This is a genomic window from Paenibacillus sp. LC231 (genome assembly GCF_001860525.1).
GTDB lineage: Bacteria > Bacillota > Bacilli > Paenibacillales > Paenibacillaceae > Paenibacillus_AQ.
Genome location: NZ_JFOM01000026.1, coordinates 461,372 through 519,042, shown reverse-complemented (window position 1 = coordinate 519,042; position 57,671 = coordinate 461,372). Strand labels below are relative to the sequence as shown.

The window sequence follows — 57,671 nt, the reverse complement described above, 5'->3', positions numbered from 1 at the left end:
ACAGCCTCAGATTGGTACAGGTACCGTCAAAGGCAAGTCCGGTCGGGTTGTTGGCCGCATTGCCGTCGGAGAAACGGTCCGTAAAGATTTGATAAATGACATCCGTGCTGAAATTTTGTTTATTGGACACCGAAGTATCCGGGGCCGCATGAGCAGGGCCGAGAAGGCTCAAGGCCAGGGACAAGCTAAGGGCAAGAGCAGTTGTCAGTTTGTAAAACTTTTTCATCGTAATTCCTCCTATGTAGCTGATATAGAGAAGGCTGGTTTTACTAGCTTATCGGCTGCTTGCATCACCTCCCATACTAAATCGGGCAACAAAAAACCCCGGAATCTCCTGTAGAGAAACCGGGGTTGTTCCATACCGGGTGTGCGGTGACGGAATGCATGGCCCTTAAATTATGCGAGTGTTTGATTTCAACATTATTGTAAATGGAAGCGTATTCAAGTGTCAATATATTATATCCAAATAAAAGGAAAATTTAAGTGGGATGCGATGAAATTAAATTTTATAATACTTAATTTATATTGAAACAAAATTTTACAGACCATATAATAGGTCTAGGAAACGTTTACATTTTTCGAAGACGCTGTGGACTTAAATGATGTGTCTGTTATTTAGTATTCCAAACTTAAGGACTTGCAGCAAAGGAGGGAAGATGGGATGGCGAGCAGCGCGGAAGCCGGTGCAGAGCAGCTGGGCTTGGGAATCAAGGGAGTGAAGGCGGCGTGCACCGCCATTGAACGCGAAATAGCCGCGGGTACGACGCCGGGTGCCGTGCTGGGTGTCATGCATGAAGGCAAGCAGTGGTTTTATAGTGCCGGTTATGCCAACCCCAGACCGAAGCAGGGTCAGCCTGTGCGGGTCAGCAAGGATACGTTATACGATTGTGCGTCTTTAACGAAGGTGGTCGTTACACTCCCGTTGATTCTGCAATTGATCGATGAGGGAGCCTTGACCTTAAGCACAAAAGTAAGTCACATTCTGCCTCCATTCGGAACGGCCGGTAAAGAAGAGCTTACGGTAGGACAGCTGCTCACGCATACCTCCGGGCTCCAGGCGGACATGAACCTGCATTCGCAGGGGTGGGATAGGGAGCAGATGTGGGATGCCGTTCTTTCCGCACCGCTCGTGACCAAGCCGGATACCGAGGTGAATTACAGTGATCTGGGATATTTGGCGCTTGGCTGCATGATTGAGAAGGTACTGGGAATGTCTTTAGAGCAGGCAGTAAAGGAACGGGTGTTGGATCCGCTCGGCATGCGTCATGCGACGCTGACTCCCGCGCCGGAACAGGCCGGCCGCTATGCAGCAACGGAGTATGAGGATACCATCCAGGATCATCTATGCGGAATTGTGCATGACGAGAAGGCACGGGCCTTGGGTGGTGTATGCGGTCATGCCGGCTTGTTTGCGACTGCAGGCGATCTGCTGCAATACGCCCGAATGTGGCTGGCACAAGGGGCGATCCCCGCAACGGTGAGTCCAGAGACAGGAGGCGGCGAATTCCGCGTCTTATCCAGGGCTGCGGCGGTTACGGCTACTCGCACCCATACGGGGCATATTCCTGGCTCCAACCGTGGCCTAGGGTGGGTACTGAAAAGGGATAAGATGGACGCTTCAGGTGATTGGATGGGCCCAGGCTGTTACGGACATACCGGATTTACCGGAACTAGCATGTGGATCGATCCCGAGCTGGATCTCGCGGTCGTACTGCTGACAAACCGCGTATACGGGGGACGGAGCAGCAGCGTGGCCCAGCTGCGGGCCCAAGTCCACAACGCATTGACGGGAGCCGTGGCATGGTGAGATGGGAATGAGTCGTCGTTCGATTCGGCATCGTTTCGCGGCAATCGAAGCGAATCCAAGCAAATCTGAACCATGACGACAATAAGGAGGGAATATGCAATGACGAGTTTAGCCTACAGGGCTTACCGGCCTGGAGACGAAGACGCTATCACTACCCTGTGGAATGCCTGTCTACCGGGAGATCCCATGACTCGGCTTCGCTTTCGGAACTTGGTGCTGCTTGATCCGAACTTTGATCCGCAAGGACTGCGGATTGCGGAGCAGGAGGGCTGTATAGTAGGCGTCCTGTATACGGTACGCCGGAGGCTGCCGATGATCGGAACCGAACTGGAGCCGGATCGCGGGTGGATCACCTTCTTTTATACCGATCCATCGGTTCGGAGACAGGGTGTGGCATCGCGGCTGCTGCAGGACGGCGAAGACTATCTTCGCGATCATGGACGCAGCAAAGTCTTTTTTTCCTCGTATGCCCCGAATTATATCGTTCCTGGAATCGATGGCGAGCGCTATCCGGAGGGCTTGGCGTGGCTTGCGGCAAGCGGCTTTACCCGCAATTATACGGCGGTTGCGATGGATCGCTCCCTGGTCGATTTTCGTATGCCGCCGGAGGTTGCGGAATTAAAGCGGCAGCGTGAGCAAGAAGGCTTCACCTTTATGCTGGCTCAGGACAGCGATTTGGTGGAGCTGATCGATTTTGCGACGGATGTGTTTAACCCGGATTGGGGCCGGGCGATTCGCGAGGGACTGCTGCAGCGATTAACAACGGATCAGATCCTGATCGCGCGCGATCAAGGAAAGCTGGTGGGATTCTGCCTGCATAACGGATATGAAGGCGTGGCTGAACGCTTTGGACCGTTTGGCGTGGACCCGTCGATGCAAGGGAAGGGCCTTGGGAAAATTCTGTTATATGATTGCCTCGCCCTTATGCGTGCGCAGGGGCTGCATGGAGCCTGGTTCCTCTGGACGGGCGAACAAAGCCCGGCAGGGCATCTGTACCGCAAGGCCGGATTTCATGTGACGCGCCGGTTCGATATTATGAGCAAAATGCTTCAATAGACTCTACTATTTTCCATACAAAGGGGAGATCCGATTTGACGGAAGCAAAGCAGCATCATATTTTGGCGATTGGCGGACATGCGGGCGATATGGATCTTACGGCGGGCGCCGTGATCGCCAAATACACACAAGCTGGCCACAAAGCAACGTTTCTTCACTTAACGCCAGGAGAGAAAGGACACCCCCGTCTGACGCCGGAGGAGTACGCGAAGCAGAAGATTGACGAAGCTCACCAATTTGCCGATATCGTTGGCGCGGATGTCCGTTTCCTTGCTTACAAGGATGCCGAGCTGCCGCTCGATGAGGAAGTGAAATATCAGGTAGCGGACGTCATACGGGAAGTGAAGCCCGATATCATCATCACGCATTGGAAGGAGAGCATCCACAAGGACCACTCCAATACCCATTACATTGTGGAGGACGCCCGCTTCTATGCAGGGCTGAAGACGGTTGAACGAGAGCTTCCGGCCCATTATGCCCAGCATTTATACTATGCGGACAATTGGGAGGACCCGTACGATTTTCACCCTGAGGTGTTTATCGATATTCCGGACGAAGCCTATGAAACTTGGGTGAGAGCCATGAACGTGTATGCTTATGCGCGTGGGGAGACGTATGGCTTCCCCTTTATCGAATATTACAAAGCGCTCACGATTGTGAGGGGGGCTCCGGTGAACTTCAAGCGGGCACAAGCCTTTGCCGTGCCGAGAGGCGCGTTGACTAAACGATTACAGTTTTTCTAATTATATGCTTTTACATCCAGACAACTGGAATAATACCTAATGAAATCACAAAAAAATTGTGAGAAATGCCAAAACATCCACTGACATTATACCTATCTTTTGATATAATGAGTGATGTTACGGGGGAACACGTACGGAATCATATAGAGAATACAAACAGGAGAGGAAGTCTTCCATATGGAGGCTTCCTCTCTTTTCATTTGTCAAAGGCTGAGGAAACTGGCGACAAAGCATGTCCGAGTGCAACTCTGACCAGGATGCGGAAGGGATGCTGTTGCATTTTTATAATTCCGTGGTATTATGTATTTAAAGAATCTTAAATTTAAGATATTAGCAAGGGATTCCAGCGCAGTCTCTAGAGGGATTGCAGCCTAGTTTATAATGTGATTTTTAGGGTAGCCTATGGTCCTATTGGGCTACTCAAGGGAAATCTAACATTCGTTGTATACGGAATCTAACCATATAACCAATCGAAAGGAGACAATACACATGGAACATACGCATATTTACCGCCAAGGAACTTCTCCGGAGGCACCAACCTTACTATTGCTGCACGGTACCGGAGGGAATGAGGAGGATTTGCTGCCGCTGGCCGAGATGATCTCGCCCGCATCGAATGTGCTCGGCGTCCGCGGAAATGTTCTGGAGAACGGCATGCCAAGGTTTTTTCGTCGTCTCGCTGAAGGCGTATTCGACGTAGAGGATCTCGTGAAACGCACGCAGGACCTGAATGCATTCCTGAATTGGGCAGCCGCCGAATACAGTTTTGACCGCAGCCGTATCGTAGCGGTTGGTTATTCGAACGGCGCCAACATTGCCGCAAGCCTGCTGTTCCACGAGGGAGATGCGCTGCAAGGGGCTATCCTCCACCATCCGATGGTTCCGCTCCGGGATAAGGCCTTACCGGATTTGACTGGCATTCCCGTCTTCATCGCGGCCGGTCGTCACGATCCGATGTGCACCCCGCAGGAGAGCGAGGACCTGAATGAAATGCTAAGCGCAGCAGGGGCGGACGTGAAGCTGCATTGGGAGAACGGGGGGCATCAGCTGAGCCGTGCAGAGGTTGGGATGGCCGCTGCCTGGTTTAAGGAGAAGTTCCTCTAATACCAAGGATGCCATGATATACAAGCACCATGCATTCCTTACCTAATAAGTAAAAATGAAAGCGAATATGATCAAAATACCGTCAAAACGCTGGCGGTATTTTTTTTATACTTAACCCATCGAATAAGAATCGAGGGGGGTCCGACATGGCACAGACAATGGAGACGATGAAGAAGCATGGCACCCAGCCTGCGCGGGGACACAGATCCCGGGGATCCTTGCAGCGGGGTGAGAACCTATGGGGGATCGCATTCGTAAGCCCGATGCTGATCGGCGTCATCATATTGGTGCTGTTTCCGATATTGGCTACGCTCGTGCTGGGTTTTGCCGATTGGAATTTCGTGCAAGGCTGGGATGGCATCCAGTGGGTCGGGTTTCAGAACTTCCGCCAGCTGCTGGAGGATGACATGTTTATCAAGTCGGTGCGCAACAACATCTTGTTTCTCTTGACGGTTCCGGTCTACATGATAATCTCGATGGTGCTGGCCATCCTGATCGACCGGTTTGTCTATATGAAGGGCTATTTTAAAGTGGCCTACTTCATGCCCTACATATCCAACATCGTGGCGGTGGCCGTCGTATGGCAGGTGCTCTTCCAGCCGTCCTACGGGCCGATCAACGAAATCCTCCGGACGCTCGGGATATCCGATCCGCCCAAGTGGATCGCAGATCCGAATTTCGCGCTGATTTCCATCATGCTGATATCGATCTGGATTTCCATCGGCTTCAATCTGATTATCTATATCGCCGGGCTGCAGTCCATTCCGAAGGATCTGTACGAGGCGGCGGATATCGATGGAGCGAACGGGTGGACCAAGTTCAGACGCATTACGCTGCCCCTGCTGTCGCCAACGTCATTTTTCCTGCTGGTGACGGGCGTCATCTCCACGTTTAAGGTCTTTGATATCATTGCTGTTATGACCCAAGGCGGACCGATTGGATCGACAACCATGATGGTCTGGTATTTATACGATACGGCATTCGTCAACCTGAAGGTTGGTTACGCATCGTCCATTGCCGCGGTTCTGTTCGGTTTTGTCATGCTGATTACGCTGGGTCAGTGGGCTGCTCAGAAGAAGTGGGTCAACTACTAGGAAGGAGGGCGCTATATGGGGACAAGAGTCGGCGTCGACTGGCGCAAGCTCATCGTTACGATCGCGATGTTTGCGGTGAGCATTCTGTTTCTCCTTCCTTTTATATGGATGCTGGTTACATCCTTTAAGGTGGAGAAAGACGTATTCGTATATCCGATCCAGTGGATTCCGCAGGAGTGGAACGCCATCGAGAATTATAAGGAGGTATGGTTCGGCGATTATCCTTTCTATCTCTATTACTGGAACTCGATCAAGGTCAGCATACTGACCACGATCATCTCGGCCATGGTATCCGCCCTGGCGGCCTACGGCTTCTCCAAAATCCGGTTTGTCGCCGGCAATTGGCTGTTCATCATCGTGCTGGTGACCTACATGATTCCCGGCCAGGCCATCCTGATCCCGCAGTTTATTCTGTACCGCAACATCGGGCTGTTTGATAACCATTTCGGCCTCATTATGCTGGGAAGCTTCAGCGTGCTCGGAACGTTTATGCTCAGGCAATTCTTCATGGGCGTGCATCAGGAATTCATCGAATCCGCCAAAATCGACGGCGCGAACCATCCGCGAATCTTCTGGTCGATTGCACTGCCGCTGGTGAAGCCCGCTGTTGCCACGTATGCGATCCTGCGTTTCATCTGGACGTGGAACGATTATCAGAATCCGCTCATCTTCCTGCGGACGGACCGGCTGTTCACGATTCCGCTGGCGATGCAGAAATTCACGTCATTGAGCGGAGAATTCTATTCCCTGATTATGGCTGCTGCCGTGTCGGCGATCTTCCCGCTGCTGATCGTTTTTATCATCGGCCAGAAGAGTGTCATCGAGGGCATCGCGCTGGGCGGGGTCAAGGGTTAAGAGCCCGGGAATGAATGGGGTAAAAATAGTTCCAACATCAGTAAAGATTGTTTTATGGTTAAGATGTAAGCGCTCTATATAATGGGGATAGTTACAGCTAGAATCGTCACGACCTTACATACCGATATTGATATCAATGGGGAGGGTTATAGACAATGATGAACAAGAAATGGTGGTCAGGCGTTCTTACGGCTGCAATGGTGATCGGCCTGCTGTCCGGCTGCGGCGGAGCGAAGGAGAATGCGGCGCAAGAGGGTTCCGAACAAGGCGGGGGCAAGACCAATCTGAGGCTGTACACCTATGGCACGGAGGAAGCTTACAATTGGAAGAAAACGATCCAGGCCTATGAAGAGGCAACGCCGGGCGTGACCATTGAGCTGGTCCAGCTCAGCGAGAAGGGGGATACGCAGGAGGCGTTCAAGAAGCTCGACCTGGAGGCGGCATCTTCGGCCCAGATGGACATTCTGATGTTCAGCGATCCGGCGGGTTACGCGCAGAGGGTGGCGCTCGGCATGGCCGAGCCGCTGGATGACTTCATTGCGAAGGACGGCTACAGCGTGGAAACGGATTATAAAGTAGATACACGCCTCGACGGCAAAGTCTACGCGCTGCCCGGCAAGTTCAACCCGTGGTATGTGCTGCTGAACAAGGATCATCTGGAGGAAGCGGGACTGCCGGTTCCGACGGACTGGACCTGGGACGAATATGCGGATTATGCCAAAAAATTGACCCAAGGCGAAGGAGCGTCAAAGCGCTACGGAACATACTTCCATGGTCCGCAAGGGGGAGGATGGCTGGAGTTTCTGAAGCTGATGATGGCAAATCAGCCCCAAGATACCGATTATTTGAAGGCCGACGGCTCTTCCAATCTGGATAACCCGACCTTCAGGAAGACGCTGGAGCTGCGCGTGCGGATGGAGAAGGAGGACCAATCCTCGGTGCCGTACACGGATATGATCTCCCAGAAGCTGAATTACCGGACGCAATTCTTCAATCAATCCGCAAGTATGATCACGATTGGCAGCTGGATGAACACGGAGATCGGCGGAACGGATAAAGTGCCGCTGGACTTCAATGTCGCCGTTGCCCCATTCCCGAAAAACGAGAAAGGCGATCCGACGGGGCTTACGCCGGTCACTACGGATTACGTGGCGGTGGCGGCCAAGTCCAAGCATAAGGAAGAAGCTTATAAATTCGTCCGCTGGTACACAACGGAAGGGCAAATCGTGCAGGGCAAGAACATTCCGGCCTGGCAGCAGGTGAAAACTGAGCAGGTGGAAGAGATCATCGACACCATTCTGTCGGCCACGAAGAGTCCTGAGAAGGTAGACAAGAAATCGCTTGTGGACACCTTGGTCGCTTCGAAGGCCTCTGCCATCGTGCCTCCGGCACCTTATCAGGCGGAAGTGTACGAGGCGGTGAACGAGGAGTACGAGAAGCTGATCCTGGGCAATCAGGATATCGACCAGACCGTTGCGAATTCGCAGGATCGAGTGAACAAAATTATAGAATCCAACAAAAAATGATCTGGTATAATAGACAAAAAAATCGGGACGGAATTCTTCGTCCCTTTTTTTGAATTCGCGTACATCATTCCCGTCACGCCATACCCGAGGTGGATCCTATGCCCGCACGACTCAAGAGCCTGATCCCGAGCTCCATCAGGCATAAGCTGATATTAGCTGCCATCACCTGCATCGTCGTTCCCGCCATCGTCAGCTTGATTCTGTATAATTCGTTAACGAAGGAAGCCTTGAGGCAGCAGGCGGTATCCAACGCAAGCGATGCCCTTCAGTTGGTCCGCGGATCGGTGACGAATCTGCTCTTAAGCAAAATCAATATCGCCAACTATATTCAGATGAATTCCGGGTTGAATTCTTACTTCAAGCAGGTGGTCTCCGGCAACGAAGACCCGGATCCTTACCGCAGATTTATGGACTCCAACCGAGTTTTGGAGCATCTAGACAGCTTGACGGTCGTCGGAGAGAAAAGTTATGTGACCGTCATCCTAGAGAACGGCTCCTATTACATGAATTATTCCGTAAGCGATTACAATCCGCTCGATTACAGGCAGCGGCCTTGGTTCAGCCGGATTTCGGAGCTGCAAGGCTTGGAGTCTCTATGGACGGAGCCGGAGGCCACGATGTTCCTCCCCGACCAAATCGATCATCCGACGCAGCTATCGGTGGTGCGCACGCTCAGGCTGCCGGATTCCGAGATATACGGCTACGTGATCGTAACGTTCATGGAGGATCAGATCAGCGGGATCTTCAACTCCCTTTCGGAAGGCAACGATATGGTGCTGCTGGATGCCAAGGGAACGATCGTTTCCGGCAGTTATCAGAACCAGATCGGAACCTTTGCTTATCTTGATGAGTTGGATCAAGATAAGCCGTATTCGATCGTACCGATGAAGGGGGAGAAACAGCTGATGGTACACCAGGACATTCCGTTTGCCGGATGGCGCCTGGTGCTGATGCAGCCGTACAAGGATGCGATCGTCAATATCAACTCGATTTTTAACCGGGTGTTCTGGTTTCAGATGTGCTTCTTTCTGATCTTTCTGCTGCTGCTCATTGCCCTTGTCCGCGCGTTTACGAAGCCGTTGGTCAAGCTTGGCAAAGTGGCAACCGCCGTGCAGCGCGGAAATCTGGAAGTAAGGTCGAATGTTCATGGCAATGATGAGGTTGGTCGGCTCGGTCATTTATTCGACGACATGCTGGACCGGTTCAAAGCCATGATTTCGGAAATATCCGAGAACCAGGCGAGAAAACGAAAAGCGGAGCTCCGAATGCTACAAGCCCAGATCCATCCCCACTTTCTGTTCAATGTCCTGAATTCGATCCGGATGAAGGTCATGAAACGGGGCGATCCCGAAAGCGCCAAGATGATCGGCTCCCTGTCCGTGCTGCTCCGCATGACGATCAGCCGCGAGGAGGACGAGATTGCGCTTCACGAAGAAATCGACCTGATCTCGCATTATGTGGCCCTGATGAACCTCCGGCAGAAGGAGGAGGTCAGGCTGGAGCTGGATATCGCGCCGGAGGCTTTCCTCTTTAAGGTGCCGCGCTTTTTCCTGCAGCCGATCGTGGAGAATGCATTAATCCATGGGCTCAACCAGCAGGCAGGGATGATCCGGATTGCAGCCGTCATGAAGGGCAGGCACCTCGTGCTGGCGGTGAAGGACGACGGCATCGGCATGGATGAAGCCATCAGGGAGTCGATTGCCCGCAGAATCCAAGGCGGCTCCGCCGGTTCCTCGACGCAGGAAGAGGCAAGCGGAGGCAGCTTCTCCCATATCGGTCTTCAAAATGTGATGGAACGGATGAGTATGGTGTTCGGCGAGGCTTTTCAATGTCACGTTTACAGCGAGCCTGGCCAGGGAACGGTGATCGAGATGTTTATACCGGAAAGAGGGAATGCGGATGTATAACGTGATGCTGGTGGACGATGATTATCCCGTCATCGAGCTGTTGTCGGAGGCCATATCGTGGAATGAGCTGGGTTTGAATCTGATGGGAAGTTATGAGAACGGAATGAGTGCCTGGGAGGATGCGAAGTCTTCGCCTCCGGACATCCTGATTACGGATATCGGCATGCCCAAAATGAACGGGCTCGAGCTGTCCGCACGCATCAAAGAAGTGAAAGCCGATGTGCGGATCGCCATTCTGTCCTGCCATAACGAATTCCAATATGCCCAGCAGGCTATGCGCCTGAACGTGCAGGATTATCTGCTGAAGGACACGCTCGACCCCGAGGAGCTGGCACAGCTGCTGAGGCGCTTCAAGCAGGCAATGGACGAGGAAGCACAGAAGGGCTGGGAACGGTCGCGGATGATCCATCTGGTGGACGAATCCAAGGAGCTGCGGAAGGAGCAGAGCCTCAAAAATTTCATACACCAGCCCCTGCTGTCACCCGAAAAATGGCGGCATGAGCTGTCGGAGTACGGGATATTGAAGCCGGGTTCCCACTGCCTTCCCGTCGTCGGGCACCTGGAGGATGTCCGGGATATCAAGCACCGCTTCGCCTCCAACCAGACGCTGCATTTTGCCCTGGGCAACGTGCTGCGGGAGGTGCTGGAGCAGCTGAATCCGAGTGCGGTCCATGTCATATACGATGCAAAGTCTTCGCTGCTCCTGTTCTCGTACCGACCTGGCTTGGGCAGCAACATTTACGACGATGCCGCCGCCTGCCTGAAGGAGGTGCAGAGGACGCTCGAGCGCGTGCTGCGAATCCGCATGTCGTTCCTGATCGGCCGGGGGTGCGCTGATCCAGAAAGTTTAAAGGCAGGGCTCAATGGACTGCTGGCCAGCCGGCAGCAACGATTCTATCTGGAGCCGCAGGAGATATCGAAACTGAACGGAGCGCTTGAACAGAACAGTCTGCATGGGGATCCCGATCTCTTCGTTTATTATGACCGGGCCAGCTCGGAGCTGCGGGAATCGCTGCTCGGCAAAGAGGGCTCCGGCGCAGTGCGCGATACGGTCGATCGGTGGATCGCATGGATTCAAGGCAAGCGGTACGCACCGGAATCGGTTAAGGACTGGGTGTTGAAGCTTCTGCTGGATATGAAGCTGAGGCTACATCTTCTGCATTCGCTGTCACCCGCTTATACAGCGGATGCGCTACACAAAGAGATCATGGACATGGATTCCTTGAACGAGCTGAAATCCTGGCTTCACGATTATTTGGAATCCACCATGCAGGCCATGGATCGGGGATTCGGGGGCAGCAGAAGATCGGAAGTGGCGGAGGCCTGCAAATACGTGTCCCTTCGGCTTGACCAGAGGATCACGCTGGATGAAGTTGCGGGCTGTCTGCACCTGAATCCGAGCTATTTCAGCCGCATGTTCAAGAAAGAAACGGGGGTCACCTTCATCGAATACGTCACCCGGATGAAGATGGAGCGAGCCAAGGAGCTGCTGCGGCAGACGGACCGCACAGTCGGGGAAATCTGCGAAAGTCTGGCTTACGACAATGTGAGTTATTTCAGCAAGACATTCAAGGCTTATGCGGGGGTGACCCCTGTAGAGTTCCGGAACGGTTGAACGGGAGATGAAACGGGCGTCTGAACGGGCGCCGAAATGGGGAGGAGGCCTTAGTCCGATGAACAGAATGCAGGAGCTGACAACGATTGTGAACGGGATGGCTCCCGCCGATCGGCGGATGTATTACCAAGGCAGGGACCAGAGATCCTTCTGGGAAGGCATTCAGCGAAGCGGGGATTACGAGCAGGACATATCCGAGATTCGCGAGGAAGGGGAACGGCTGCTGTCTGTCCCGAATCCGCCCCTGACCTATGACTTATTCACCCGGTTTGCCCGGCATGGAACGAGGCTGGACTATGAGAAGGTCTATTTCGAGCGAAGGCTCCGGCTGAATACGTATGCCCTGTTGACCCTTCTCGAGCCTGATAAGGAAGCGTACCGGACGGCTCTCCAGGAGATGGTCTGGTCCATCTGCGATGAGTATACCTGGTGTTTACCGGCGCATCTGAACGCGGAATCGCCGGGCGTCATCAAAGGGACGATTGATCTGTTCAGCGCCGAGACCGGGTTTACCCTCAGCGAAATCCGCATGCTGCTGCGGGACCATCTGCCTTCGCTGCTGATCTCAAGAATCGAGGAGGAGGTTGAAGCGCGGTTGTTCACCCCTTTCCTAAGCCATGAGCACGGCTGGGAGACCGCGACGCATAATTGGTCAGCCGTCTGTGCCGGTTCCATCGGCTCTGCCGCGCTGCTGCTTATGGAAAGCGGGGAATCTCTTGCAAAGATTCTGCTGAAGACGGAGCGGTGCATGGACTATTATCTGCAGGGCTTTGGCCCCGATGGAGCTTGTCTGGAAGGGCTGGGATACTGGAATTACGGGTTCGGGTATTTCGTGTATTATGCCGATTTGCTGCGCAAGCGCACCCGAGGCGAGCTGGACTGGTTCCGTGCCGAGAAGGTAGGCCGCATCGCCTTGTTTCAGCAAAAGGGCTTTTTGGCAGGCAAGGCCGTCGTCAACTTCTCCGATTCGCAACCGGAAAGCAAGGTGCACATCGGCTTGTCTCATTATCTGACCGGATTGTACGGAGAATTCGAGTCTCCGCCGCAGTCTCTCCGGTCGGCTTACCGCGACGACCATTGCAGCCGCTGGGCTCCGGCCTTGCGCAACCTGATCTGGCGGAACCCCTTGCTGGCGGGAAGCGATTGGGGAGAGGCGAGTTATTATTTGCCTGATGCCCAGTGGCTGATCTCCCGCAGCTCCCATGGAGGCGAAGTGTACGCGTTTGCCGCCAAGGGCGGCAGCAACGGCGAGCCGCACAACCATAATGATCTGGGGCATTTTATTCTGTACGGCGCCGGGGAAGTATGGTGCTCGGACCTCGGCTGCGGCGAGTACACGGCGGAGTATTTCGGCGAAGGACGGTATGGCTATGATTGCAACGGCTCCCAAGGACACTCCGTGCCGATCATCGACGGCCATTACCAGCAAGAGGGTTCGGATAGCGCCGCGGTTGTATTGGAAGCCGTGAAGGGCGAAGCCGTGGATCGGCTTGCGCTTGAGCTGACCTCGGCCTACCGGGTTCCGGCGCTTCAGTCATTCACGAGGACGCTGGAGTGGAACAAGAAGAGGGATCGGCCAGAGCTGACGCTGAGCGACCGGTTTACGTTCGATTCACCCCCGGAGAGTCTGGTGGAGCGGATCGTCACCAGGAAACAGCCCGAGCTGGTGCTGATGGATGGCCGGCAGGTTGTTAGGTTGCGGGCACCGGGTACTTATGAGCAAGCAGAGGCAGGAGGATCAGAAGTTGTTCAGGCCTTAGATGACAGGCCAGGCCTGCTGATCCAATATGACAGCAAGCTGGTGGAGCCTGAGCTGACAAGCCATGTCTTCCGTGACCACTTCGGCCAGGAATCATCTTGGTATGCCGTTGATTTTAAAGTGAAGACCCCTGGTTTCCATGCGAATATCGACTTTAGATTTCAATTCATATGAACAGAGGAGTGGAGAGGAATGAAAACGGAGATCGCTTTGGATTGGTTGACGGAGGCCTGGGAGAAGTCGCTTGCGAAGACGCGTCGAAACGTAACGCGGATTGGGGCGGGGTTTCCGCATGCCAGCCAGAATGGAGTCTACCAGCTGGAGCCGCCGCATTGGTGGACGGCCGGCTTTTGGCCTGGGATGCTGTGGCTTCTGTACAATGACAGCGGCCGGGCGGAGTTTAGAACGACCGCCGAGCAGTGCGAGCTCATTTTGGATGACGTGCTGAACCAATATGTACGACTGGATCACGATCTCGGTTTCATGTGGACGTTATCGAGTATGGCTTCCTACAAGCTGACCGGCAGCGAAGAGTCCAAGGTACGCGCGCTCAAGGCGGCTAACTACCTGGCTGCACGCTTCAACCTGAAGGGCCAATATATTCGAGCCTGGAATCCATGGTCGGAAGGGGAGGATAACGCCGGGCTTGCCATCATCGATTGCGCCATGAATACGCCCTTGTTGTTTTTGGCCTCCGAGCTCAGCGGCGATCCCCGCTACCGGCATATTGCCGAAGCCCATATGGACACGGTGGTCCGGGACTTCGTCCGGCCGGACGGTTCCGTATATCATATCGTTCGATACGATCCGGCTACCGGTGAACGTGTGGAAGGGATCGGCGGGCAGGGCTTTGCGCCCGAATCCGCCTGGTCAAGGGGGACGGCGTGGGCGATCTACGGCTTAACGCTTGCCTACCATCATACGGGCAAGTCGATATACCTCGATACCGCCAAAACGGTGGCGCATTTCTTCCTGGCGAACCTTCCGGAAGACCATGTGCCATACTGGGACTTCCGCGCGCCGGATGAAGCCCGCATCTACCGGGATTCGTCCGCCGGAGCCTGCGCCGCCAGCGGGCTGCTGCTTCTGGCCGACAAGGTGGATCAGGGACAGGCAGCCGTATACCGGGAATCCGCGGTCCGGATTTTGGAATCGCTGTACCGGAATTACGGTACATGGGACAACGATGGGGAGGAAGGCTTGATTCTTCATGGGACCAGCCATTATCCGGAAGGACGGAATATCGACGTGCCCTTAATTTATGGCGACTTTTTCTTTGTGGAAGGCGTGGCGCGGCTGAGAGGGAAGGGGCCGTTTTACTGGGAATGACGTAAAAAAAGTACATGCGAGTAAGAGGATAAGAGAAGAAGAAGCACTGGGAAATGGATAGTAAGGTAGATTCTACAGAATAAGAGAAGCATTCCGGAAATGGAGTGAGAATTTAAAAATGAGCATACAGGCAACGGGGAATCTCGATGGTGGCTTGACCCATCCGGTTGCCCGGAATCCGCTGCGGACAAGAGACGATGTGCAGGAAGCACTCACCCAACTGCTCGAGCCTCTGAATAAACGGTACAGCGAGGGGCGAGCACGATTAATCCTCGAACGATCGGGAGCCGACGCCTATGCCGATATTGCGGAGATGGAGGGTTTCTCGCGAGTCCTGTGGGGGCTCGTACCCGCCGTTGCCGGCGGATCCCATGGGGATCTGTGGGAGCTGTCTCTGCAAGGGATACGTTCAGGGACGGATCCGACGCATGCGGAGTATTGGGGAAAGGTGAATGATTATGACCAAAGGCTGGTGGAGATGGCGCTATTCGGATTGGCCTTCGCCCTCATTCCGGACCGCATCTGGCAGCCGCTGAACGAGAAGGAGAGGAGCAACCTCTATCAGTGGCTCGATCAGATCAATTATCACCCTTGTCATGATTGCAATTGGCTATTTTTCCATGTGTTTGTCAACGTTGGCTTCCTCAAAGCAGGCTTGCCGTACGATGCTGAGCAGCTGGAGAACAATCTCCAGCGCATTGAGGAATTCTATCTGGAAGCAGGCTGGTACAGCGACGGAATCGGGGGGCACAGCGATTATTACGTGCCGTATGCCTTTCACTTCTACGGTCTGATCTATGCGCAGCTGATGGGAGAGGAGGACCCGGAACGCGCAGGGCGCTACAGGGAGCGGGCGGCGTTGTTTGCCCGCGATTTCGTCCACTGGTTCGCCCCCGACGGGGCGGCCGTTCCTTATGGGCGCAGCTTGACGTACCGCTTTGCCCAGTCGGCGTTCTGGTCGGCTGCGGCCTATGCCGGACTGGAAGGGTTTCGTCCGGGTGAGCTAAAAGGGCTGATCCTGAGAAATCTCAGATGGTGGTTTCAGCAGCCTATATTCGACCGGGACGGCGTGTTGACGATCGGCTACGCGTACCCAAACCGGATCATGTCGGAGAATTATAATGCGGCCGGCTCCGTGTACTGGTCGCTGAAGACGTTCCTGATCCTGGCTTTGCCGGACGAGCATCCGTTCTGGACGGCCGAGGAGCAGGAGCTGCCGGAGACGGGAGATATTTCGGTTCAGGAGCAAGCGCATCTGGTGTTTTGCCGGGATCAGCAGACCGGCCATGTGGCCGCGTTCAATACGGGCCATCCGTCTACGAACGAGCATACGCATACTTCCGCCAAGTACGAGAAGTTTGTTTACTCAACCGCCTTTGCATTCAGCGTTCCGAGGGCGGAATGGGGACTGGCCCAGGGGGCTTACGATTCCATGCTGGCGCTTAGCGAAGGTGATCGGCTGTTCCGGGTCAAGCGCTTATGCGAAGAAACATGGATTCAGGAGCATGTGCTGTATTCACAATGGAAGCCGTGGAGAGACGTGGAGGTCCGGACCTGGATAGCTGCGGGGCTCCCTTGGCATATTCGCATCCATCGGATCAGCACGGGAAGAATGCTTGATGCTGCAGAAGGCGGGTTTGCTTTAGGCTTGGGATCTCTAAACAGCTCCATGGCGGGAGAAGGGGCAGCATCAGCTTCCGGCACCTTCGGTACGAGCGCTATCTATGGCATGCTCGGTTACGATACGGCAGAGCTCATCTATCCCCATGCCAATACCAATCTCCTGCGTCCCCGCACCGTCATTCCTACGTTGATGGCGGCGCTCGAACCCGGAACCCATTGGCTCATATCGGCTGTACACGGCGATCCAGGTCCTTACGTCGTTGAAGAGCCTTCCATGGTTGCCGTAACAAAGGGTCTGGGTGTAGAGATTGGCCAGCGTGAGATTGAAATAACGACACAGACGGGGAAAGTCATCGTGATTCCGATGGACTGAAGGGCATGCCCTCATTCGCCTTCATATAAATCTAAACCACAAAAGCCGGGGGATTGATAACCCCGGCTTTCGTGCGCTTCATAGAAGCACCTCATCCTCCCTGATCGTGGCGATGGGCTGCAGAAATTGGTGATTAAAGGGCCGCAGCTCTGTCCCTGCCCGAGCTTTATTCACCCAATCCGGGTTGACCAAGGCGCTGGTGCCGATCGCTGCGAAATGCGCATGGCCAGAAGCCAAGATTCGTTCTGCGACCACCGGCTCGCCGAGTTTGCCGTTCGCGATGACGGGAACGCCGCCGTATGTTGCGGCAAGCTCGGCTAAGGTGGTCTCGCCTTCAGCGAAAGCGGGGGCGTAAGCTTTGTACTCCGTCGTGTGAATGTAAGATGGTGAGGCCCCGCTCAATTTACCGAAAATTGTCTTAGCATCCTCAACTCCCTGAGCCCACTTATGATGGAAATCGTTCACCTTGCCCTGGGAAATCCGCACGCCAACGGTATAATCCGGGCCAACGGCTGCCCGAATGGCTTCCAACACCTCAACGACAATTCGAATCCGATTCTCCGTGGACCCGCCGTATTCATCCGTTCTGCGGTTGGTGTAATCGGTTATGAATTGATCGAGCAAATAGCCGTTTGCCGCATGGATTTCAACCCCGTCGAATCCAGCAGCCTTGGCGCGGAGTGCCGCTTGCGCAAAATCCTGGATCGTTTGTTTAATCTGAGGCTGCGTTAACTCCCGAGGGGTGGCGAATTCCCCGCTTCCTCCATGATCCTCAAGCATGGCGCCCACCGGCTTCACCGCTGAAGGCGCGACCGGGATGAATCGCTCATGCTGAACCAGGGCCCCGGCGTGCATCAACTGCGCAATGATTTTACTTCCCTCCCGATGAACAGCTTCGATGACAGGCTTCCAGGACGCGGCCTGCTGGTCATTCGCCATGCCGGGTTGGTTGAGATAGCTTTGGCTCTGAACGTCATCCGGATAAAGGCCTTCCGTAATGATCAGACCGAACCCGCCCTTTGCGAATCTCTGATAGTATCGGACCATTCGGTCGTTTGCCAAGCCATTTGGCTCCGCGCTCGTTCTAGTCATGGGCGAGAGTACGGCCCGATTGGGCAATTTCAAAGATCCTAATGAAGCCTCGGTTAGCAGGTTGGGATATGAATGCATGGTTTTGTCCTCCTCATTGGTTGATCAGTCTTATGGCGACCGACGCTTGTTAGTGGGTATGTTCTGATTGTATTTCGCATGGTCTATACTGTAAAATGATAGAAAATAATACATGTATCAAAAAAAATGATACCAAGAAGGTGTGCTGGATGGACTTAACGGATCTGAAGACGATCGCCGTCATCGTGGAGGAAGGCAGCGTATCAGGTGCTGCCGAGAAGATGGGGTATGTGCAATCCAACGTGACGGCGCGCATTCGCAAGCTGGAGTCCGAGCTGGGTGTTCCTTTGTTCGATAGGCACCCCAAAGGAGTCACTCCCACGGAAAGGGGGCTCGTTCTCTATCGATATGCCAAGGAGATTCTAGACATGGCTGAGGAAGCCGTTGCCGCCGTGAAGGAGCCGCCCTATCCATGCGGTCCGCTTGTGATCGGCGTCGTGGAGACGATGGCGACATCGCCATCCTTTATTCAGTCCTTGTCCCACTTTCAACGAACCTATCCGGAGGTCGCGCTATCTCTTGTTAGCGGAACATCTCCACAGCATTATGAAGGCATGCTCAGCCGTAGATTGGACGGTGCGTTCATTACCGGTGATTATGATATGTCGCTGCTTGTGAGCGAGCTGGAAATCCGGGAGGAGGTGTCGCTGCTCGCTTCGTCGGAGGAATCCGAAGATGAGGGGGCATTCAAGGCATTCGAACTAACGGGTGCTTCTTGGATCGTATTTCCCAAGGGATGTCCGTTCCGGAAGTCTAACGAAGAATGGCTTAGCAGCGAAGGGATCGCCGCAGCGAACATGATCGAAATCAGCACATTGGAGACGATGCTCAGCTGCGTACGGGCCAAGCTGGGCTGCGCGCTTCTGCCGGCATCGGCGATTCCTTGGTCCGATGCAGGATTAACGGCCTACCCCGTACCGGAAGAGTATCGCAGCGCCACGACTCGGCTACTTCGTCGCAATGAATCATTCCGCAGCAAGGCGTTTGCCGCTTTCGCGGAATGCGTCAGAGAAGCGGGCGGTCTGAATTCGACTGGAATTCAGGCTTCCTGATCTTGAAAATATCTCCAGTTTCCGAAAGCTTGCCAGAAAAGGGCGGGATATTTTCATGAAAAGTGATACAATAATAGAAATACGTAAATGAGGGTAGCGGAAGGATCAACGTTTACCTGGCAGCGAAGTGGGAGTGTGATCGAGAGAATGGAAGAGACGTATACGGCAAAACGGGCAGTCAGCATGGAGGACATCGTACGCGCACACCACGTGCTTCGTGAAGTGATCGTGCGGACGCCACTGCAGCGCGACGCTGTGCTGTCAGCCAAGTATGACTGCGAAGTGTATTTGAAGCGCGAGGACTTGCAGGTGGTTCGCTCCTTCAAGATCCGCGGCGCTTACAATATGATTCGCAGCTTGTCGGACGAGGAACGTGGTAACGGGATCGTGTGCGCGAGTGCGGGAAACCATGCGCAAGGGGTGGCTTTCTCCTGTAATGCGCTGAATATTAGAGGCAAGATTTATATGCCGAGTACAACCCCGAATCAGAAGGTGAAGCAGGTGAAGCGCTTTGGCGGGGGCAGTGTCGAGGTCATTTTGACAGGCGATACCTTCGACGATGCTTATGCTGAAGCGATCAAGGCTTGTGATGAGTATGGCATGACCTTTATTCACCCGTTCGATGAAGCGAAGATCATCGCGGGCAACGGCACGATCGGGATGGAAGTTATGGAGGAGCTGGACGCTCCGGCTGATTATATGTTTGTCACCATTGGCGGCGGCGGTCTTGCCGCAGGCGTAGCAACATATGTCAAAACCGTCAGCCCAACGACGCAAGTCATTGGCGTTGAACCGCTCGGCGCAGCGTCCATGATCGAGGCCAAGAAGCAGGGTGAGGTGGTCACCATGCACGAGATCGACAAATTCGTGGATGGCGCAGCCGTTAAGCGTGTCGGGCAGCTGACCTACGATATCTGCTGCGAGCTTGTCGATGACATCGTGACGGTACCGGAAGGAAAAGCCTGCACCACCATCCTGGAGCTGTATAACGAAAATGCGATCGTTGTAGAACCTGCCGGGTCGCTGGCCGTGGCGGCGCTGGATATGAACCGGGACCGGATTCGCGGAAAAACGGTCGTATGCATCATCAGCGGCGGCAATAACGATATCGACCGGATGCAGGAAATCAAGGAGCGTTCCTTGATTTATGAAGGGCTGAAGCATTACTTCATGATCAACTTCCCGCAGCGTGCGGGAGCACTCCGCGAGTTTCTGGAAGAAGTGCTGGGTCCCGACGACGATATCGCACGCTTCGAATACACGAAGAAGCATAACAAGGAAGACGGGCCTGCCCTGGTGGGCATCGAGCTGTTAAGGCCCGAGGATTACGGTCCGCTGGTAGAGCGGATGCAGCGCAAGGGTCTGGATTATACAGAGCTGAACAAGAACATGAACCTGTTCAATCTGCTGATTTAAGAGCTACACAGGCCGCGATAAATAGGCACAGACCACGTATAAAAGCCGGATTCTCCTACAAACGGGAATCCGGCTTTTTTTCATAAGCTATTCATTAGGTTGTCGATCTTGTTTAACGTTGGTGAATGGTCTGTGGTTCGTTCCTCTAGTCGAGTGGAACCGCCTTCGCACGATACTGCTCCACTTCCTGGGTCAACTTGTCCTTGTTGCTCTCAAGCACTTCAGACCAGGACTTCAGCTTTTTCAGGAGAGTGCTTTTGGAGACGGCGTCGCTGTCCTTGAGCACGCTATCGAACGCTTGTCGCACTTCCGGATCAAGTAGATTGTCCTCGTACTTGAATAGCGGCGTATTGTTATAACCGTAGAATAAGCTCAGCTCCGTAAACCGAAGCTTCAGCTTCACGTCAGCGGTCCGGTTTGATTTAGGATATGTCGTGATAAAAGCCTCCTGCGCGAGTCCACGTTCAATGACCTCGGACCAAGGGATGACCAAGGCGGCATCACTGACCGCAGGCTTCTCGGACTCCACAATCATGATGTCGATGTAGGCTTGAAGATCCTTATTGATGTAAGGCTTATATGGTTTCAGTGTCGTATAGTCGATAATCGGGAAGATGACGCCTTCGGTCGTATACAGTCTGTAGCCGCTGTCTCGCAGATTGATGAGCACCTTCCGAAGCGTGTCGTCCTTGGCTTTGTTAATGGTCGTGTTAATCGGCTCCCCGAATTTGTACAGGTTCATCAGCTTATCCTGAATGCCGATTTCATACACCTTATCGGTTTTTGCCGGGAGTGCATCATTCATCGCGTTCTCCAGTTTGAGCACCAGCAGGGTCGCCTGATACGGGGTAACGCTGCGGATATGCTTGGTGATGTAAGCCTTGGCATAAGCCACGTCAGTTTCCTTCAGAAGTTTACTGGCTTTGTTGTACACTGCATTGCCGAAGGCGGTAGCTTTGCTTGAAACTGCGGTTGAACCAGCTTGGGATACGGATGCAGGTGCTGCGTTAGCGATGACGCCGGTCTGGATCGTTAGAATAAGTGCAAGGATGGCAGCAATCGCGGATTTTTTGGATTTTGACATATATATTCCTCCCTTACCACACATTACCCTTATCCTATCATCTTCTATAGAACATTAGTTTACAATGTACGAAAAAATATTAAAGATTTTGTTATGATCCAGCCGCGAATTCATGACGAGTTTGTATTATTTGCTCGAAAAAAGAAGCTTCGTCCCGGCGATTCCGACCAGGAATATGACGAGACTGATCCATGGCGCTATCGTCAGAACCGGCAGCAGCCGCCCCAGCCACACGCCGGCAACCAGAATCAATACGGTGATGGCGACATAAATCCCCATATTGCGGACATTAATCTTGCGCTTGTCCTCCTCCGGCTTGAAGGTGTCGCTCTTCATCGATCTTAACAATGCGTGGATCAACACATAGGAACCGCCTGCTATCAGAATCAGGGTAGAAATACGGACCTGCGTCATGCGTTCAACCGGTCCCCCGGCCCACATTGTGATGAACCCGACCAGCGCTTGGACGAAGAAAAACCAGGTTAAAGCAATCCACGGGATCATGAGATGATATTGGAGACTGCTGAGGCCCTTCATTTTTGGCAGCTGTTCTACCAGCTCTTTGCAGTAGGATTCGGGATCGCTTCCGAATACGTCCTCGGCGCTTTTGCCTTTGGATTGGGCGTCCAGCAGATGCTGGGCGATTTCGAGCAGCAGCTCCTCGCCTTTTTGTTCCTGCACCGAGCTGCTGCGGATATAGACCACCATGTCCTGGTAATAGCTCAGGTTGTTTGGTTTCATGGCATCCTGGAGTCGATTGTTCTCTTTGATCATCTGTTTGGTATTCATGTTCACTGTCCTCCGCGGGTTAGAATGTGGTCCACACTATCTTTAAGCGTTCCCCAATGCTCCTTGAATTGTTGAAGAACCTGTCGGCCTTTGTCGGTCAAATTGTAGTATTTGCGGGGTGGCCCCCCGGCACCGGGCGCAGGCCGAAGTGTCCCTTCGATTAACTGCTCTTTCTGCATGCGAAGCAGCAGTGGATAAATGCTGCCTTCGCTCACAAACGTTAGCCCACTGTCTTCCAGCAGCGTGCTAAGCTCATAACCGTATACCTCCTGATGCTCCATGAGCGAGAGAATGCAGCCTTCGAGAATGCCTTTTAGCATCTGACTTTGGGTGGTCATGAATGGGATTATCCTCCTTCAAGTATATTGCTATGCAAGGTAGTTAGTCGTGTGGAGGCTAGGGCTGCCAATTGAAAATGATGAATGACGAGTGACAAACTGTCGACTACCTTGTTATGCAATATATCATACCAACAACACACTTGCAATGCAAGGTAGCTTGAAAATTCCATGTCGTATTCGTGAACTAGGTATAATTCCGCCGTTCCTATTTCACAATAATAAGCATTCTGAATCTATAGACGACACCCTAATCACTTTAGGGATAAGAAGGAGGAGTTCTCAGGTGAGTGCTAACTTTTTTGACGATGAATTGCATGGGGGAGACGCTGTGCCGGCCAATGGGCAAGATGTTGTTGCAGGCAGCAGTACAGCGGATGGGATATTTGGCCAGCCTGAAGGGGGATACGCCTCCGAGGGTGATGAAACAGATCTTTCCGCATCAAGCTTATGGGAGAACGACCCCATCGGGAAGACCTGGATGAACGATTGGAGCGGGCGCGAAGAGACCCATGCCATGTTCCGCCAGAGCTACGAGTAAGGCTGAGGGTGCGGCACGATAGCTGGAAGAAACAATTAATTCAGGCGTGAAGAAATATGCCGCGTTTGTCGATCTGCCATGCGTTGACAATCCATAATCACGATGCTAAGATAAGTTTAATTAATTCATATTAAACTTATCGGAATTATTTATATTATGATTACGGCGTGTTATCGCAAGGAGGAATCGGTATGGAGCGGCAAATTACAATCCGGCATAATCAAGAGGAACTTACAGCAACCATCCATTACCCGTTGAAGGAAGCGGCCCAAGGCGGCCGGTGCAATCGGATCCCGCTGGTCATTATCTGCCACGGCTTCGTTGGAAGCCGGATCGGCGTGGACCGGCTGTTTGTCAAAACGGCACGTGCGTTTGCCGAAGACGGGTACATGGTGATCCGGTTCGACTACATCGGATGCGGGGAGAGCTCGGGCAATTATGGCAGCGAGGGTCTCGATTCGATGATTGCCCAGACGCGCTCCGTCCTCGATTATGGACTCAGCTGCACCGATGTCGATCCGACGCGCATCACACTCATCGGACATAGCTTGGGCGGCGCCGTCGCCCTGCAGACCGCCGTTCGGGATCGGCGGGTGAAGAATCTGATCCTGTGGTCTGCGGTAGGATATCCGTTCAACGATATCGTCAAAATCACCGGTCGCGATGTATACGACACCTCTGTCAAGTCGGGATCCGCCGATTATTTGGGATACTCGTTTACCCCGGTCTTTTTCGAATCGCTGGCACAGGGTCAGCCATTCCAAGAAGCAATCAAGTTTACGGGCAATGTGCTGGTGATACATGGTACCTCGGATGAAGTCATTCCGGTGGATTACGCATTTTTGTATCAAAAAGTGTTCTGGATGCGCCAGGAAGGCCGCTGCGATAAGGAGATTATCTTCCAGGCCGATCACACGTACTCTGCCGGACCACAGCGCGAGCTGCTGCTTCAGCGGACACGGGACTGGTTGAACGAGCAGGAGAACATTCAGCAGGAATGGCAGCACTGGATGATTTAAGGGAGTTATTTGGCATAATGGGCGATTTAACGGTACAATAGAGTTGTCCCTTGATTTTGAAGCTGGAGGTGGCATCGATGACGTTACCTGCTTTATTTATTGCCCATGGTTCGCCGATGATGGCCCTGGAGGACAACGAGTACACCCGCTTCCTTGAGCAGTTGGGGCGGGAGCTGCCTACGCCTAGGGGCATAGCTGTATTTTCTGCCCATTGGGACGATCCGGATCAGCGGCTTACTGAAGACGCCGAGCATGGCACGATGCATGATTTTTACGGATTTCCCGAGGAAATGTACAAGATCACATATCCTGCTCCAGGCAGTGCAGAGCTAGCTGCTCAGATTCGTCAGCGTTTTGAGGCTAACAATCTGCATGCCAAAGCTGTGACCGGCCGTGGTCTGGACCATGGCGTATGGGTCATTCTGCGAAAAATGTACCCCGATGCGAATATTCCCGTGGTGGCCTTGTCCGTGGACTCCAAGCGCTCGCCGCACGAACAATATTCCATCGGTACGATGCTGTCCGATCTGCGTGAAGAAGGCATCCTGATTATCGGGAGCGGCGGTTTGGTGCACAATCTGCGGATGGTGCACGAGAGCGATGAGCCTGATGAATGGGCGGCTGCATTCGATGAATGGATCGCGGAGCAGCTGACGGAATGGAATCTGAATAATCTGTTTGCTTTTGATAAAAAAGCGCCTCATGCCAGCGATGCTGTCCCTTCTTATGGACGGGAGCATTTTGTCCCTTTGTTCTACGCAATGGGTGCTGCCGACAACGGCCGCAAGGCAAAGCGATTGTTTCAATCTTACCAATATGGCAGTTTGAGTCTGAACTGCTGGTCATTCGAATAATGAGATGCCGGGCTTGGTTTACAAGCTCGGCTTTTGTTGTGGGCCGATAAAAATGAGATGTTCAGGCGGGGTGGTGGGATACACCTTAGCTCGATTGATTTTGCCGGAGAACAAGAACGTAGTGCCATAGATCTTATACACAAGCCCATGCAGTCTGGAATAAGATTGCATGGGCTCTTTTTTTCGCCATGATCCGCAGGCGCTGCGGCTCTTTTTTTTGTATTCAACCAAACCCCAAAAAATTTTTCTACACAAACCGTGTTGACATAATTGAACTACAGTTGTAGTATTGATTTGCAACTACATCTGTAGTTTGTAAATAAAAATTAACAGGAGAGGAGTATTACCAAATGAAAGCAGCAACGAAAGTAGCAATCGCGACACTAAGCAGCATTTTATTAATGGGTTCTTCCGTAAACCTCGCGGCGAAGGCGCAATCCTACGAAAAAGCCCCAAAAGCTGCTGTCAAGAAAGCAGCCGAAACAGCCAAGTCTATCTCTGCAGAGGAAAAAAAGCTTATCGAGGATGAGATCCAGAGAGTGAAGGAGTTGGCCCAAGAGTCGGGTGATATGTACGTTCTGTATCATAAGTACCCAAAATTAAATAGCGGATTTGATATTAGCTATTGGGGAGGGATACATGAATTCACTTCATACGAGGACTACTTGAAAAAAGCCTCAACTCTGAAGGGGTCCATCTTGAAGCAGCCTGCCAACCTGCCAAAGGGATACAAGTTTTTAACAGCGGTCATTGAAGGTCCGACCGAAGGAAAGTTCGTTGATGAAGTAAGGGCCGAAGGCAAGAAGAGCGGAAAGCCCATCTATGTGAAAAAGATCGATTGGAAAGAAGCGGCAACCATCCGTCTTAAATATGCGAGCGGAAAAGACACGCTGGGCTTTTCCAAGTATACGGTAGATTCGAAGGGAAGCAAGAAAAAAGGTTTCTTTGACGATAAGCTGCCGGCGCATGTCTTTCCAAAATACGTTTTTTGGTATGATGGCGGCAAATTCGAATACAGCATTTCAACCTCCTCTTTGGATATGTCCAGGAAACAGAAGGTCGAGATTTTGAAAGCAGCGGTGAAAAAATAACATTTGCGTCAGCTGCAGGACTTGCGGACAGGCCATACAGCTCTGGAAATAGGATGGCATGAGTTCTTTTGCAGATCAACATTCCCACAAGCGGTACAAGTATACTGCATGTAACTAAACCGAGAAAATTTTCTTCACCAAACATGTTGACATTATCAAACTACAATCGTAGCATTAACATAACTACACATGTAGTTTTATTGAATTGACATTGGAGGTTTCATGCATGAATCAAATACCACCGATTACGGATGCAGAACTGGAAATTATGCGTGTATTGTGGGCTAATCCGGACTGTCCTTCCAGCGAGGTCGTAAAGAAAATGACGGATCTGATGGGGTGGAGCCCCAATACAACTCGGACGCTCCTCAGTCGTCTGGTGCAGAAGGAAGCAGCGGGTGCGAAACTGGAAAAGGGTTCAAAGCGCACCCAACTATTTTATCCGATCATCAGCGAGCAGGAGTATCTGCAGTCCGAAACCAAATCCTTCATGAAAAAACTTTATGGGGGAGCTTTAAAGCCGATGCTGGCCAACTTTCTGCAGGATAAAAAACTGAATGCGCAAGAAATCGAGGATCTGAAGGCTTTGTTTGACGAGAACAGCAGCGACGGGGAAACAGAAAAGAGAGAGCCCTGATGAGTCATACATTGCATGAAAATTTATTGTTGTTTTTCGGCTGGGTCATTCGCGGATCGTTCATGGCCGGCATCATGATCGTCCTTGTCCTGATGCTGCAATTTCTACTGAAAAACAAGATTGAAGCCAGATGGAGATACTGGCTTTGGTTTCCTGTGGCCATTCGCTTGCTGCTCCCTTGGGCCCCGGAATCCTCGCTTAGCCTATACAATGTTTTGTCTCTGGAGGCCATAGTGCCCGGCATTCATCAACAAACTCAAGTTTCACCGTTTTGGAAGGAAACGGGGAGAATAAGCTCGGCGATTCATGTTGAGCGCTCTATACACCCGGAAGCAAGCGGAACTTCGGAAGTACCTGCTCCATCCCTTGAATCGGGACCCGTGCAGGACAGCGGTTATTGGTGGAATGGGTTCAAGCAGATAGGCTTCACCAATATACTGATGTCGGGATGGCTTGCGGGTGTGCTGCTTCTTGCCGCGAAAACGGTATACGACCAGCTTCGATTGAAACAAGCCCTGCGCACGGGCCGAAAAATAGATACGCCTTTTCTATTGACCGTGTTTCACGAGACGAAACAGCAATTAGGCGTGAAGCAAACCGTGCAGTTTGTAGCCAGCGAGCGAATTCCTGGACCTGCCGTGGTCGGTTTTAACAAACCGGCGATCGTCATCTCGCCCAGTCTGCTCATCACGCTGCAAAAGGATCAACTTCAATACATTCTGGCGCATGAGTTCGCACATATTCAGCGGCGGGACGTCGCAGTGAACTGGTTAATGCATATCATCCTGATCATCCATTGGTTTAATCCGTTATTATGGCTAGCCGTACATAAAGCGAGACAAGACCAGGAGATGGCTTGCGATGCATGCGCCTTGAATCGGATGAGCCCGCAGCAAAACAATGCATACGGACAAACGATCATCCATGTGTTGGACCATTTTTCAGGAAACCAACGTCAGCCGGGGCTTGCCGGCCTGTCCGCCACGCATAAACAAATGAAAAGGAGACTTACGATGATTAAACATTTTCACAAAAAATCCTATCGCCTGTCCATTCTGGGGATGGCGATGATTCTCGCGCTAGGCAGCGTGACATTGGTTAATGCTAAGGAAAGCGATGCAGGGAACGTCACGTCAAAGGCTTCCGTGCAGTCGGAACAGGGTGGAGAAGTTGTCAATAACGTGCCGGATATTATCTATCCCAAGGGGGATATTGACCGCGAGCTTTACAAAAAAGAACTGGAAAAGGCCGAAAAAAAAGCAGAAGCAGCAGCCAAGGCTCTAACTCCAGAGGATAAGAAGTATATCGAAGCTGAGACCAATAGAGTGAAGAAGCTAAGCGAAGAGACAGGTGATATGTATGTTCTGTATCATAAATATAAGGATCTTAACAGCGGATTCGACCTAAGTTATTGGGGAGGTATAGAAAAATTCACTGCTTACGAGGACTACTTGAATAGAGCTTCCACGCTGGAGGGTTCTATTCTGAAGCGGCCTGCCAACTTGCCGGAGGGATATAAGTTTTCCAAAGCGAGAATTGAAGGGCCAACCGAAGGAAAGTTCCTTGATGAAGTAAGGGCCGAAGGCAAGGAGAGCGGAAAACCCATCTACGCGAAAAAGATAGACTGGAAAGAGGCGGCAACCATTCGTCTTGAATATACGAACGGGAAAGACACACTGGCCATTTCTAAATATACATTGGACCCAGAGGGAAGCAAGAAGAAAGGGTTCTTTGAGGATGATTTCCCGGCGCATATCTATCCAAAATACGTTTTTTGGCATGAAGGCGGCTTTGAATACAGCATTTCAACCACATGGGATATGACCAGGGAACAGAAGATCGATATTCTGAAAGCAGCGGTGCAGAAATAATATTTTGAGCAAGCTTTGGTCTTGGGTAAGCCCATGCAGTCCTGGAAGTAGGATTGCATGGGCTTTTTTATTGATCGGGATTTTTCTGCAGTCCGAAACCAAATCCTTCAACTATACAACCGCTAAGGAAATGGTATGTCAAACGAGTTACGGTCTGGCCGTAACGGACCTCAGATCGGCTATTTTCGCTAACGGCACGGTATTGCAGGAGTTACCGGACACAGAGCCCGATAAGTTGCCGATCAGTGACTTGGTCAGTCCTTAGGCCCAGCAGTATCGGACCACAGATCCGCTATTTTGGCAATACGCTCGCTTTTGATGGGGTTATCGGACACACGATCCGTTAAGTAGCGGATAATCGGCAAAATGAGGACCTTATTTGGTGAATAACGGATCTGTGGTCCGTTCGTGTTAAAAAAAGGGTGCTTTTAGTAAAAATAAGGTCTGCTGAGTCCGCTAAAATTGCAAGTGACTAGGCAGTACCCGTATGAACTGCGCTCGAACTTATGTACGACGCTCGAACGTGAGTACGACGCTCGAACGTAAGTATGACGCTCTTGGACCTCAGATCCGCTATTTTCGCAATATGCTCGCTTTTGATGGGTTTATCGGACACACGATCCGTTAAGTAGCGGATAATCGGCAAAATGAGGACCTCATTTGGTGAATAACGGATCTGTGGTCCGTTCGTGTTAAAAAAAGGGTCCTTTTGGACAAAATAAGGTCCGCTGAGTCCGCTAAAATATTAAGTGACTAGGCAGTGCCCGTATGAACTACGCTCGAACTTATGTACGACGCTAGAAGGTAAGTACAACGCTCAGATGTATGGCACTCAAATGTATCACAAAAAGTTCAATGTATGACAGTGCTCAATGTAAGACAAAGTTCAATGTATCACAAAGCTCAATGTATCACAACGCTCAAATGTATGACAAAGCTGAGATGTATGACAGTGCTCGACCCATATGCCAAACTTCCAACGTATGCCAAATCTCCAATGTATACCACAACAAAAACAGCCCGGCTTGATTGCTCAAGTCGGGCTGTGTAATCAATAGGTTAGTTTTTTTGGTTGCAGATGCTTACCATGTTTATGCCGTTTGTTTTTTGAAAGGTGTGTGCGTCGTGCCATCGCCTTTAGTTGTTCTGTGCGTCATTTTGTTCCACAGGCCGCGGAGGTAAGGGAGAACCCAATGGTCGAGGCCGATTTTACCCGCGTTGGCAGCAGCGACGATGATCAGCACTTCAAGCAGTAACATCTGGGCGTTGGTGCTCACCGTACCCGAGAAGAGGAATGCGGCGTTCATCACAAGTCCCATCAGAGCGGCGAAGGTAGTGAAGGTACCGAGGATCAGTCCGACCCCTACGAGGAACTCACCGAGCGGGATGATGAAGTTGAAGAGCTTCACTCCCGGCAGTGCCGCATGCTCCAGAAACGCCGCCCACCAGCCTTGGACTGCGGGGTGATCGCCGGCTGCTTTGGCGATCGCGCCTTGCAGGAAACCGCCTGCATCAAATCCGCCCGTCAATTTACCCCAACCTGCCGTCATCCACTCATAACCGATGTAGACCCGAATGAAGGTCAGCAGCCACATTGCCAATTTGTTTGTTCTCAGCCAGTTGTTAAACATATAAACCACTCCTTAAAAGTATGATTTCTTTTTTATGAAAGCTTCCTTGCCAATTCTCGGATGTGCTGAAGTTCTATGATGTTGTTCTTTAGGAAGATGATCATCTCTTTCATGTCTTTATTATAAGTGAAATAAATCACAATATATGTGATTAAAATCACATTTGTGATAAAAATCATAAAAAACTTTTAATTTGTGAGTTCGCAGGGGGAAGTGACAGATGATAAGCGAGAGGGCGAACAGGTGCAATATATAGAGGAGACGTAGGAGAAACACGGGACAGTGAGGGGAAGATACGCACTAGGATATGTGGTAGTAAGCATGTTGTCTGGAGTTTGCGGGAGTAGGCAAATGGGTAGTAAGCAGGTAATTAGTAAGTAATGTGGTGGTAAGGCATGGTATCTGGAGCGTTTGGGGGAGTAGGTTAATAGGTTAAATGGGGAACAAGCAAGTAATTAGTAAGTATGTGTTGCTAAAGCATGGTGCCTGGAGGATTGTGGGAGTAAGCAAATGGGTAGTAAGCAGGTAATTAGTAAGTATGTGTTGCTAAAGCATGGTGCCTGGAGGATTGCAGGAGTAGGCAAATGGGCAGTAAACGAGTAATTAGTAAGTAATGTGGTGTTAAGCATGGTGTCAGAAGTATTGCGGGAGTAAGTTAAATGGGTAGTAAGCAGGTAGTTAGTAAGTAATATGAGTGACAATATTCTGTGCAGACGTGCAGAGTGAGTCAGCAAGAATGGCCAGCAAGGAATAAATAAAGCCAGTAAGTACAAAGCCTGCAAAGAAAATCCAGTAAGTTGTAAGCAGTATGCGCAAAGCTACACCTAGTACCTGATGCGTGTAGATAAAGATGCAACGCATTGGGAGATAGTATAGCGCTAGCACCGCTGGGTTTGGTGTAAAATCGTTACTTGGGGCAAAATGGTTATAAGACACGGATGACCGGTACCGGTGGCATCGGTCACCCGTTGGTTTATAAAGGTAAATCAAGCTGTAAGAGGTCGGAGAGAGGAGAAGCATCAATCATTCATTTTTAGACATGACGTAAGAGTTGGTCTCAATTTAGGATCTAGAGGAGTCAGCAGCCCCATTCATATTACTGGGGAGGCAAGCGCCATCCGCCTTATTATATTCTGTGGTTACACCGCCCCTAAAGTCTCGTATCCCTTGTAAAATCAGACTGCCTGATTCTGCAGAGAGGAGGGGTCACTGCTGATTTTTGCTTTGCGCGTGAATTTATCTTGGAGGTAGGGCATGAGCCAGCGGTCGATCCCGATCTTTCCGCTGTTGGCGGCTGAGAGGATGATCAGGAATTCTAGCAGCAGGAGCTGACCGTTGATGCTGATGGCACCGGAAAAGAGATATGCAGCATTCATCACGAGCCCCATCAGCGCTGCGAACACAGTGAATGTGCCGAGGATGAGGCCAAGTCCGACGAGGAATTCGCCCAGTGGAACGATGACGTTGAACCATTTGACGCCGGGCAGCGCGGCATGCTTCAGGAATACGGCCCACCAATCCTGAACCGCAGGGTGCTCACCCGTGGATTTGGCGATGGCCCCTTGCATAAATCCGGTCGCATCGAAGCCTCCCGTTAGCTTGCCCCAGCCTGCCGTCAGCCATTTATACCCGACGTACACCCGAATGACCGTCAGCAGCCACATTGCGATTTTGCTTGATTGCAACCATTGAATAAACATCAGCACCACTCCTCCAATGAATAATCATTCTCTTTTTTGTTTTCAGATTTTTGCGAATTTGAAAATTGTAATCACGACGGAAGCCGAAAAAACAGCAACGATCTATATAATGTCGCATCATAACAAATTATTCATATTTGCAAAAATCTGTATTTAAATACAGTATTCGCATAGGCTGCGATTTGGCATAGGTTCTTGGCACGAAAAAAAGACGATGGAGAACCGGAATTCTCCAACGTCTTTTTATGGTTGTTATAAGGTTAAGCTGTGCGTTTTTTCAGATGAGTTGTCGGTGCTTTGGGTTCATGATCACGGTGGGTCATTTTATTCCACAGGCCGCGAAGGTAAGGGAGAACCCAACGGTCAAGACCGATCTTACCGGCGTTGGCCGCAGCGACGATGATCAGCACTTCAAGCAGTAACATTTGGGCGTTGGTGCTCACGGTGCCCGAGAAGAGGAACGCGGCGTTCATGACCAGTCCCATCAGGGCGGCGAAGGTGGTGAAGGTACCGAGAATGAGACCGAGACCTACCAGGAATTCACCGAGCGGGATGATGAAGTTGAAAAGTTTCACGCCCGGCAGTGCCGCATGTTCGAGGAACGCTGCCCACCAGCCTTGGACGGCGGGGTGATCGCCGGTTGCATTGGCAATCGCGCCTTGGAGGAACCCACCAGCGTCAAATCCGCCGCCTGTCAATTTGCCCCAACCTGCTGTCAGCCATTCATAACCGATATAGACCCGGATGAAGGTCAGCAGCCACATTGCAACTTTGTTCGTTCTCAGCCAATTGTTAAACATATAAACCACTCCTTAAATGAGTTTTTATTTTTTGGATTAATGAGTCATTCCGTTGTTTCTGATGTCGTTGTTGTTAGTTCTTGTTGCCTTGGGAAGTGATCACCTTCTCTATGTCTTTATTATAAGTGAAAATATTCACATTACACGTGATAAATATCACAAACTTGTGAACGTTCAATCGAATCCTCCCACTGACTAGATTACTCAATCGTTTTCGTTTTCAGGAGTGCAGGGATTCTCACGCTGTGGTCATTCGATCCGATGTGCCCGCTTTGAGGGTCAAACTTCAATCATTTTTGATTCTCCGGCTCCAGAAAAGCTCGAAGGGCGCTGCTCAGCGGCACGTCGCGGTGATAGATAAAATACACCACGACCTCGCGGTAGGACTCCGGCAGTGTCATGGCTGCAATGTTTTTCTCGTTGGAAAGCGAAACGGCATTGGACCTCGGGAGAAGCGCTACGCCGAGACCCGAAGCAACCCCGCCTAACACGGCTTCGAGCGAACCGAACTCTATGATTTGCGGATGTTGAACGCCAGCCTCGGCCAGCAGGCGCTCCACTCTGGATCGGTGGGTGCAGCCTGTCGACAAAATAAGCATCGGCTTCTGCAGCTGCTCCTGCTGGCTTGCCGCTCCGGCTTCGGAGATGAGCACCAGTTCCTCATTATACGAAGGGATCTGTTTCAGTAGAGGATGCGTCAAAGGTCCGTACACGAAAGCGCCGTCCAGTTCTCGGTCCAGCACTTGCTGCATCAGCACGCTGGAGTTGCCCGTGGTGAGGGACAGGCTAACCTCGGGGTGACGGGCATAATAGTCGGCCAGGCGTCCTGGCAGATATGCAGCGGCGGTGGATTCAATCGCACCGATTCGTAGCGGTCCCCGCGGCGTATCCTCTGCCTGTACGGATTTCTCCGCTTCATCTAGCAAATTTAAAATTTGACGCGTGTATCCAAGCAGGCGCTCGCCGGCCGGGGTCAGTTCCATCCCTCGATTGCTTCGGATAAACAGGGCCGTCTGGAGCCTGTCCTCCAGCTGGCGGATCCGGCCCGTGACGTTGGAGGGAACATACTGCAGGCGTTGGGCCGCCCGTGTAATGCTGCCTTCCTCCGCTACTGCTCGGAATATCCGTAAATCTCCGCTCTCCATTAGTCTCACCTTCCTGACTTCATTCTGACTGAATGCCATATTCATTACTACTCATTTTACATGCTCCGAGGCGAACTATACAATTGAACCTAACATGGCCTACACAAGCCGGAAGAAGGGGAGAGATTCATGTGAAAGCAGCCATTCATCACGGCCGGAGCGGTCTGGACGGACTTCGGGTCGGCAATATGGAATCGAAACAACCGGGTCCCGGTGAGATCCGGGTCCGTTTAAAGACGGCCGGACTCAATCACCGCGATCTGTTTCTGATGAAAGGACGTCATGCGTCGGATGCACCGCTCATTCTTGGCTCAGACGGCGCAGGCATCATTGATGCCGTGGGTGAAGGAGTGGGGGGGCTGACAGTCGGCACGGAAGTCATCATCCATCCGACGATCGGTTGGGATAACACCGAAGAGGTCCCGGTGGTGCCGCAGATCTTGGGCGGACCCAGGGACGGTACGTTTGCTGAAACGGTCGTCATCCCAGCGGACAATGCCTTCAGAAAGCCGACATACCTGACATGGGAGGAAGCGGGAGTACTGCCTTTATCCGCGCTAACGGCCTACCGTGCGCTGTTTACGAGGGCGCATATCAAGCCTGGCGAGCATGTGCTTATACCAGGTATAGGAGGCGGGGTTGCAACCTACGCCATGCTCATGGCCCAGACTGCGGGGGCTGTCGTCAGCGTCACTTCCCGAAGCCAAGCCAAGCTCGAAGAAGCGCGGCGCTATTCTGTGCATAAGGCTTTTTCGAGCAGCGGGGATTGGAGCGAAGAACTGCAAGGGGAGAAGGTGGACGTCATTCTGGATAGTATCGGTCCGGCTACCTTTCCCCAATACTTGGAAGTGATCAAGCCGAATGGGCGGATCGTCAGCTTTGGGGCCAGCTCCGGCGACGCGGTCGAGGTTCCGCTGAGAGCTTTATTTTTTCCGCAGCTGTCCTGGATCGGTACGTCGATGGGGAGCCGCGAGGAGTTCGGAGAGATGCTTCGGTTCATGGAGGAGCACACCATTGCGCCCCTGATCGACCGGATGTACCCGCTGGATGAGATACTGGATGCGTTCCGGCGGATGACGGCGGGCGAGCAGTTTGGCAATATTGGTTTGCGGATCGGATGACAATCGGCATCTTGTTTCCCTTCGGAAACTTCTGCGGCTAAATAATTGGATGGAAGCAGGAAGTCTCTTAAAGGCATACACACTATACGTATGCCTTCTAAGAGACTTTTTTATGTCACAAACCGGGTCGTTTAGAACCTCACCATGGTTTGAGTTGGAACTGCTGCTGCCAAGCCATGCTGTCAAGGTGATTCATTAAAGGATGGTATCTCTTCTAAATACAGACAAAGCACGGATTTTGTGATTAAATGTAAACTAAAGTTGATTGTCGGTTGGAAATTTCGGGGAAATAGGTTGGAAATTTAGGGTAATAAGTAATGGGAGCGTTCATAGGGGGAAACCATATGTTTAGCAAAGGGTCTTTGTCTTTTCAAAAATTCGCCTGGAGGACAAGCTTAATGTCGATGGCGACAGTTCTTATGCTGTCGGGCTGCGGCGGCGATAAACAGCAGGCGGAGCCTGCTCCGGCACCGGTGGTGGAGGCTCCGATCGAAGAGCCGGTAGAAGTGCCTCAAGAGGAAACGTCCTCTCCATATAAGGCACCGCTGACAGGATTGCCGTTAGAAGCGTCACTGACGCAGCGGCCGCTGGCCGTTATGATCAATAACGCACCGGCGGCAAGGCCGCAGTCGGGTCTGGGACAAGCGGACATGGTATATGAAGTGCTGGCGGAGGGAGGGATCACGCGACTGATCGGCATTTTCCAAAGCCAGAGCGACATTGAGAAGATCGGGCCGATTCGCAGCATTCGTCCTTATCTCATTAATCTTGGCGAGAGCTACGGCGGCGTTCTGGTCCACGCGGGAGGCAGCCCTGAAGCTTATAGCATCATCCAAAAGCAAGGCAAGCAGGATATGGATGAGATCGGAAATGCTGGCTCCTATTTCTGGAGAGACAAGGAACGCAAAGCTCCGCATAATCTGTATTCCAGCGACGAGAAGCTCCGTGAAGGAGCGGCCAAGCTTAACTATGGCAACGACGTGAAGGTGCCGCAATATTCGTTCTATTCGGAGCCGACGGCTGCAAGCGGCGAAGGTGCAGAGGGAACGGCGCCTTTAGAGGTTATTTCCGGTGAACCCGGGGAGAAGGTCGAAATCAAATTTTTACTAGACAGTTATGTGGTGGCTTATCAGTATGACGGTTCGTCCAATACGTACAAACGGTGGGTCAATGGATCGCCGCATGTCGATCTTAACGATAATGTCCAGCTGGAGGCCGCGAATGTCATCGTGCTCGGGGCGGATCATAAAGTGCTGGATGATGTGGGCCGGCTTGCCGTGAATGTGGAAGCGGGCGGGAAAGCGATGCTGTTCCAGCGCGGAGAAGTCATCGAGGGGCAGTGGGTACGCGCAGCGGGCGATGCGATCCGTTTCGTGAAGGACGGCAAGGAAGTGCCGTTGGTGCCGGGAACGACGTATTTCAACATTGTGCCGAATTCGCCATCTTTTGAAAGCCATGTGACCATAACGAATCCTTAATGTATAAGAAGTGGATGTTGGATGCATATCGGGATAATTTGCACGCAGACGGAGATGTTAATAGGCAAGGGAAATGAAGCGATATCCATGCATCTTCTATTCTGTTAGTTCCTTACATTTTTGAGTGTTACTTTTCTATACACACCCTGCCATGGATGTGATAAGATAGTCAAGGTTGTCTATCTTATAAGGGCGTTCGCGGCAATTTATCGAAAAAAGGGGTTAAGAGTATGAAATTGAAGAAGAAGGATATATTCTTCCAAACGCTGGAGAATATGGCCGATACGGTGGTACAAGCCGCAGATTATTTTTCGCAGCACGTTTCCAATCTTCAAGATGTGCTTGAATTTGCCAATGAAATGAAAAAATACGAGTCCCAGTGTGATACCTATACGCATACCATCATTACTGAGCTCAACAAAACGTTTATCACGCCAATCGAACGCGACGATATTATGGACTTGACAACCAGCATGGACGATGTGATGGACGGATTGGAAGCAACGGCATCCCGTTTCTATATGTACAATTTGGGGAAACCTGACGAGTACATGGTGCAGTTTGCCGAAATTTTGCGTCAATCGGCTTACGAAATTCAGAAGGCCATTCATTTGCTCTCTCAGAAAAAACTTCTGGCTATTCGTGAGTACACGATCCGCTTGAACGATCTGGAGAACCAAGGCGACGAGCTGCTGCGCATCTGTATCAAGGATCTGTTCGCCACCGTCTCTGACCCGATTCTGCTGATCAAGAAAAAAGAGATTTACGAACGTCTTGAAACGACCACGGACACCTGCGAAGACGTGGCAAATATGCTGGAATCCATCATTATGCGCAACTCGTAAGGGAGTCTTTGAACAATGGATACAACGATGTTAGTATTAGTAATTGTTGTTTTTTTGGCGCTTGCATTTGACTTCATCAACGGGTTTCACGATACGGCGAATGCTATCGCAACGTCGGTTTCGACCAGGGCCCTGAAGCCGCGGGTAGCCATACTGCTTGCAGCGAGCATGAACTTCGTCGGTGCGATGATGTTCACAGGGGTTGCCAAAACCATCGGCGGAAGCGTCGCCGATCCGACCAAGCTGGATAACGGGATCGAGGTAGTTATTGCAACATTGCTTGCAGCCATCATCTGGAACCTGGTTACCTGGTGGTTCGGATTGCCTTCATCCTCTTCCCATGCTCTGATCGGGGCATTGGCCGGTGCGGTATTTGTCGGCGCGGGAAGCGACATGCTGAATTATGGCGGATTTAAGGATATCGTATTAGCGCTGATTCTGTCGCCTATTCTTGCGTTTGTGATCGGTTATGTGGTCATGCAGCTGCTGAAGTTCATCTTTGCCAAGCGCAGTCCGCATACCGTGAATAAAGGCTTCCGTACGATGCAGATATTTACGGCAGCACTGCAATCCTTCACGCACGGTACCAACGATGCACAGAAGGCGATGGGGATTATCACCTTTGCTCTGGTTACCTCCGGTCAATTGACAGAGATGGAAGTTCCGCTCTGGGTTAAAATTTCGGCAGCGACAGCGATGGCACTCGGAACCTCGGTGGGTGGCTGGAAGATCATCAAAACCATGGGTACGAAAATTTTCAAAATCGAGCCGATCAACGGCTTCGCAGCGGATTTCTCGGCTGCATCCGTCATCTTCTCGGCTACGCTGCTTCACTTGCCAATCAGTACGACGCATGCCATTACGTCGGCGATTCTCGGCGTAGGCTCAGCGAAACGCTTCTCCGCCGTGAAATGGTCCCTTGCAGGACGCATCGTAGTGACCTGGTTTATTACGATTCCGATTACGGCAGTACTGGCAGGAGTCATCTTTAAAATTCTTTTCTAAAACGTAATTACACATAGATCATGGATAGTTGTGGGGCCAATCAGGAATCGATTGGCTTTTTTTGTTTAACGAAACAAGAAGGTGCTGGGAAGGAGAGCTTATCATGATTCGCACGTTAGCCATTACCCCAAGCTATGAAGCGGTAATCGGACTTCCACTCGAAGAGATTCGAATGGAGGACTATATCTGGATCTGGGTCGATTTCAGTGAGCCGACGCCGGAGGAGGCGCGGATGCTGGATAGCTATTTTCATTTTCATCCGCTGGCGGTGGAGGACTGCATGCACATCCTGCAGCGGCCGAAGCTGGATTATTACGAACAGATGCAGTTCTTAGTCTTACATGCCCTACAGCCGGATACGCTGGGTGTCGTCGAGGTGGATCTGTTTCTGGCACCTTCGTATATTGTATCTTTTCACGAGAAAGCCATGCGCGAAATGGATGAAGCTTGGGACCGCGTGCTCTCGGTCGCCGGCAAGGGACCGCTGGGTCAAGATGGCCCGAGCTTCACGGCCTATACGATCATGGATAAGCTGGTGGATCAGTACTTTCCAAGCCTGTTTGCCATCGAGGATGAGCTGGCCGAGCTGGAAAGCCATGGGGAAAAGGATTCGGTCGAGGATCTTATGAATCAGGTGTTCGCGCTTCGTTCCAGACTGCTTCGCCTGCGGCGGACGGTCGTGCCGATGCGGGATCTGCTGTACCGGATCGTGAATTCGCAGCATTTGCAGCACCACGCGCACCATGCTTATTTTTCCGACATTTATGACCATCTGCTGAAGCTGGCGGACATGATCGAAGCCGACCGCGAGATGACGGCGGACCTTCGGGACAGCTACATATCGGTGAATTCGAATCGGATGAACACGATCATGAAGACACTGACGGTGATCACAACCATCTTCATGCCGCTTACCCTGATTGCCGGGATTTACGGGATGAATTTCGAGAATATGCCGGAGCTCGAGTGGCATTATGGATACTTCTTCGTGCTCCTTCTTATGTTCGTGCTTGGCGGGGGCATGGTGTTGTGGTTTATGCGCAGAGGCTGGTTTAAATAGAGAGGTTCATTGTTGAGTATAGGTTAACGTGAAAAATGGTGATGCGATTCGTAAGGTAGAGGATGCCAGCCGGGAGTATCTGTCGGCCCAAGTCCCTGCCATGCAGTTATCTAAAATGAGGTAAGGTTGTCCTGCATCATAAGGCGAATGCTAAATCGCTGTCGTTTCTTGTTCCTCCGTAAGGGGTAAAGGCTTGCAGAGGAGGGACTGCATATGAAACTCAGGCTCAGACCACATCCCAAGAAGCGTTCATCGCATCAACCAGATGAGCCTTTGCGTTCCCGGCTGCTGCGCCGGATGCTTCGCTTGGCTTGGAAACGAAAACGAAAGCTCGCCGTGACGAACCGTTATGAGGTGGGCATGGTCATCAGCGAGATTGCAACCGGCCTGTTGTTCATCACTGGCAGCATACTCATGTTCTATCCCCATATGAAACGGATCCCGACCGTGCTGTATCTGATGGGCAGCATTATGATGCTGCTGCGTTCCGGTCTGCGCGGATCCTATTGGTTTCGGTTAAAATCACTCGAAAGCGCCGAGAATAAAGAAGCCGGCCCCGAAGGGGACTGGACGCGCTGAAGAGGATATCATAGGTTGATAAAAGGATATGGCTCCAGTCTTGGGTAACCGACTGGAGCCAACTGCATGATGTATGATGGTTCGGATGATTCCGCCTATGGTGAGTTTTAGGAACGTATCTGCTAAACCCATCGTGTCGCTATATCCTTCGATGTTCAGAGGCTGCGGTGCTTCTGAGACTCACAGCAGGGTTTATAGCTTACCCATTTACATAGATCAACGGCGACGTTTTTTGCCAGAGCCGGATGTTCTGCGCGAGCCGGAGCGGCGCCGGCTTCCCGAGGAACGGCGTCTTCGCGGTTTATATTCGTAGCCGTCTTCATTCTGGTCCGTAAATGCGCTTGGAGAGGATCCGCTGCCGCCTCCGCCTTTCTTCTTGCCGAGTGCGCCTGCAAGCAGAGAGACGATGGGCGCAAGCTGCTGGAAGCCCTGCATAACCTTTTGTACCTTGCCAATGTTGTTTACGATGCCGTCGATGCCCCCCATCCGATCGATGAGGCCCTTGATGTCGCTCATATTGTTGACCCCGAGCCCGCCGAGGAGCTTGCCTAATCCGCCACCACCGCCGCTGCCGCCTCCTCCGCCAAGGAGACCTGCCAGACCGCCTCCGCCGGAGTTCGTGGATGGAGCCAGAGCCGAAGCCGATGCCTCCATGTCGGTTACGCCGTCGGTATATGGATATAACGCGGTTTCACCCACTTCCGGATAATCGGTGTATGGAGTAATGCCAGGGTATGGCGATGGCGTCTGCGGCAGTGATTCATATTCATTGAGAGAGCGCTGGTTATTAGTGGGTCGGCGGTGATAATAGTGAGAATGACGCGTCATGATATCACTTTCCTTTTTGAGTTAAGATACTATACTGTATGATACGGGCGGGCGATGGGTTTAGGCGGATGACCCGATTTTCGGGATAGGAGCGGAATCGGGCGATAGCCCAGGAAGATTTTGGCGAGCGCTGGAGCGGTGAAATGTGAGCGTGTATAAGGGATGCTGCCTCCGGGTAATGGTTGTCCTGTAGTGCGTGAAATCGTTAATGCTTGAAAATACTAGTTCCGCTCGGGTACAATGGGAGTGCGAGTGTTATACACAGTAACAATAGGGGATGATCATCCAGTGCAATTAAAGAAGCTAAATGATAAAAGCATCGATCAATTATTCGAAGCGATATTAACCCTGGGCAGTGTGGAAGAGTGTTATGTATTCTTCGATGATCTCTGCACCGTTAACGAAATTCAGTCCTTGTCGCAGCGGCTGGAAGTGGCGCGCATGCTGGGCAAGGGATGCACATACAACCAGATTGAAGCAGAAACGGGAGCCAGCACCGCAACGATCTCGCGCGTGAAGCGTTGCCTGAACTACGGCAATGACGGTTATAAAATGACGCTGGAGCGTCTAGGGCGTTAAAATATGACGAAACCGGGTGTGCTGGTTATTAGTCATGGTTCGCGTGAACAGAAATGGGTGTCGCTTGTGGACGAAGCCGTCCACAGACTGGCGTCCCGTATGGATATACCGGTCGTCTCTTCGTACCTGGAACTGGTAGAGGGCCGTCTGATTCAGGACGGCATCACGACCTTGGAAGACCAGGGTGTCACCGACATTGTGGTCATTCCTCTATTTGTCTCGTCCGGCAGCACACATGTCGACGAAATAGCTTATGCTATAGGAGCGAAGGCCGTTCCGGACATGGAGACGAACCTGGCGCCGTTTCGGGTCCAGTCCCGGGTTCATTTTGGTACGCCGATGGACGACGCCCCCGAGATTGCGGCCATGGTATGGGATAAGGTAAAAGAGCTGTCCGTGAACCCGGCGAAGGAGGTTATTCTCCTTGTCGGACACGGGAGCCGGCATGATCTGTTTCGCAGCCGCTGGGAAAAGGGTATTAACTCTTTGGCACAGCGAGTTAGCGAGGTAAGCGGAACAAGCGCGGATTATGCTTTACTCAGTCCCGGCGATGTTCGGGACAAGGTGACAGCATGGATGGAGCGCGGCTGCGATGTGATCGTAGCTCCGCTTTTTTTGAGTGAGGGGTATTTTACGGAGAAGGTTATACCCGATCGGCTCGAGGGGCTGGAATGCCGATATTCCGGCAGAACCTTGCTGCCGCATCCGCTGCTGCCGCAGTGGATGGAGTCGCAGGCCAAACTTCTTCTTCTATCCTTGAAATCATAAGTAGGTGGCGTATCGTTAATGAGAAATGCAAGGTTAATCTATAACCCAACCTCCGGCCGGGAGGAAATGAAGCGTCGGCTTGCTGATATATTGCACCGTCTGGACAGTGCTGGCATCGAAACCTCCTGTCATGCAACGACCGGAGAGGGGGATGCGACCCGTGAGGCGGCGGATGCCGTCGAGCGCGGATACGATCTGGTGATCGCAGCCGGCGGAGACGGTACGCTTAATGAGGTCATCAACGGGATGGCCGGCAGGGATAATCTCCCGCCGCTGGGTATTTTCCCGCTGGGCACCACGAACGATTTTGCGCGGGCGCTCGGTATCTCGAAGAACTGGGAGGAGTACTGCGATCTGGTGATTCGGGGCGAGACGCGTCCGATTGATGTGGGCAAAGCGAATGATCGCTACTTCATTAATATCGCGGGCGGCGGTACGCTGACCGAGCTCACATATGAGGTGCCCAGCAAGCTGAAGACGATGATCGGGCAGCTGGCGTATTATTTGAAGGGGATCGAGAAAATGGTCAGCCTCGCGCCGCAGGAGCTCATCATCAACGCGAGCGGTCATCCGGCGATCCATGACGAATTCATGGTGTTCCTCATTGCGAACAGCAACTCGGTCGGCGGCTTCGACAAAATCGCGCCGGGCGCGAGCATCGACGACGGCCTGTTCGACGTCATTGCGCTGCGCAAGTGCAATCTGGCGGAGTTCGTGCGTGTAGCTACGCTCGCCCTGCGCGGCGAGCACATCAACGACAAGCGGGTCGTGCATTTCCGCACCGACTATATGGAGGTCGTCTCTCCGGGACCGGTTCAGCTGAACCTGGACGGCGAGTTCGGCGGCGTTCTGCCGGGCACGTTCCGTGTCCTGCCGCAGCATTTAAGGATTTTTGGCTGAGATGGTGGATGGTAGAAATGCGGAAGACATGGGGCGCGTAAGCCGTAATGGTTGCGGCCGAGTGCTCAGCGGGGACTGACCGCATTAGCGATGGATAGGCGATTGGGGCGATGGGCCATTGATCGAGATGGAACAGGCCGAGGATCGCCGCTTAGGCTCCAGGCTCTTGTAAGTAAATGATTGGATTTGCAGGCTGAATGGATTGAATAACATACGAGGCTCCCGTATAATGATGGACGTGAGCTTGTGCGCTAAGCTCCCTTGGGGGAGCTTTTTGTTGTTTAAGCGAATGAAGGTTAACGGAAGATCATCCGCTTTTATTAAGTGCGTGTTCAAAAAGATCGGTTTTCAGCACCGAGAAGGTTGGATGAAGCTAGGGACTGAGGAGTGGAGCGTACGCTTGGGTACGTGAGCACCGGAAGGCCCGGCTGAATTCAAGATTCGATGCCGAGTGGCTTCCTGATTCACTTCGTGATCAAAAGCGAGCTTTTTGAACAACTTCTATTATGGATGGGACTCCGATGGGGAATATAGAGTGGTAAGGGACAAGTTGAACGGAAAGAAGTGAACAGCACATCATGAAGAAGAACCGCAAGGGAAGCGACACGCGCCGCAGCGGCAAGCCCGCGGCTTCGGCTGCCCTCCTGGACCTGCCGGTGGCCAAGAACGACGAGGTCGTGATCGATATTATAGGAATGAACCATGACGGGGAAGGGGTTGGCCGTGCGGACGGCTACACCCTGTTCGTTCAGGGTGCCCTGCCGGGCGAGAAGGCCCGGGTGAAAGTGCTCAAGACCAAGAAGCAGTATGGCTACGCCAAGCTGCTGGAGCTGGTCGAACAGAGCCCGAACCGTATTGCGGCCCCGTGCCCGATCTACGACCAATGCGGCGGCTGCCAGCTGCAGCATATGAATTATGCCGGTCAGCTGGAGTGGAAGCGCCAGCTGGTGGTGGACAACCTGGAGCGGATCGGGAAGCTGCGGGTGGCGCGTGAGGCGGAAGGTGCTGGAGCAACGCGTGTGGACGGCGAGCGGAGTGGCACAGATGGTGGAGGGGACATTGAGAATTCTAAAACCAATGGGGCGAATCCTGCTGTGTCCGGGGTTGATACAGATCAAGAGGGGATCCTTGTGCGGCCGACACTCGGTATGAGCGAGCCTTGGCGCTACCGCAACAAGTCCCAGGTGCCGATTGGCGTAACGGAAGGCGGCCTGGTCGGCGGCTTCTACGCCCGGGGCAGCCACCGGATCGTGGACATGGAGACGTGCCTCATTCAGCACGAACAGAACGACGAGGTCGTCAGCCGCGTCAAAGCTATCGGGCGGAAGCTAGGCATCACCGCCTACAATGAAGAGACAGGCCAAGGCCTGCTTCGCCATGTGGTGGTGAAGATAGGTTTTTCTACCCGGGAGATGATGATTGTGCTCGTTACGAACGGCGAGCGGATTCCGCGCGTGAACGAGTGGATCTCTGCGATCCGTGAAGAGCTCCCTGCCGTGGTAAGCGTTTGTCAGAATGTGAACACACGCAAAACGAACGTGATTTTCGGGGATGTGACCCGTGTCTTGTGGGGACGTGAGGTCATCCATGACTATATAGGCGATGTGAAGTTTGCGATATCTGCGCGTTCCTTCTACCAAGTAAACCCGGCTCAGACCGAAGTGCTGTATGGCAAGACGGTGGAGTATGCGGGATTGACCGGGGAGGAGACCGTGATCGATGCCTATTGCGGCATCGGAACGATATCTCTGTTCTTAGCCCAACATGCCAAGAAGGTGTATGGGGTCGAGATCGTGAAGGAAGCGATCGAGGATGCGCGTGCGAATGCGGAGCTCAATGGTATGAAGCATGTGGAGTTCGAAGTCGGCGCGTCTGAGGACGTGATTCCACGCTGGAAAGAGCAGGGCATTGAGGCTGATGTCATCGTGGTCGATCCGCCACGTAAAGGGTGCGATCCACGCCTCTTGGACACGATTCTTGAGATGAAGCCGGAGCGTGTAGTTTATGTGAGCTGTAATCCGTCTACGCTGGCGAGGGATTTAAGGGTGCTAGAAGATGGAGGGTATCGGACGGTGGAGGTTACGCCGGTGGATATGTTCCCGCATACGGTGCATGTGGAGTGCGTAATAGGAATACAACGAATCGATACGTAGAAATCCTTTGTTTTCAACACTTTGCGCGATTTATGACGTTCACGGCGGACGGCAACGACTTCAAAAATAAGCTGCTGAAGGACAAAATTGAGGTTTCAGTCGTTTTGGACTTGGATTTGGACGTCGGGTGGGTAGATATGTAGTGAAGTATAGAGAGCGTCCTTGATTAGGCGTTCTTTTTAATAAACTTCGATGCGAGAGGAAATTCCAATAATTTGTCGAATAATCAATGAACATAGCAACTAAATCATTTTTGAATATAAGGGGTATGTGGCTAATGAATCGAAGTAAATACTTCAACTATATAGAGGAAAAGCTGGAGGTTTTGGCAAGACGAATTGAGAAACGAGGAAAAATAAATTTATTGGATCTAAACATTTATTCAGAAACGTTTTTTGCAGAATTGATGAACTTATTGCTTGGATTTACGTTGGTCAATTTGAATATACTAAAACAGAATATTGAAGGCATTGATTTGGTTGATGTGAATCACAAAGTTGTAGCCCAAGTGTCTTCAACCTGCACAAAGCAAAAAATTGAAAGCTCTTTAAAAAAGGATATATTTGTTAAGTACCCAGGATACCGTTTCATTTTTATTTCAATTGCAAAGGATGCAAATAAGCTTCGGGAATCGAGCTTTATTAATCCACATAATGCTGCATTTTCTCCCGCAGATGACATTGTTGATGTAAATACATTGTTGAATGTTGTACTAAACATGGAAATCGATAAGCAGCGAGAGGTATTTGAGTTTGTAAAAAAGGAACTTGGGAATGATATTGATGTACTTAAAGTTGATACAAATCTTGCTACTATCATTAATATTCTTGCAAGCGAGAATCTCACAAACGTTATAGAATCTCCAGAAATAAATTCCTTTGAAATAGATAAGAAAATAATATTTAACGATTTGTCAGATGTGAAAGATACAATTGATGATTATAAGATATTCTACCAAAAGTTAGATGAAAAATATGCTGAGTTCGATAGAGAAGGTTCAAATAAAAGCTTTTCGGTTTTTCAAATAATCAAAAAACAATACACAACGATTCAACATGAAAAAACTAACTCAAAGGAACTTTTCTACAGTATAATCGATAACATAACTAAAATAATCATCGAGAGCAAAAATTATATCGAAATTCCGTATGAAGAGCTTGAACTCTGCGTTTTTATTTTAGTTGTAGATGCTTTTATACGATGCAAAATTTTTAAGAATCCGGAGGGGTATAGCCATGTTGTTGCCGGATAATATTCATCCTCAACTTAGCATTTATTATAATGGTGCTTTAATTTTGAAAGAACTTAAACAATTTGCCAAACAGCAAGTTTTTGATTTGTATCAAAGAATTAGAAGCCAATATAATATGTCGTTTCCCATTTTTATGCTTTGTTTAGATTGGCTGTATCTTATTGATTCTGCCAAGATAGACGATGACGGATGGGTGGAATTATGTTCATAAAAACGTTGAAAATAACTAGTCGTACAGGAACAATAAGAGAACTAACTTTTCATTCCGGCTTGAACCTAATTATTGATGAAACACCATCCAACGATGATAAATCGACTGGAAATAATGTGGGGAAAACAACAGTATTGAAGCTAATTGATTTCTGCTTGGGAGCTAGCGCCTCCATAATATATTCGGATACAGAGAATAAAAAAGAAGTATATGACTTGGTTAAAGATTTTCTTGTAGCTAAAGAAGTATTGATTACTCTTACTCTTGTTGAGGATTTATTAGATGAGACATCAGATGAAGTAATAATTGAACGCAATTTTCTGCCACGAAAAAAGAACATTAGAAGAATTAACGGAAAACCAATTCTTGAAAAGGATTTTGAAGACGAGTTACAAAGGCTTCTTTTTCCCAGTCATAATTCGGAGAAACCTACATTCAGACAGATCATCTCTCACAATATTAGATATAAGGATGAGAATATAAGTAATACACTAAAGACTTTGGATAAGTATTCCTCTGATGTGGAGTATGAGACATTATACTTATTCTTATTGGGTTGTGACTTCGACGAAGGTGCGCAGAAGCAAGCATTAGTGACGAAAATAAAACAAGAAGAAGTCTTCAAAGAAAGGTTGGAAAAAAAGCAAACAAAAACGGCTTATGAAATTGCTCTGGAAATGATTGAAGAGGAAATTACCCAATTAAATGAGAAAAAGTCAACCTTCAATTTGAATGAAGATTTTGAAAGTCAGTTAGAGCAACTTAACTTTGTAAAGTTTCGAATTAATAAAAGCAGTTCTAACATAAGTAAAATGAACATTAGGAAGAACCTCATTGAAGAGGCTCAAATGGAAATGGAAAATAGTAAAGCTAATATTGACTTAAAGCAATTGGAAGTTATTTACGCAGAGGCTAAGGCCAATATTGGTAATATACAAAAGACTTTTGAAGAATTAGTAACATACCATAATAATATGGTTGTTGAGAAAATTAAGTTCATAACTTCTGATTTACCTTCGTTACTTGTAAAAATCGAAACGGAAGAAAAAAATTTGAACTCATTGCTGATTCAGGAGAAAGAGTTAGCGATGACTATATCTAAAGGTGACTCTTTTGAGGAGCTTGAAAAAATTATAGCTGAACTAAATGATAAGTATAGAACTAAGGGTGAGTATGAAAGTATTATTTCACAATTAGATGAAGTAGAAAAGAACATTGAAGAAATTAATGCTAAAATTAAAGTGATTGATGATGTATTATTTTCAGGTAATTTTGAAGAGAAGTTAAGAAGCCAAATTAACAAGTTCAACAAAAATTTCTCTGAAATTTCTTTTGAACTTTACGGTGAAAAGTATGCATTGAAATATGATAAAGTTATGCACAAAAAGAGCCAACAACAAATATATAAATTTAGTGCATTTAATGCTAATTTAAGCTCAGGAAAAAAACAGGGTGAGATTTTATGTTTTGATCTTGCAGCTATATTATTTGCTGATGAGGAAAAGATACCGAGCTTGCACTTTCTTCTAAATGACAAAAAAGAATTAATGCACGATAATCAATTAATTAAGGTTTCTGATTATGTTAGTAGAAAGAATATACAATTGGTTGTTTCTATTCTAAAGGATAAGTTGCCTGTAAGCGTGCTTGATAAAGCCCATATTGTTGTTGAACTATCTCAGGAAAGCAAATTGTTTAGAATAGAAGAAGAATAAGACCCTAAAAATGTATATGATATATTCAAGAGAACGCCACTGATCAGGCGCTCTCTTTTTATATAGATATCCTATAAGAGCCGGTTGTCCTGAACTCCAGAGCAACCGGCTTATTGCGTGAAAGGAGACTAATGAACATGTCCAAAGTGATCGCCCTCGCCAATCAGAAAGGCGGCGTCGGCAAAACCACAACAGCGGTCAATCTTGGCATTGGCTTGGCGGAGGAAGGCAAGAAGGTTCTGCTGTTGGACGCGGATGCGCAGGGCAACCTGACGGATTCGCTAGGCTTCCATGAACCAGACAGTCTATCCGTTTCACTGGCTACGATGCTGGTGAAAGGCATGACGGAGGAACCGTATGAACCGAAGGAAGGTATTCTGCATCATCACGAAGGTATCGATCTGATGCCGGGAAACATCGAATTATCGGCAGTCGAAGTGGCGCTCGTCAATACGATGAGCAGGGAAACGATTATGCGTTCGTACATCGATTCCGTAAAAGCAGATTACGATTATATCCTGATCGACTGCATGCCCAGCTTGGGCATGATGACGATCAACGCATTGGCAGCGGCAGATAGCGTCATTATCCCGGTACAGGCGCACTATCTGCCCGCCAAAGGCATGACACAGCTTTTGCAGACGGTTGCCCGCGTTCGGCGTCAAATTAATCCGAAACTGGCTGTGGATGGTGTGCTGCTCACGATGGTAGACAGCCGAACCAATTTCGCAAAAGATATTTCTTTTGTGCTGCGCCGGGATTACGGGGATAAGCTGCGTGTATTCAATACAGAAATCCCCATGTCCATCCGCGCGGCGGAAACGAGCGCCAAGGGCAAAAGCATTTATGCCCACGATCCGAACGGACAGGTTGCTAAAGCCTACGCTGCACTTACGAAGGAGGTGCAGGATATTGGCAGCGAAAGAAGATCGGCTCGCCAGCATAAAGCTGACCAAAGTCGATGATTTATTCTCGACAGAGGAAAGCCGCAACGATTCGCAACGGGAAAAGGTGATGTATATTCCATTGGCTGAAATTAGCGACTTTCCCGGTCATCCCTTTAAGGTAAGGGCGGATGAAGCGATGTTAGAAATGGCGGATAGCGTCAAGCAGTACGGTGTCCTTGTTCCCGGTCTGGTTCGACCGAAGGCGGAGGGCGGTTACGAAATGGTTTCCGGTCACCGTCGCAAGAAGGCAAGCAAATTGGCTGGTATGGAGACAATTCCTTGTCTCGTTCGCGAGTTGGATGACGATCAGGCGACTATTATCATGGTGGACAGTAATCTGCAACGGGAGCATATCTCACCAAGCGAAAAAGCGTTTGCCTATAAGATGAAGCTTGCAGCAATGAAACGGCAAGCAGGCAGGCCAAGCAAAGAAAATCCTACCCAAGTTGGGCAGGATTTAAAGGGAAAATATTCGGTTGAGATTTTAGGAGAACAAGTAGGTGAGAGCCGGAATCAGATTCAGCGGTATATCCGATTGACCGAACTCACTCCCCTAATTCTCGAAATGGTAGACGACAAACGGATTGCCTTTAATCCTGCCGTTGAACTGTCATACTTGGCCGAGAAAGAACAGCAAGCCCTGTTCGATACCATGCAGGCCGAGGATTGCACGCCTTCGCTGGCACAGGCGCAGCGCATGAAAAAGATGAGTCAGGAAGGCAGGCTGAATTCAGATGTCATTTACACCATATTGACGGAGGAAAAGCCGAATCAGAAAGAAAAAATGAGCATCCAGCGGGAGCGGATCGAACGCTTTTTTCCGCGAGATTTTTCTGAAAAGCAAAAAGAAGACTTGATCGTGCAATTGCTGGAAAGCTGGTATAAAAAGCGACAGCGGGAGCACGAACGGTAATTCATCCGATGCTGCCCCTGTTCATGCACCCTCTCCCCTGACGGAGAGCTTTTTTTATGTCCATTTTCGGGGAGGAGATAATCAATGGACTTTACGAAAGGAAAACGGCGTCAGTATGAACGCATGATGAAAGAAAAGCCGGGCTTTGCGCGTAGCAGGCCGTCCGAGGAGGAAGAACAACTGCTTTGCAGGCAGGCCCGAGAAGCCGAATGCGAACAAAAGAAGCGTGACCACAAAACGAATCGGGAGGGCTGACGATGGAGCAGGAGAAACGAATGGCTGGCGATTATGAGGTTTATCAGGCGCTGCCCATTGGCAGGGTTGAGGTTATTTTGGGCATCAACATGACGAATATTGAAAAGCCCTATCTGGTTTGCTACTGCTCGCAGAACAATTTGTTTGGCATAGATCAGTTTTATGGTGCAGAAGGATATGCGGATTATGTGGAAGCGATGCGGGAGTTTACCAAGCTATTGCAGTGGGAGATCGAGAAACTCCAAATTGAGCGCTCTGCGATCACGGAGCCGATGCCTCCCATTCAACTCACCCAATGCATGCCCATCAAAAGTGATGATGTACTCAGCGGCAGGATTGTTGTGATCCGTCCGGAATGGCTGCGGCCGGAGTTTCGCACGGCAGACAACCAGCTTGTTTGGGTAACGGGAGGTTTCGGGGCTTCGGGGCATTCGCGTGGACGGGCGGTCTATGCTGAAACGCTCTATTCAGGCGATGAATATCGCTATAACCGGGAAGACCTGATGGGCTTTCTGAAGCCGGAGCATACACCGGCGTGGGCAGCCGAGAAGCTGGCACAGCTACAAGCGGAGAAAGCTCAATCGAAGCCGCGTCCGCGAGACGAAGCACGTTGAGAGTAGCGAAGATAATCTTCTATTAATGAAAGGAGATCGTGAACGATGTCATGGACGTATCGACACCGCAAGGTGCTGGTCATGGGAACCATCGCGGTCAGCTTGGCGCTGCTGGTTGCAGCAGCCTTATACATGCTGATGCAGCACACCGACCAGCAGCAAAAGCAGCAACAGATGAAAGAGGAGTATGAGCGTCAGATTCAGCAGTTGAAAAATGAGGAACAGCAAAACAGCCGAAATGTCTGGATGACTGCAAAAACGATACCGGCAGGCGTTGCGCTCAAAGCGGATGACCTCAATGCCGTTCAGATGCCCGTCAGTTTGGTCCCACCGGGCGTAGTCACCGACCGGGAAAGCATCATCGGCAAAAACGCCAAGATTGAGCTTGCGCCGGGAACGCCGCTGCTTTCCTCACTGTTGTACGAAGGACAGGCCGTTCCGAAGGATTTGCGCATACAGGAGTTTCAGGTCATTCAGCTTCCCTCTAATCTCAAGCCTTCACAATATATAGACGTTCGCATCGGCTTTCCAACCGGCGAGGACTTTGTTCTCTTATCTAAAAAGAAGGTACAGGAGTTGTCCGGCACTGTCGTATGGCTGGAACTGAATGAGATGGACATCCTCCAAACGTCCAGCGCGATTATCGATGCTTACTTGCAGGGAGCGCGGTTGTATGCCCTCCCTTACATCGAACCGGGCTTACAGGATGCGGCTGTGGTCAACTATCCGGCGAATCAGAAGGTATTGAATCTTATGGCGGTCGATCCCAATCTGCTCGAAACCGCGCAAATCGAGCTTGCCCGCACGCTGCGTCAAACGCTGGATGGCAATTTGAAGGCGGTCAGCGAATCGGACAAGCTCCGTTTCACCAGCGGCAGCGTAACCGTGCAGCAGCAGTTGCAAAACGAACGGACGACGACGCGGCAGGGCAATGCCATGAGCGAAACACAGCCAGCCAGCACGCCGCAGTCAAGGGTTCCGAAGAGTGGTTCGCAGCCTGCATCAAGTGACTCTGCCGGTACAGTAGCTTCTCCAACTGCGAAAAGTCAGCAGCCGTCCCCTCCTGCCGATTCGCCATCACTGCCGTCGGGTACGTCTCCGGCGACCGAAGCTCCTCCGGCAAGCGGAGATAAATGGGAAGACATCTTCAATCAATGAGGAGTGCGAATATGAAAAAAATCGTTTTTATCGGCGTAGCGGAGAAGACGCATGCCTTATTGGTGCTGGGCCGTTTGCTGGCGGCGCTTGGGCATAAAGTGCTGCTAGTGGACTCCACCATGGCGCAGTCGATTCGGGGGTATCTGCCGAATGCTTATACCAGCAGCGCCGTACAAGATTTTGAGGGTATGGATGTGGCCTACGGCTATCTCACGCCCGAGCAGCTTGAGCGAGGCTTGGCACAGGCCGGGACGACGCCGACATACGACGTCATGCTGGTGGATACGGACCATACGGAATTTGTTTTCCGCCATAATCTGTCCCAGTTTGACAAGCGGGTGTGGTGTTGGGATGGAAAGCGATTATCGCTGGAAAAAAACGAGGAGCTGATGCTGCGACTGGGCTTGCAGGATGCAGAATCGCCTGTCATGTTTTTTGAAATGCTTGCCCCCGCCATACCGGGTCAATTGGCTGCCTGGCGAGCCGAAATGCGGCTGCGGCACATCCAATGGGAGGAAGCTGTGTTTCGTTTTCCTTTGGACGAGCGGGACGCAGCCGCCGATTTGAACAACCAGCACCACGGCCGCATTGACCTCCGAGGTCTTTCCGGAGCATACCGCTATACGCAGCTGACGATGCTTGAGCAGCTTGGAGATTGCGACCGCAAGGCAGCGCGGCGGGCTTGGTCGATCGCTCGGAAGAAAGTGCGAGTTTGGTAGAAAGGAGAACGCATATGGGAGTTACCGTTGTATTTTGGAGTCCCGTGCCCGGTCAGGCAGGGACCACAACCAATCTGCTCGCTGCGGCAACGTGCATGGGACTGGAATATTCGTCGCGACTGCTGCTGCTGGGGCATTTGCAAAACAGCTATGCCGCTGTCGAGCGGGCTTACTTCCGGCCTGCCGCATGGCATGGCATTCATGCCCCGGACACGGGAATTGATGCGCTTTTGCGACTGCTGAAAAACCGCAAGCTGGAGCCTGTCATGCTGCGAGATTATGCCCATCCGTTGCTGCGGGATCGTCTCGATATTTTGCCCGGCTCCATCAAGCAGGAGGATGCCTTTATCGAAATGGCAAAGGAATGGCTCACACCGATGCTTGCGGTTGCCCGCCGCGCTTACGATGTGGTGCTGCTGGACGGGGGAAGCGGCCGCGGGTCGGCTTGGAACGAGTTGCTGCGGCAGCAAGCGGACGTATGGGTCATCTGCCTACCGCAAAACCGTCTCCTGCTGGAGCGATTTTTTCAATCGGAGGAAGCATCGATGCTGCAAGACCGAAGGACGCTGCTCGCATTCGGACAATACGATCCCTATTCGACGCTTACCGTTAAAAATCTCATGCGCCAATTCCGCATAGGAACGTCCGTTTACCCTGTTGCGCATCATACAGGCTGGATGGATGCGGTACAGCACGGCGAAGCAATTCCCTTCTGGTTCCGCAACCGGAAGACAGCAAATGGCCATGAGAATCATCTTTTTGTGCAGCAGGTGCGCCGATTGGCGCAGGCTGTGATCGACAGCGCGGGCGCAAGGCAATCCCTTTTCGGTGGAAAGGTGGGCGACACACCATGACGGCCATGCTTAATACTTTCATCCTGATTGCGCTCCTGTTGCTTTCGATCTTCTTCCTTTACTTACGCCTGAGCCGACGATTGCCGGAGCGGACAGACGACACGTCGGTATATACGCTAGAGGCGATGACCACATTCGTTAAGGCAACGCTGCACGAGTTGACCAGCAGCAACCTGACCGACTTCGGTTTGTCAGAGGAGGAATACCGCCGCAGAAAAAGCAAACGGGCAGAGCTGAAAAAGGCTCTGCGGGGCTGCACCTCCGGGGACTTGCGGGACAAGGAGTATGTCAAGGAGATCATTGCCGACCTGCTCGCGCAGCGCTATGAACTGGACGACGCACATTTGAACCTCCTGCTGCCTTTTCATCAGCCGGAGTCTCTTTCCGCGCAAGACCAGTTTGACATTCTGCTTCACACGTATAAAAAGGAAGCCGGGCTTCATGCGCTCGACCGGCTCATTCAAACCTACGAGTTGGATCAGCAAAGACGAAACGAGGAAGGTCAGCTTGAAACGTACCGGATTACGGCGGAGGATATTCGAAGCATCTTCGCTCGGGAAGCGCCGCGTTTGACGTCGGACGATAAGCTCCAGCTTGTCGTCCAGCGGATATATCAGCATTACAAAGGATTCAGCGTCGTGGACGAGCTGCGCGACATGCGTGTGGACGGCGTATCCGGGGGCGTATCCGGGCTGCCGCCGCTCATGTGGGAGGGCGAATGGTCGCTGGAGGAGGATGCACAGCTTCAGTCGCTGCCCCGTTCACATGATAGTGTTTGGTTGTTTTACAAGGGCAAATCCATTCACCTGAGTTTTTTGTCCTTTGGCTCCGAGCAAGAACTGCGGCGCGTTTGCCAGATCATCTACAAGCACAATTTTCCCGGCCAGTTGTCCGAGGCGAACGGATTTAAGGTCAATGAAATGGCAGACGGCTCCCGCGTCGTCGTGCTGCGCCCCCGATTTTCAGAATCGTGGGCTTTTTTTGTGCGCAAATTCGATGTGCAAAGCGCTACGCTGGAGCAGTTGATTCAGGACGACGGGGCGGAATTGCCGATTGGCCTCATTCGTTATTTGGTGTCGGGTGCGCGAATCACCGCCATTACCGGCGCGCAGGGCAGCGGCAAAACAACGCTGCTCATGGCGATGGTGCGCCATATTCCAGAAGTGCTGCCCATCCGGGTACAGGAAATGAGCTTCGAGCTTCAATTGCGCAAAATTTATCCGCAACGCAACATCGTCAGCCTGCGCGAAACCGAGACGATCTCCGGTCAGCAGGGGCTGGATATCCAAAAGAAGACGGACGGCTCCGTCAACATTTTGGGCGAGGTGGCGACCGATCCGGTTGCCGCCTGGATGGTTCAGATGGCACAGGTGGCGTCCTTATTCACCTTGTTCACGCATCACGCCAAAACCTTTCGCGATCTTGTGCTGTCTCTGCGCAATTCCTTATTAAAAACAAAGGTGTTTACGAATGAGCGTGTGGCGGAGCAGCAAGTCGTCAGCGTCGTCAACTTCGATATTCACCTCCGCCGCGATCTGGACGGACGGCGCTATATCGAACGCATTACGGAATGCGTCCAGGCACCGCAGGAAGCCGCTTATCCGGATTCCTTTCGCGGGAAAATGACAAAGGACGAAAGAATGGCCGCTTTTATGGAAACGGCGCTCGAATACTTCCGCCGCTCGACGGATCGCCCACTGTACACAGCCCGAAATCTCGTCGAATACCGCGACGGCCGTTACGTTGCCGTTCATCCATTGTCCGAGCAAAGTCGCTATGAGATTGCAGAATACCTGAGCGGCCCCGATCAAGCCGTATTTGATGCGTTTCTGGCATCCTATTGGGGGGATGAGACATGATTCGGGAATGGCTGTCCCCTTTGCTCGGTATCGCAACCGTGCTTTTTCTTGCCGCGGTCGCGGCCTTCCTGTGGCTGTCCCGCCGTGATTCGGAGGTGGCAGCAGTCCGGCGCTATGAAGCGCTGCGTAAGCCGGGGCAAGCACCTCGCAAGCAGGCGATTTACAGCTTCATGCAGCAGTTATACAGCGTTTGCGAGCAGGTGCCCATTTTACGTGTGTACTTGCAGCATCTTCGCAGGCGGCTGGTCATCCTGCGACTCGGAGACGAATGGAAGCTGCGACTGGAGGTGATGAAATCGGCGCTGCTGATGTGGCTTGTCCTGCTGCTGGTCGCTGTTCCGCTTGTCTTGGCGGTGCGCGATCCCTTCACGATGGCGATGCTCGGCATGGGTCTTTGGGTCGGTCACGGCATCCTCTCGGATATGGGCATCCATCGGCTCGAAATGCGGCTGCTGCGTCAGCTTCGTCTGTTTCTTGGCAATGTACGCCACCACTATCATCGTCACGGGATGGTCGAGGAAGCTATTTACGAGTCGGCGGATAGCGCACCGTATGAAATGGCGCTGCACGGGCAGGAGCTGTACGACATGCTGACGGACAGCAACGCCGAGGAAAAACTGGCGCAATATGTGGAGCTTGCTCCGAATCGTTATTTGCAGGGCTTTGCCGGATTATCGTATCTCATCAAGGAGCACGGAGACCAGCAAACCGAAACCGGCTCTGTCTACCTCAAGGGGCTGGAAAAGCTGTCCGTCGAACTGAATCTGGAGTTGCTGCGCCGCGAGCGTCTTAGCTTCCTGCTGCAAGGTCTGACCGTTATTGCGCTTCTGCCGTTGCTGTTTATCCATCCGATTGAAGCCTGGGCCAGCCACTTTTTTCCGGCAATGGACACCTTCTACGCCAGCGCTTTTGGCTGGGCCGTCAAACTCTGTCTGCTTGTCGTCGTGTGGCTATGCTACGTGCTGCTGCGCAACCTGTCGGAGCTGGATGCGACCACAAGGCCCACCAGCCGAAAAAGATGGGAGAAACGGGCTTATGACTGGCCGTGGATGCGCTGGCTGGCCCTTCGGTTGGGGCCGATCCCCGGCTCGCGGGAGGCGCAGCGGATGACCCGGCTGCTCAAGGATACAGCTTCCCCTTTGCGTCTCGAATGGTTTTATGTGCAGCGGATCGTAGCCGGGGCCGCAGCATTTTTGGCGGTGATGGGCTTGCTCGTGTCGCTGCATACAGCGGAGCGGCATCAGGTGCTGTATACGCCGGTAAAACCTGGAACGCTGTTCGGGCAGTTGTCCCCGGAGGAGGAAGCGAAGGCGTGGGAAGCCGCCGCGCTGGATCGCAGGATGCTCGATCAATTAAAGGAGGTGAGGCCGCGAAGCGAAAATAGCGTTATCAGCCTGCTACGCAATGATACGGCTGTACAGGTCAAGGAGGATCAGCTTCGAGAGGCGGCGCGGCGTATTCTGGACAAGCTGGAGAAGCTGAATCAACCTTTGCTGGCGTGGTGGGAAGCGTTTCTGGCTTTCGCCGCGGGGTGGGGCGGGTACGCGCTGCCGGTCGGCATCCGTCTGTTTCAGCGGCGAATGCGGCAGATGGAGATGAAGCATGAGGTGGATCAGTTGCAAGCCGTAATTGCCATGCTCGCCGGGATGGACCGGATGTCGGTTGAACAGCTTCTGCTATGGATGGAACAGTTTGCACAGGTTTTTAGGGAACCGCTGCAAGCCTGCTTGCTTCACTTTGAGCAGGGCGAGGAGCAGGCGCTAGCGCAGCTCAAAGAAGATGCGCCGTTTCTGCCGTTTGTGCGGATCGTTGAGAAGCTGGAGATGGCATCGCAGCATTTGACCATCCGGCAGGCATTCGACGATCTTGAAGCGGAGCAGGCGTTTGCGCGGGAGCAACGCAAGCAGGAGTATGAACAGTTAATTGAAC

At 51.5% G+C, this 57,671-nt stretch carries 53 protein-coding genes (2 of these 53 running past the window's edge); 43 read left to right on the top strand and 10 right to left on the bottom strand.

Annotated features, from left to right (window positions below):
* Positions 1-226 carry the 5' end (the start) of an alpha-amylase family glycosyl hydrolase gene (locus tag AK95_RS19450; RefSeq protein WP_071221545.1) on the bottom strand. It extends 1,916 nt beyond the left edge of the window, so 226 of the gene's 2,142 nt are visible here — the first part of the coding sequence; its start codon is at positions 224-226; its stop codon lies beyond the left edge, outside the window.
* Between the two features lie 435 nt (positions 227-661).
* Between AK95_RS19450 and AK95_RS19445 the strand changes: the two genes are divergently transcribed.
* From AK95_RS19445 to AK95_RS19390, 12 genes are all read left to right on the top strand, one after another.
* Complete coding sequence (locus AK95_RS19445) at positions 662-1,807, top strand: serine hydrolase domain-containing protein (RefSeq protein ID WP_071221544.1); 1,146 nt, start codon at positions 662-664, stop codon at positions 1,805-1,807.
* Positions 1,808-1,906: 99 nt separating this feature from the next.
* On the top strand, positions 1,907-2,863 hold the full coding sequence (locus tag AK95_RS19440; protein WP_071221543.1) for a GNAT family N-acetyltransferase: 957 nt from the start codon (positions 1,907-1,909) through the stop codon (positions 2,861-2,863).
* Positions 2,864-2,898: 35 nt separating this feature from the next.
* Positions 2,899-3,606, top strand: coding sequence for a PIG-L deacetylase family protein (locus AK95_RS19435; protein WP_071221541.1), 708 nt, complete (start codon positions 2,899-2,901; stop codon positions 3,604-3,606).
* 489 nt (positions 3,607-4,095) lie between these two features.
* On the top strand, positions 4,096-4,710 hold the full coding sequence (locus tag AK95_RS19430) for an alpha/beta hydrolase (protein ID WP_071221540.1): 615 nt from the start codon (positions 4,096-4,098) through the stop codon (positions 4,708-4,710).
* 146 nt (positions 4,711-4,856) lie between these two features.
* The gene (locus AK95_RS19425; RefSeq protein WP_071221538.1) at positions 4,857-5,804 is read left to right on the top strand and encodes a carbohydrate ABC transporter permease; all 948 of its coding nucleotides are present in this window, start codon (positions 4,857-4,859) and stop codon (positions 5,802-5,804) included.
* Positions 5,805-5,819: 15 nt separating this feature from the next.
* Positions 5,820-6,659, top strand: a complete 840-nt coding sequence (locus tag AK95_RS19420) for a carbohydrate ABC transporter permease (RefSeq protein WP_071221536.1) — start codon at positions 5,820-5,822, stop codon at positions 6,657-6,659.
* Between the two features lie 155 nt (positions 6,660-6,814).
* Positions 6,815-8,185 (top strand): ABC transporter substrate-binding protein, encoded by a 1,371-nt coding sequence (locus tag AK95_RS19415; protein WP_071221535.1) that lies wholly within the window; start codon positions 6,815-6,817, stop codon positions 8,183-8,185.
* Between the two features lie 98 nt (positions 8,186-8,283).
* Positions 8,284-10,092: a cache domain-containing sensor histidine kinase gene (locus tag AK95_RS19410; protein ID WP_071221534.1), complete on the top strand. Its 1,809-nt coding sequence runs from the start codon at positions 8,284-8,286 to the stop codon at positions 10,090-10,092.
* Positions 10,085-11,707 carry a response regulator transcription factor gene (locus AK95_RS19405; RefSeq protein ID WP_071221533.1) on the top strand — a complete coding sequence of 541 codons (1,623 nt, stop codon included), beginning with the start codon at positions 10,085-10,087 and terminating at the stop codon, positions 11,705-11,707. Before AK95_RS19410 ends, AK95_RS19405 begins: the two co-directional genes overlap by 8 nt.
* 58 nt (positions 11,708-11,765) lie before the next feature.
* On the top strand, positions 11,766-13,640 hold the full coding sequence (locus AK95_RS19400) for a heparinase II/III family protein (protein WP_071221532.1): 1,875 nt from the start codon (positions 11,766-11,768) through the stop codon (positions 13,638-13,640).
* An 18-nt stretch (positions 13,641-13,658) separates the two neighbouring features.
* A complete protein-coding gene (locus AK95_RS19395; protein ID WP_071221531.1) occupies positions 13,659-14,795 on the top strand; it encodes a glycoside hydrolase family protein in 1,137 nt (378 codons plus the stop codon).
* 118 nt (positions 14,796-14,913) lie between these two features.
* A complete protein-coding gene (locus AK95_RS19390; RefSeq protein ID WP_071221530.1) occupies positions 14,914-16,791 on the top strand; it encodes a DUF2264 domain-containing protein in 1,878 nt (625 codons plus the stop codon).
* A 78-nt stretch (positions 16,792-16,869) separates the two neighbouring features.
* Here AK95_RS19390 and AK95_RS19385 read toward each other — a convergent pair whose 3' ends face one another.
* Positions 16,870-17,961 (bottom strand): oxidoreductase, encoded by a 1,092-nt coding sequence (locus AK95_RS19385; RefSeq protein WP_071221528.1) that lies wholly within the window; start codon positions 17,959-17,961, stop codon positions 16,870-16,872.
* A 149-nt stretch (positions 17,962-18,110) separates the two neighbouring features.
* Here AK95_RS19385 and AK95_RS19380 point away from each other — a divergent pair, with 149 nt between their 5' ends.
* Positions 18,111-19,013, top strand: a complete 903-nt coding sequence (locus AK95_RS19380) for a LysR family transcriptional regulator (RefSeq protein WP_071221527.1) — start codon at positions 18,111-18,113, stop codon at positions 19,011-19,013.
* A 147-nt stretch (positions 19,014-19,160) separates the two neighbouring features.
* The gene (ilvA, locus tag AK95_RS19375; RefSeq protein ID WP_071221525.1) at positions 19,161-20,429 is read left to right on the top strand and encodes a threonine ammonia-lyase IlvA; all 1,269 of its coding nucleotides are present in this window, start codon (positions 19,161-19,163) and stop codon (positions 20,427-20,429) included.
* A gap of 145 nt (positions 20,430-20,574) precedes the next feature.
* Here ilvA and AK95_RS19370 read toward each other — a convergent pair whose 3' ends face one another.
* The 3 genes from AK95_RS19370 to AK95_RS19360 all read right to left on the bottom strand — a co-directional run bounded on the left by AK95_RS19370 (position 20,575) and on the right by AK95_RS19360 (position 22,640).
* On the bottom strand, positions 20,575-21,513 hold the full coding sequence (locus AK95_RS19370; protein WP_071221524.1) for a hypothetical protein: 939 nt from the start codon (positions 21,511-21,513) through the stop codon (positions 20,575-20,577).
* Positions 21,514-21,639: 126 nt separating this feature from the next.
* The gene (locus tag AK95_RS19365; protein WP_071221522.1) at positions 21,640-22,302 is read right to left on the bottom strand and encodes a DUF1129 family protein; all 663 of its coding nucleotides are present in this window, start codon (positions 22,300-22,302) and stop codon (positions 21,640-21,642) included.
* Positions 22,303-22,304: 2 nt separating this feature from the next.
* Positions 22,305-22,640: a PadR family transcriptional regulator gene (locus tag AK95_RS19360; protein WP_071221521.1), complete on the bottom strand. Its 336-nt coding sequence runs from the start codon at positions 22,638-22,640 to the stop codon at positions 22,305-22,307.
* A 286-nt stretch (positions 22,641-22,926) separates the two neighbouring features.
* Here AK95_RS19360 and AK95_RS19355 point away from each other — a divergent pair, with 286 nt between their 5' ends.
* From AK95_RS19355 to AK95_RS19325, 7 genes are all read left to right on the top strand, one after another.
* Positions 22,927-23,181 (top strand): hypothetical protein, encoded by a 255-nt coding sequence (locus tag AK95_RS19355; RefSeq protein WP_071221520.1) that lies wholly within the window; start codon positions 22,927-22,929, stop codon positions 23,179-23,181.
* A 191-nt stretch (positions 23,182-23,372) separates the two neighbouring features.
* Positions 23,373-24,200: an alpha/beta hydrolase gene (locus AK95_RS19350; RefSeq protein ID WP_071221519.1), complete on the top strand. Its 828-nt coding sequence runs from the start codon at positions 23,373-23,375 to the stop codon at positions 24,198-24,200.
* A 77-nt stretch (positions 24,201-24,277) separates the two neighbouring features.
* The gene (locus AK95_RS19345; protein WP_071221518.1) at positions 24,278-25,054 is read left to right on the top strand and encodes a DODA-type extradiol aromatic ring-opening family dioxygenase; all 777 of its coding nucleotides are present in this window, start codon (positions 24,278-24,280) and stop codon (positions 25,052-25,054) included.
* A 350-nt stretch (positions 25,055-25,404) separates the two neighbouring features.
* Positions 25,405-26,145, top strand: a complete 741-nt coding sequence (locus tag AK95_RS19340) for a hypothetical protein (RefSeq protein ID WP_071221517.1) — start codon at positions 25,405-25,407, stop codon at positions 26,143-26,145.
* Between the two features lie 226 nt (positions 26,146-26,371).
* A complete protein-coding gene (locus tag AK95_RS19335; RefSeq protein ID WP_071221516.1) occupies positions 26,372-26,782 on the top strand; it encodes a BlaI/MecI/CopY family transcriptional regulator in 411 nt (136 codons plus the stop codon).
* Positions 26,782-28,653, top strand: coding sequence for a M56 family metallopeptidase (locus tag AK95_RS19330; RefSeq protein WP_071221515.1), 1,872 nt, complete (start codon positions 26,782-26,784; stop codon positions 28,651-28,653). The genes AK95_RS19335 and AK95_RS19330 overlap by 1 nt, the downstream gene beginning before the upstream one ends.
* Before the next feature lie 70 nt (positions 28,654-28,723).
* The gene (locus tag AK95_RS19325) at positions 28,724-28,918 is read left to right on the top strand and encodes a hypothetical protein (protein ID WP_071221514.1); all 195 of its coding nucleotides are present in this window, start codon (positions 28,724-28,726) and stop codon (positions 28,916-28,918) included.
* Between the two features lie 826 nt (positions 28,919-29,744).
* Here the strand turns inward: AK95_RS19325 and AK95_RS19320 are convergent.
* The 4 genes from AK95_RS19320 to AK95_RS19305 all read right to left on the bottom strand — a co-directional run bounded on the left by AK95_RS19320 (position 29,745) and on the right by AK95_RS19305 (position 33,929).
* Positions 29,745-30,284, bottom strand: coding sequence for a DoxX family protein (locus AK95_RS19320; RefSeq protein WP_071221513.1), 540 nt, complete (start codon positions 30,282-30,284; stop codon positions 29,745-29,747).
* Between the two features lie 1,175 nt (positions 30,285-31,459).
* Positions 31,460-31,984 (bottom strand): DoxX family protein, encoded by a 525-nt coding sequence (locus AK95_RS19315; RefSeq protein WP_071221512.1) that lies wholly within the window; start codon positions 31,982-31,984, stop codon positions 31,460-31,462.
* 260 nt (positions 31,985-32,244) lie between these two features.
* The gene (locus tag AK95_RS19310) at positions 32,245-32,784 is read right to left on the bottom strand and encodes a DoxX family protein (RefSeq protein WP_071221511.1); all 540 of its coding nucleotides are present in this window, start codon (positions 32,782-32,784) and stop codon (positions 32,245-32,247) included.
* Between the two features lie 290 nt (positions 32,785-33,074).
* Complete coding sequence (locus tag AK95_RS19305) at positions 33,075-33,929, bottom strand: LysR family transcriptional regulator (RefSeq protein WP_071221510.1); 855 nt, start codon at positions 33,927-33,929, stop codon at positions 33,075-33,077.
* A 131-nt stretch (positions 33,930-34,060) separates the two neighbouring features.
* Here AK95_RS19305 and AK95_RS19300 point away from each other — a divergent pair, with 131 nt between their 5' ends.
* The 6 genes from AK95_RS19300 (at position 34,061) to AK95_RS19275 (ending at position 40,017) form a co-directional block, all read left to right on the top strand.
* Positions 34,061-35,050, top strand: coding sequence for a zinc-binding dehydrogenase (locus tag AK95_RS19300; protein WP_071221509.1), 990 nt, complete (start codon positions 34,061-34,063; stop codon positions 35,048-35,050).
* A gap of 398 nt (positions 35,051-35,448) precedes the next feature.
* Positions 35,449-36,528 carry a DUF3048 domain-containing protein gene (locus AK95_RS19295; protein WP_071221508.1) on the top strand — a complete coding sequence of 360 codons (1,080 nt, stop codon included), beginning with the start codon at positions 35,449-35,451 and terminating at the stop codon, positions 36,526-36,528.
* A gap of 230 nt (positions 36,529-36,758) precedes the next feature.
* Complete coding sequence (locus AK95_RS19290; protein WP_053489885.1) at positions 36,759-37,373, top strand: DUF47 domain-containing protein; 615 nt, start codon at positions 36,759-36,761, stop codon at positions 37,371-37,373.
* Between the two features lie 15 nt (positions 37,374-37,388).
* A complete protein-coding gene (locus AK95_RS19285; RefSeq protein ID WP_071221507.1) occupies positions 37,389-38,378 on the top strand; it encodes an inorganic phosphate transporter in 990 nt (329 codons plus the stop codon).
* 103 nt (positions 38,379-38,481) lie between these two features.
* The gene (corA, locus tag AK95_RS19280; RefSeq protein WP_071221506.1) at positions 38,482-39,438 is read left to right on the top strand and encodes a magnesium/cobalt transporter CorA; all 957 of its coding nucleotides are present in this window, start codon (positions 38,482-38,484) and stop codon (positions 39,436-39,438) included.
* A gap of 213 nt (positions 39,439-39,651) precedes the next feature.
* A complete protein-coding gene (locus tag AK95_RS19275) occupies positions 39,652-40,017 on the top strand; it encodes a YrhK family protein (protein WP_071221505.1) in 366 nt (121 codons plus the stop codon).
* Between the two features lie 216 nt (positions 40,018-40,233).
* Here the strand turns inward: AK95_RS19275 and AK95_RS19270 are convergent, their stop codons facing one another.
* Complete coding sequence (locus AK95_RS19270; RefSeq protein ID WP_071221504.1) at positions 40,234-40,845, bottom strand: hypothetical protein; 612 nt, start codon at positions 40,843-40,845, stop codon at positions 40,234-40,236.
* A 288-nt stretch (positions 40,846-41,133) separates the two neighbouring features.
* Here AK95_RS19270 and AK95_RS19265 point away from each other — a divergent pair, with 288 nt between their 5' ends.
* The 16 genes from AK95_RS19265 to AK95_RS19190 form a co-directional block, all read left to right on the top strand.
* Entirely contained in the window at positions 41,134-41,424 is a 291-nt protein-coding gene (locus AK95_RS19265) for a YerC/YecD family TrpR-related protein (protein WP_053489879.1), read from the top strand.
* A 3-nt stretch (positions 41,425-41,427) separates the two neighbouring features.
* A complete protein-coding gene (locus tag AK95_RS19260; RefSeq protein ID WP_071221503.1) occupies positions 41,428-42,192 on the top strand; it encodes a sirohydrochlorin chelatase in 765 nt (254 codons plus the stop codon).
* Between the two features lie 18 nt (positions 42,193-42,210).
* Positions 42,211-43,092 carry a diacylglycerol kinase gene (locus AK95_RS19255; protein ID WP_009592325.1) on the top strand — a complete coding sequence of 294 codons (882 nt, stop codon included), beginning with the start codon at positions 42,211-42,213 and terminating at the stop codon, positions 43,090-43,092.
* Between the two features lie 578 nt (positions 43,093-43,670).
* Complete coding sequence (gene rlmD, locus AK95_RS19245; RefSeq protein WP_071221501.1) at positions 43,671-45,245, top strand: 23S rRNA (uracil(1939)-C(5))-methyltransferase RlmD; 1,575 nt, start codon at positions 43,671-43,673, stop codon at positions 45,243-45,245.
* A 277-nt stretch (positions 45,246-45,522) separates the two neighbouring features.
* Positions 45,523-46,497 carry an ABC-three component system protein gene (locus AK95_RS19240; RefSeq protein ID WP_071221500.1) on the top strand — a complete coding sequence of 325 codons (975 nt, stop codon included), beginning with the start codon at positions 45,523-45,525 and terminating at the stop codon, positions 46,495-46,497.
* A complete protein-coding gene (locus AK95_RS19235) occupies positions 46,481-46,708 on the top strand; it encodes an ABC-three component system middle component 6 (RefSeq protein ID WP_071221499.1) in 228 nt (75 codons plus the stop codon). The genes AK95_RS19240 and AK95_RS19235 overlap by 17 nt, the downstream gene beginning before the upstream one ends.
* Complete coding sequence (locus AK95_RS19230) at positions 46,699-48,423, top strand: DUF2326 domain-containing protein (RefSeq protein ID WP_071221498.1); 1,725 nt, start codon at positions 46,699-46,701, stop codon at positions 48,421-48,423. The genes AK95_RS19235 and AK95_RS19230 overlap by 10 nt, the downstream gene beginning before the upstream one ends.
* Positions 48,424-48,560: 137 nt before the next feature.
* Positions 48,561-49,388, top strand: coding sequence for a ParA family protein (locus AK95_RS19225; RefSeq protein WP_071221497.1), 828 nt, complete (start codon positions 48,561-48,563; stop codon positions 49,386-49,388).
* A complete protein-coding gene (locus tag AK95_RS19220) occupies positions 49,336-50,283 on the top strand; it encodes a ParB/RepB/Spo0J family partition protein (RefSeq protein WP_071221496.1) in 948 nt (315 codons plus the stop codon). Before AK95_RS19225 ends, AK95_RS19220 begins: the two co-directional genes overlap by 53 nt.
* 84 nt (positions 50,284-50,367) lie before the next feature.
* Positions 50,368-50,538, top strand: coding sequence for a hypothetical protein (locus AK95_RS34230; RefSeq protein ID WP_162487606.1), 171 nt, complete (start codon positions 50,368-50,370; stop codon positions 50,536-50,538).
* A 2-nt stretch (positions 50,539-50,540) separates the two neighbouring features.
* Positions 50,541-51,152, top strand: a complete 612-nt coding sequence (locus AK95_RS19215; protein ID WP_071221495.1) for a hypothetical protein — start codon at positions 50,541-50,543, stop codon at positions 51,150-51,152.
* A gap of 45 nt (positions 51,153-51,197) precedes the next feature.
* Positions 51,198-52,310: an SAF domain-containing protein gene (locus AK95_RS19210; RefSeq protein ID WP_071221494.1), complete on the top strand. Its 1,113-nt coding sequence runs from the start codon at positions 51,198-51,200 to the stop codon at positions 52,308-52,310.
* Between the two features lie 11 nt (positions 52,311-52,321).
* Positions 52,322-53,029: a hypothetical protein gene (locus AK95_RS19205; RefSeq protein WP_071221493.1), complete on the top strand. Its 708-nt coding sequence runs from the start codon at positions 52,322-52,324 to the stop codon at positions 53,027-53,029.
* Positions 53,030-53,043: 14 nt separating this feature from the next.
* Positions 53,044-53,883 (top strand): hypothetical protein, encoded by an 840-nt coding sequence (locus tag AK95_RS19200; protein ID WP_071221492.1) that lies wholly within the window; start codon positions 53,044-53,046, stop codon positions 53,881-53,883.
* Positions 53,880-55,742: an ATPase, T2SS/T4P/T4SS family gene (locus AK95_RS19195; protein WP_071221491.1), complete on the top strand. Its 1,863-nt coding sequence runs from the start codon at positions 53,880-53,882 to the stop codon at positions 55,740-55,742. Before AK95_RS19200 ends, AK95_RS19195 begins: the two co-directional genes overlap by 4 nt.
* Positions 55,739-57,671, top strand: partial view of a hypothetical protein gene (locus AK95_RS19190; protein WP_071221490.1) — the 5' portion only. 137 nt of this gene lie beyond the right edge of the window; only the first 1,933 of its 2,070 coding nucleotides appear in the window; its start codon is at positions 55,739-55,741; the stop codon falls past the right edge of the window. The genes AK95_RS19195 and AK95_RS19190 overlap by 4 nt, the downstream gene beginning before the upstream one ends.

What these genes read in the sequence shown, in the direction of transcription:
- AK95_RS19275 (WP_071221505.1), top strand. Translation starts at nt 39,652, where the DNA reads ATGAAACTCAGGCTCAGACCACATCCCAAGAAGCGTTCATCGCATCAA.
- AK95_RS19350 (WP_071221519.1), top strand. Translation starts at nt 23,373, where the DNA reads ATGGAGCGGCAAATTACAATCCGGCATAATCAAGAGGAACTTACAGCA.
- AK95_RS19305 (WP_071221510.1), bottom strand. Translation starts at nt 33,929, where the DNA reads ATGGAGAGCGGAGATTTACGGATATTCCGAGCAGTAGCGGAGGAAGGC.
- AK95_RS19285 (WP_071221507.1), top strand. Translation starts at nt 37,389, where the DNA reads ATGGATACAACGATGTTAGTATTAGTAATTGTTGTTTTTTTGGCGCTT.
- AK95_RS19210 (WP_071221494.1), top strand. Translation starts at nt 51,198, where the DNA reads ATGTCATGGACGTATCGACACCGCAAGGTGCTGGTCATGGGAACCATC.
- AK95_RS19425 (WP_071221538.1), top strand. Translation starts at nt 4,857, where the DNA reads ATGGCACAGACAATGGAGACGATGAAGAAGCATGGCACCCAGCCTGCG.
- AK95_RS19310 (WP_071221511.1), bottom strand. Translation starts at nt 32,784, where the DNA reads ATGTTTAACAATTGGCTGAGAACGAACAAAGTTGCAATGTGGCTGCTG.
- AK95_RS19400 (WP_071221532.1), top strand. Translation starts at nt 11,766, where the DNA reads ATGAACAGAATGCAGGAGCTGACAACGATTGTGAACGGGATGGCTCCC.
- AK95_RS19335 (WP_071221516.1), top strand. Translation starts at nt 26,372, where the DNA reads ATGAATCAAATACCACCGATTACGGATGCAGAACTGGAAATTATGCGT.
- ilvA (WP_071221525.1), top strand. Translation starts at nt 19,161, where the DNA reads ATGGAAGAGACGTATACGGCAAAACGGGCAGTCAGCATGGAGGACATC.
- AK95_RS19365 (WP_071221522.1), bottom strand. Translation starts at nt 22,302, where the DNA reads ATGAATACCAAACAGATGATCAAAGAGAACAATCGACTCCAGGATGCC.
- AK95_RS19395 (WP_071221531.1), top strand. Translation starts at nt 13,659, where the DNA reads ATGAAAACGGAGATCGCTTTGGATTGGTTGACGGAGGCCTGGGAGAAG.
- AK95_RS19320 (WP_071221513.1), bottom strand. Translation starts at nt 30,284, where the DNA reads ATGTTTAACAACTGGCTGAGAACAAACAAATTGGCAATGTGGCTGCTG.
- AK95_RS19415 (WP_071221535.1), top strand. Translation starts at nt 6,815, where the DNA reads ATGATGAACAAGAAATGGTGGTCAGGCGTTCTTACGGCTGCAATGGTG.
- AK95_RS19230 (WP_071221498.1), top strand. Translation starts at nt 46,699, where the DNA reads ATGTTCATAAAAACGTTGAAAATAACTAGTCGTACAGGAACAATAAGA.
- AK95_RS19215 (WP_071221495.1), top strand. Translation starts at nt 50,541, where the DNA reads ATGGAGCAGGAGAAACGAATGGCTGGCGATTATGAGGTTTATCAGGCG.
- AK95_RS19420 (WP_071221536.1), top strand. Translation starts at nt 5,820, where the DNA reads ATGGGGACAAGAGTCGGCGTCGACTGGCGCAAGCTCATCGTTACGATC.
- AK95_RS19235 (WP_071221499.1), top strand. Translation starts at nt 46,481, where the DNA reads ATGTTGTTGCCGGATAATATTCATCCTCAACTTAGCATTTATTATAAT.
- AK95_RS19390 (WP_071221530.1), top strand. Translation starts at nt 14,914, where the DNA reads ATGAGCATACAGGCAACGGGGAATCTCGATGGTGGCTTGACCCATCCG.
- AK95_RS19295 (WP_071221508.1), top strand. Translation starts at nt 35,449, where the DNA reads ATGTCGATGGCGACAGTTCTTATGCTGTCGGGCTGCGGCGGCGATAAA.
- AK95_RS19445 (WP_071221544.1), top strand. Translation starts at nt 662, where the DNA reads ATGGCGAGCAGCGCGGAAGCCGGTGCAGAGCAGCTGGGCTTGGGAATC.
- AK95_RS19195 (WP_071221491.1), top strand. Translation starts at nt 53,880, where the DNA reads ATGACGGCCATGCTTAATACTTTCATCCTGATTGCGCTCCTGTTGCTT.
- corA (WP_071221506.1), top strand. Translation starts at nt 38,482, where the DNA reads ATGATTCGCACGTTAGCCATTACCCCAAGCTATGAAGCGGTAATCGGA.
- AK95_RS34230 (WP_162487606.1), top strand. Translation starts at nt 50,368, where the DNA reads ATGGACTTTACGAAAGGAAAACGGCGTCAGTATGAACGCATGATGAAA.
- AK95_RS19440 (WP_071221543.1), top strand. Translation starts at nt 1,907, where the DNA reads ATGACGAGTTTAGCCTACAGGGCTTACCGGCCTGGAGACGAAGACGCT.
- AK95_RS19260 (WP_071221503.1), top strand. Translation starts at nt 41,428, where the DNA reads ATGACGAAACCGGGTGTGCTGGTTATTAGTCATGGTTCGCGTGAACAG.
- AK95_RS19370 (WP_071221524.1), bottom strand. Translation starts at nt 21,513, where the DNA reads ATGTCAAAATCCAAAAAATCCGCGATTGCTGCCATCCTTGCACTTATT.
- AK95_RS19380 (WP_071221527.1), top strand. Translation starts at nt 18,111, where the DNA reads ATGGACTTAACGGATCTGAAGACGATCGCCGTCATCGTGGAGGAAGGC.
- AK95_RS19315 (WP_071221512.1), bottom strand. Translation starts at nt 31,984, where the DNA reads ATGTTTATTCAATGGTTGCAATCAAGCAAAATCGCAATGTGGCTGCTG.
- AK95_RS19290 (WP_053489885.1), top strand. Translation starts at nt 36,759, where the DNA reads ATGAAATTGAAGAAGAAGGATATATTCTTCCAAACGCTGGAGAATATG.
- AK95_RS19345 (WP_071221518.1), top strand. Translation starts at nt 24,278, where the DNA reads ATGACGTTACCTGCTTTATTTATTGCCCATGGTTCGCCGATGATGGCC.
- AK95_RS19430 (WP_071221540.1), top strand. Translation starts at nt 4,096, where the DNA reads ATGGAACATACGCATATTTACCGCCAAGGAACTTCTCCGGAGGCACCA.
- AK95_RS19330 (WP_071221515.1), top strand. Translation starts at nt 26,782, where the DNA reads ATGAGTCATACATTGCATGAAAATTTATTGTTGTTTTTCGGCTGGGTC.
- AK95_RS19270 (WP_071221504.1), bottom strand. Translation starts at nt 40,845, where the DNA reads ATGACGCGTCATTCTCACTATTATCACCGCCGACCCACTAATAACCAG.
- AK95_RS19225 (WP_071221497.1), top strand. Translation starts at nt 48,561, where the DNA reads ATGTCCAAAGTGATCGCCCTCGCCAATCAGAAAGGCGGCGTCGGCAAA.
- AK95_RS19255 (WP_009592325.1), top strand. Translation starts at nt 42,211, where the DNA reads ATGAGAAATGCAAGGTTAATCTATAACCCAACCTCCGGCCGGGAGGAA.
- AK95_RS19205 (WP_071221493.1), top strand. Translation starts at nt 52,322, where the DNA reads ATGAAAAAAATCGTTTTTATCGGCGTAGCGGAGAAGACGCATGCCTTA.
- AK95_RS19240 (WP_071221500.1), top strand. Translation starts at nt 45,523, where the DNA reads ATGAATCGAAGTAAATACTTCAACTATATAGAGGAAAAGCTGGAGGTT.
- AK95_RS19405 (WP_071221533.1), top strand. Translation starts at nt 10,085, where the DNA reads ATGTATAACGTGATGCTGGTGGACGATGATTATCCCGTCATCGAGCTG.
- AK95_RS19410 (WP_071221534.1), top strand. Translation starts at nt 8,284, where the DNA reads ATGCCCGCACGACTCAAGAGCCTGATCCCGAGCTCCATCAGGCATAAG.
- rlmD (WP_071221501.1), top strand. Translation starts at nt 43,671, where the DNA reads ATGAAGAAGAACCGCAAGGGAAGCGACACGCGCCGCAGCGGCAAGCCC.
- AK95_RS19360 (WP_071221521.1), bottom strand. Translation starts at nt 22,640, where the DNA reads ATGACCACCCAAAGTCAGATGCTAAAAGGCATTCTCGAAGGCTGCATT.
- AK95_RS19385 (WP_071221528.1), bottom strand. Translation starts at nt 17,961, where the DNA reads ATGCATTCATATCCCAACCTGCTAACCGAGGCTTCATTAGGATCTTTG.
- AK95_RS19340 (WP_071221517.1), top strand. Translation starts at nt 25,405, where the DNA reads ATGAAAGCAGCAACGAAAGTAGCAATCGCGACACTAAGCAGCATTTTA.
- AK95_RS19200 (WP_071221492.1), top strand. Translation starts at nt 53,044, where the DNA reads ATGGGAGTTACCGTTGTATTTTGGAGTCCCGTGCCCGGTCAGGCAGGG.